Genomic DNA, 57,671 nt, shown 5'->3' on the forward strand with positions numbered 1-57,671 from the left:
TTGCAACCATCTTTCGATGTCGACACCTGATTTCGTGAACCGGGTCGTTGTTGCGAGGAGGCGTATATTACGTTTTCCTCCGTGAGAGTCAAGCAATTTTTGCTTTTTCTTTTCAGAATCTCTCGCTGCCGTTTCAGTGTTCATCGCGCTTTGCGTTGTCTTGTTCCCGGTCAGTGGTGGCGCATTATAGGGAGTCAGAAAAATCTGGCAAGTGTTTTTTTGAAAAAAACTTTCAAGTGACTACATTTTATACTTTACGACCAATTCTCAAACAAAAAAAGCAGTTTTATACGTAATTTGATATAAAAAAGGTGGCTAATGATAGCCACCTTTTGATTCTACAATAATATCAATTACTGTTTAGCAACAATTTCGTCATTTTCTACATCTAAAATGACTGGTTTACCTGGCAATAACCTACCTGACAAGATTTCTTGTGCCAGAGGGTTTTCAATTTCCTGCTGAATTGCACGTTTCAATGGCCTTGCTCCGAAGATTGGGTCAAAACCAGCCTCCCCAATTTTCTCAAGTGCAGCTGGTGTTGCGCTGACTTCATAACCGTGCTCTTCAAGACGTTTGTATAAACGAGCCAGTTGAATATTGGCAATATTCGTAATTTGCTCTTTACCTAATGGATGGAATACAACGACTTCATCGATACGGTTAATGAATTCAGGCCTGAAACTATGAGATACCACTTCCATCACCATATCTTTCATTTCTGAATAACCAATCATGCCAAACCTTTCTTGGATTAAGTCAGAACCCAAGTTAGATGTCATAATGATCACCGTATTACGGAAGTCTACCGTTCTACCTTGCCCATCCGTTAAGCGTCCATCATCAAGCACTTGCAATAAAATGTTGAAAACATCAGGGTGTGCTTTCTCAACTTCATCCAATAAAATGACGGAATATGGACGACGTCGAATAGCTTCGGTTAAATACCCACCTTCTTCATAACCGACATAACCTGGAGGTGCGCCCACTAAACGCGACACCGCATGTTTTTCCATAAATTCAGACATGTCGATACGAACCATTGCATCATCGCTATCAAACATGAAGTTTGCTAACGCTTTACACAACTCAGTTTTACCTACCCCTGTTGGCCCTAAAAACATAAACGAGCCAATTGGGCGATTTGGGTCTGATAACCCTGCACGGCTACGACGAATTGCATTCGATACTGCAACGACCGCTTCATCTTGCCCAATAACACGCTGATGGAGTTGCTGTTCCATGCGTAACAGTTTTTCTCTTTCGCTTTCTAGCATTCGAGATACTGGGATACCAGTCCAACGCGCTAAGATTTCAGCAATTTCAACATCTGTTACTTTGTTACGTAACAGTTTCATGCTTTTACCTTCAGCTTTCGTTGCTGCTTCCAGCTGTTTTTCCAATTCTGGAATTTTACCGTATTGCAATTCGGACATTTTTGCCAAATCACCCATACGGCGTGCTTTTTCCATCTCGATACGTGTATTTTCAAGTTCAGCTTTAATATGCTGAGTACCCGTTAATGATGCTTTTTCAGCTTTCCATTCTTCTTCTAACGCAGAATATTCACGCTCTTTCTCTGCAAGCTCTTCTTCTAACATTTCAAGACGTTTTTTACTTGCGTCATCCGATTCTTTTTTCAGCGCTTGCTGTTCAAGTTTGAGCTGAATAATACGACGTTCCAGCCTATCCAAGGATTCAGGTTTCGAATCCATTTGCATACGTAAACTTGCACCCGCTTCATCAATCAAGTCAATTGCTTTATCAGGTAACATACGGTCAGTAATATACCGATGTGATAACGTTGCTGCCGCCACAATCGCTGGGTCTGTTATCTGTACGTGGTGATGCAATTCATAACGCTCTTTTAAACCACGTAAAATGGCAATTGTGTCTTCAACAGATGGCTCTGCCACATACACTTTCTGGAAACGACGCTCTAAAGCAGGGTCTTTCTCAATGTATTGACGATATTCATCTAATGTGGTTGCACCAACACAGTGTAATTCACCGCGAGCTAGAGCTGGTTTTAACATATTACCCGCATCCATCGCACCATCGGCTTTACCTGCACCAACCATGGTGTGTAACTCATCAATAAACAGAATGACGTTACCTTCCTGTTTGGCAAGGTCATTTAGAACCGCTTTCAAACGCTCTTCAAACTCACCACGATATTTCGCACCCGCAATCAGCGCCCCCATATCCAGAGATAATACGCGTTTGTTTTTTAGCCCTTCTGGTATTTCACCATTTACAATACGTTGTGCTAACCCTTCAACAATTGCTGTTTTACCAACACCTGGCTCACCAATCAGCACTGGGTTATTTTTAGTACGGCGTTGTAGTACTTGAATGGTCCGACGAATTTCTTCATCTCGACCAATCACTGGGTCTAATTTGCCTTGCTCTGCACGTTCGGTTAAATCAACAGTGTATTTTTTCAAGGCTTGGCGCTGGTCTTCAGCGCTTTGGTCATTCACTTTTTCTCCACCACGCATCTGTTCTATTGCCTTTTTTAAATTATCTTTATTAACACCAGCAGCTTTGAGCATGTCTGCTAATGTCGTATTGGCTTCTAAAGCTGCGACAAGAAATAATTCTGAGGAGATAAACTCATCTCCGTGCTTTTGTGCCAACTGATCACATAAATTCAAATGACGCATTAAGTCACTTGATGGTTGAACATCGCCCGCTACACCTTGCACTTGAGGTAAACGCCCTAATGCATCTTCGACTTTTTGCTGAAATTGTACGGCATTCACGCCTAACGTCGTCAGCAATGGACGAACTGTGCCACCCTCTTGATTAAAAAGGGCACTTAATAGATGAATAGGTTCGATAAACTGGTTTTCGCGCCCAAGGGCTAGTGATTGGGCGTCAGCGAGAGCTTGCTGGAATTTATTCGTTAAACGGTCCAGACGCATAACACCTCCAATAAATGAGATTAAATTTGCTACTGGATACTAGATGAGGTCAGTTATTAAATATTCAAGTTTCGCAAGGAATTATTTCTGTTATATCCATTAATTTAGAACAAAACACCAACGCTAGGTATTTATCCATATTAATGATGCCATCCTGCCGGTTTTTCCTTCCCTTCGATAGGAAAAAAATCTGTTTTTATCTGTTACTGTACAAAAATCACCACCATAGACCTTCGTTACGCCAGCAGCCTGTAGTTTTTTACGTGCTAATAAATAAATATCAGCTAGATATTTATCATTATAAGGAATAAAGGCAGAGGCTAAATCAGATGATTGATTAACAAAAGCCTCTTTGACTTCTTTACCAACTTCAAATTTCTCAGCACCAATAGCGGGGCCAAGCCAAGCGATAATTTCATTTGCAGGACTAATAAACTGATTGATTGTATTTTCAAGAACCCCATGACATAGCCCGCGCCACCCTGCGTGGGCTGCTGCCACTTCCGTTCCTGCTTGATTAGTAAATAACACAGGCAAGCAATCCGCAGTCATAATGGCACAAACTTGACCAACCTGATTACTGTACACGGCGTCCGCTTGCCTATTATGAATTTTATCACCAACAAGCTGAAGCACATCCGTTCCATGAACTTGCTCAAGCCAAACTGGTTGTTGTGGTAGCTGAGCAAGCGTCTCAAGGCGTTGACGATTTTCACTGACGGCATTGGGTATATCCCCAACATGATCACCTAAATTCAAGCTATCAAAAGGTGGTAGGCTCACACCACCTGCACGCGTTGTACTACAGCTCGCTATGTTGTTAGGTTGTGGCCAATCAGGGAAAATCAATGTATTCATTACCAGTCCATATCGTCTTTATGCAGTTCAGTATCTGCTTTTAGAGCTTCAATAAGCTTAACCATATCATCAGGTAACGGTGCATGCCACTCCATTTGAATACCTGAAATTGGGTGATATAAGCGTAACATGGTGGCGTGCAGTGCTTGCCTATCAAAATTACGCATCACGTCCAGAAATTCTTCTGTCGCCCCTTTTAATGGACGCGGACGGCCACCGTATAAAGGGTCACCAATTAGTGGATGATTGATGTGGGCCATATGGACACGGATTTGGTGGGTTCTCCCCGTTTCCAGACGTAAACGTAACCGAGTATGGGCTCTAAAGTGCTCCATTATTCGATAATGCGTTACCGCAGGTTTCCCCATTGGATGAACAGCCATATGCGTTCTTTTAGTTGGATGACGAGAGATAGGTTCTTCTACCATACCCCCCGCAGTCATACGGCCTACCGCAACCGCTTCATATTCACGCGTAATTTCTCTACGTTGCAATGCTTCAACGAGGTGGGTTTGAGCAGGAACTGTTTTTGCTACAACCATTAAGCCAGTGGTGTCTTTATCTAAACGATGAACAATACCGGCTCTTGGCACATCTGCAATTTCAGGATAGCGATATAACAACGCATTCAAAATTGTGCCATCAGGGTTCCCTGCACCAGGGTGAACAACTAAATCACGCGGTTTATTAATAATTAAGATATCTTCATCTTCATAAATCACATTAAGTGGGATATCTTGTGGTTCCCAGCGATTATCTTCTTCAATGAGGGCATCGATTAAAATTTGTTCACTGCCGAAAACTTTTTCTTTTGGCTTATTGATAACTTTGCCATTAACCTGCACTCTATCAGCTAAAATCCATTCTTTTATGCGAGAACGTGAATAATCAGGGAACAATTCGGCCAAAGCCTGATCTAAACGTTGACCAAGCTGTGATTCAGCGATAGTTGCACTAAGTTGTACTTGTTGAGCCATAAATTAATCTACTTTTTGGTGTTTGTATTTTGACGGCAGCGCCGTTTCATTTAAAATATATGCTATTGTAACTCGAATTTTGCCGGGAGCCTTATGGATAGACTCCCTCGAAACACTCAGAGGATAACCTACACGTGATGATACGTATGAAAAATCTGGTGGCTGCAGCCACGTTGAGCCTGATTTTAGTCGGCTGTTCCAGCACTCCTGAAGTCAGCCCTGATAGCTCCCCTGCTGAAATATATGCAACGGGTCAGCAAAAATTACAGGACGGCAATTTTAAAGCAGCGATTAAACAATTTGAAGCTCTTGATAACCGTTATCCATTTGGTCCATATGCTCAACAGGTTCAATTAGACCTGATTTATGCATATTATAAATCAGCAGAACTGCCAATGGCGATAGCTGCGATTGACCGTTTCATGCGTTTGAACCCAACTCATCCAAATATTGATTATGTCCTCTATATGCGAGGCTTAACCGCAATGGCTCTGGATGATAGCTTATTGCAAGGCCTTTTTGGTATCGACCGCTCAGACAGAGACCCACAGCATGCACGAGTTGCATTCAAAGATTTCAGTCAGCTAGTTCGCTACTATCCTAACAGCTTATACTCAAATGATGCGAGTAAGCGATTAGTCTTCTTGAAAGACCGTTTAGCGAAATTCGACCTTTCTGTTGTCGAATACTACAACAAACGCGGTGCTTATGTCGCGGTTGTTAATCGTGTTCAACAAATGCTAAAAGACTACCCAGACACAGAAGCAACACGTAATGCCTTAGCATACATGGAAATTGCTTATAATGAGATGGGGCTAAACCAAGAAGCGAATAAAGTTGCGAGTATTATTGCTGCAAACCCACAATAATAACATCGTGAGATCTAAAACAGCAGCCAAGGCTGCTGTTTTTCTTTGCTAGCGGCGATTTAGTTGCTTGCTCATTTAAGGGACTAATTTTAACCCAAAAAAAGCTCCGGCTATTTACCGTTCCCCTAGCCAACTCAATCAGTGTCCCTTAATCCATTCATTTTGGCAATGCTTTTTCACCCCTTTTTTATGTGAAATCACACTTCAGATAGCTGTTACTCTTCCCCTGAATGAGATGTGATCTACATCAATTTTTTCTTAGCAAGAATAGGTATTCTGAACTCAACAAAGACGGAAACAATGAGAGGTAACTATATGATAGTGAACATTACTAGCAAGCAAATGGACATTACCCCAGCGATTCGTGAGCACATTGAGAGCCGTCTAACAAAACTCGACAAGTGGCAAGTATCCCTGATAAATACCCATATTGTATTATCAAAAGAGCCACAAGGTTTTATGGTTGATGCCAACATAAAAACAGCGACAGGAAAATTGGTCGCAAGTGCCAAACATGAAGATATGTACGTTGCAATTAATGAACTAATTAACAAACTCGAAAGACAACTCAATAAAGTGCAACATAAAGGAGAATCAAGAAGAGCATATAATAGTGTAAAAGAAGCGAATAATACTGTTACGTTATAATTTTATATTATCTATCAACTAATCTTGAACCTTACAAACGCGCTCACTATGGGCGCGTTTTTTTATGTTTCTGATCCTTACCTATTGACTTCTTAGTGAGTATCGGGTTTATTTAAATTGAATCTGATTAAAGGTATTCATATGAATCTTAATTTTGTTTTCTTTTTCTTCTTTAGCAACTCCTAATTAGGGGCTTTTGTCGTTCGAGAAAGAAAAGAAGACAAAATTAAAAAGCCCCCTCTAGGGGGCTTTTTTTATATCATAATATTAACAGGGTGGGCAGAATGGAAAACAGCACTAATTTATTGAAAGTAAGAGAAAAAATAAGCCAACTGGATAGTGAGTTACTCAATCTTTTAGCAAAGCGCCGTGGTTATGCTGTTGAAGTTGCGGAAACAAAAATTGATGATAGCCGCCCAATTCGTGATAAAGACCGTGAACGCCAGCTTTTGGATGTTTTAATTAACAAAGGCAAACCTCTAGGGCTTGATGGCTTTTATATTACTCGCTTATTTCAAATGATTATTGAGGACTCCGTTCTTACACAACAGGCAATTTTACAAAAGCATTTAAATTTAACCCCTAGTGACACTGCCCGGTTTGCGTTCTTAGGGCCTAAAGGCTCTTATTCACACATTGCTGCACGCCAGTACTCAGCCCGTCATTTTGACCAATTGGTTGAATGCAGTTGCCACAAATTCCAAGATATTTTTTCATTAGTTGAAAATGGACAAGCGGAATATGGTATTTTGCCAATAGAAAACACCAGTTCGGGCGCAATTAACGATGTTTACGATTTACTGCAAAATACGTCATTATCAATCGTCGGAGAGATTCGGCTCCCAATTAACCATTGTCTCTTAACTACAGGAAATACCGATCTCAGTCAGATCAAAACCGTTTATAGCCATCCACAGCCTTTCCAGCAATGTAGCCAGTACTTAGCGCAATTCCCACACTGGGAAATAAAATATTGTGATAGCACTTCAACTGCAATGCAAATGGTCGCAGACCAAAACTCACCAAGTGTCGCAGCTCTTGGAAGTGAAGCTGGTGGCGCACTATATGATTTAAGTGTAATAGAGCATAACCTTGCTAATCAGCAAATTAATATGACTCGCTTTATTGTTGTTGCACCACAAGCAATTGAAGTCACAGAACAAGTTCCTGCAAAAACAACACTACTTCTTACTACTGGCCAACAAGCCGGTGCTTTAGTTGATGCATTAGTTATTTTGAAAAATAATAAGATAATTATGAGCAAATTAGAATCACGCCCAATTAATGGAAAACCGTGGGAAGAGATGTTTTATGTCGATGTGCATGCAAACTTACGTTCAGATAATATGCAACAAGCTTTAAGAGAGCTTTCAACAATTACTAGGTCGATTAAAATATTAGGCTGCTACCCATCCGAAAATGTGGTTCCTGTTGAACCTGAAAAAATTACACCTTAATAAGATATAGTTAGGCTGCATTTTTCAGTGCAGCCTATTAAACTGAAACTATACTCTCACTTCAAGTTGGTGAGTCGACGATTTCACTCTGAAATAATTGACTAGCTCCTTCAAATGGTACGCCTGTTCATTTAATGAGTCCGCTGCGACAACAGATTCTTCAACTAGACTCGCATTTTGCTGTGTAGTTAAATCAAGCTGCCCGACCGCACTATTGATTTGAGAAATGCCATCGCTTTGCTCACGGCTAGCCTGCCCAATTTCACGTAATAACGCATTCATCTCTTTTACACTATCAACCATGCCATGTATTTGTTGAGTTGCTTTTTCAACAAGTTCCATGCCTTCTTGTGTTTGTGCCGATGAATTTTCAATCAACGCACGAATATCACTCGCGGAAGCGGCACTTTTCTGTGCTAATAATCTTACTTCTCCAGCAACAACAGCGAAGCCTCGCCCATGCTCACCAGCTCTTGCGGCTTCAACAGATGCATTCAATGCTAAAATATTGGTTTGGAATGCAATAGAGTCGATTAGATTAATAATTTCTGTCATCTGTGATGACGAACCATTAATTGCACGCATTTTGTTCGTGACTTGGCTCATCATGTCACCATTATTTTGCACAATAATCGCAGCTTGGTCTGCAAGCATACTGGCTTCATGAGTGTGTTCAGTCGTGTTTTGAACCGTTGACGTGATTTGTTCCATTGAACTGGCTGTTTCTTCAACTGATGCAGCTTGCTCTTCGGTGCGCGCGGCCAGGTTTTGGTTCCCCGCAACAATCTGCCCTGCTGCTGCCGAAATACTTTCAGAACCTTGCTGAACCTCTTGAACGATTTCTAGTAGGTGCTCTTTCATCGCATTAAGTGAATTTAATAACACTCCTGTTTCATCTTTTGAGGTAACCTGAATATCCTTAGTCAGATCCCCATTTGCAATCGACTGAGCGAAATTGACTGCATTTTCCAATGGCCTTGTAATAATTGTCGTAATATACCAACCCATTATGCAGCCCGCGCCAATACTCAAGATTGATAGCACTGCTAGTAATATTTTATTACTTTCATAGTCTGCATTAACTTTCCGGCCAATCTCTTGCATCTGCAAATCTTGAATTGCCATTAAAGTTTGAATTTGGTCTCGATAATCACGCTGAATACTCGACGTTTTCGTCATCATCTCGTCAATGGCAGCTTGGCGATTGTTCTGTTGTAAGAACGCATTCATACGAGCCTGTGATGCATGGAACTGTTGGCGGATCACACGTAAGTCCGCCAAAATTTCTTTAGAACGATCATCGGTCACACTAGTTTCTAATTTTTCAAATAACTCTGTTATTTTCAGTGTAATTTTAGCCAGCTCTTCACGACGCTTATCACTCCCACGATCATCAAGTAAAATAAGCTCTTGGATCCCAATAAAAGAATAAAAGTTATCCATCATCTGCCCTGCTGTCGAAGCAATAGGGTAGCTTTCATAAAGCACTTGCTTCATTCCTTCATTAGCTCGGTTCATATTTGCTAAAGAAAATATTGAACTTAAGATAATAAGCGCAACAAAACTACCAAATGCGACCGTTAACTTCATACTGATTTTAAGATTTTTAAAAAACATATATTTACCACGCTAACCATCATTTAATGAGTAGAGTTATCGGTAAAATAGATGAAATCTTTATCACATAAATCGATCGATTTATAAATATTAATTTTATAAATCGATTAATTTAGAATTAAATAGTGAATAAATTTAATTTTTGGCTAAGTGGCATATTATTCGATAGAAATTATACATATAAGTACAATTGCTTATTTTAAATAAATATATAGACAAGATTAGCTAAAACAGAAGACTATGGAAGATAATAATAAATCAACAAAAATTAAAGCCCCCTACCGCCATAAAACACGATAGAGGGTGGAGATGATTATTTTCGATTATCATTTGCTCGTTGCAATAATGATTGGCTTTCTTTCATAAAATGATGGGCATCTTCGCCGAACCACTGACTAACTTGATTAAATTGGCGAATAAATTCTGCTTTATCTTTGTTCTCTAGTAGTGCTATTGAATCACCTAATAACTGATGATATCTACGTATCAATTCAACATTTTCATTTGAAGACATAATAATGTCTGCATATAGTTGAGGGTCTTGGGCAAATAGACGCCCAACCATCGCAAGCTCTAAGCGATAAATAGGCGATGATAAATCAAGCAATTGCTGTAAATCGATATTTTCCTCAGCAAGATTTCGCCCGTAAGTAAATGTTGTAAAGTGGCGTAATGCCTGAATAAAGCTCATGTTTCTATCATGCTCTTCGGCTGATATTTCTTTCAAACGAGCTCCCCAAACTAATAGTTGTTCAAGGAACCATTGATAAGCCTCTGAACTACGGCCATTACAGTAAGCAAAAACTTGCTTTGCAACACTACCAATATCAGGGCCAAACATCGGGTGAAGCCCAAGTACTGGCCCATCATGGGCTGCTAACATCGCTTCTAATGGCTGTTGCTTAATCGATGCAATATCCATCAAGACCGTGCTTTTATCCAGCCTAGGCAGTTGGTTGATGACTTGTACCGTCAAATGTATTGGCACACTAATCATCACGATGCTAGCACCTGCTACTATAGATTCTGCTTGCGGCCAATCACCTTCATTTAAGGTCTTTACTTGGTAGCCTGATAAGTTAAGGAGACGATGAAATAGCCGTCCCATTTTCCCATCACCACCAACAATCACAATGGGGCCTGCTGATGGGTTCAGTGTTTTAAACCCTTTATCATTTTCACGTGCATAAGATTCGCGCATGATCCGCCTAAGAATATCTTCAATCAGATCAGGCGGGATCCCCATACGCTCAGCTTCTGCGCGACGTGCTGCCAACATGCTTGTTTCTCGTTCAGGCACATAAATCGGTAAACCATGTAAGCTTTTCACTTCACCGACTTCAGCAACCAGTTGCAGCCTTTTTGCTAATAAATCTAATAAAGATTTATCAACTTCATCAATTTGTTCCCGTAAATGGGTTAACTCAACAGACATACCAATACCTTGATCAGCTCACTTTACTCAATTTCTGCGCACGTTGTTCAAGCACAGGTAACAATGCCTGATGTAAATTACGCAATACCGTTTCCGTCGTTTGCCAGTTAATGCAGGCATCTGTTACTGAAACACCGTATTTCATTGCGTCACGGGCTTGTTCAGATGTTTGATTCCCTTCATTAATATGGCTTTCTAACATAATACCTGTAATTGATTCATTACCATTAATAATTTGTTCAATAATAGAATCAACAACTAATGGTTGACGGCGGTAATCTTTATTTGAGTTTCCATGGCTACAATCCACCATAAGCGATGGCGCTAAACCTGCTTTTTTCATTTCCACTTCACAAGCCGCGATATCTTCAGCATTGTAATTAGGCGTTTTTCCACCACGTAAAATAACATGCCCATTACTATTGCCTTTAGTATGCAATAAACAAACTTGACCCGATTGGTTAATTCCCATAAAACGGTGTGGCATTGCTGCTGCTTTTAACGCATTAATTGCTGTAGATAAGCTACCATCGGTCCCATTTTTAAAACCAACAGGCATAGATAAGCCTGATGCCATTTCACGGTGTGTTTGTGATTCAGTCGTTCTTGCACCAATTGCAGACCAACTGAATAAATCCCCTAAGTATTGAGGATTGTTAGGATCCAGTGCTTCTGTTGCTAATGGTAGGCCCATATTCACTAAATTAGTCAACAAGTCACGAGCAATATGTAGGCCTTTTTCCATTTCAAAGGAGCCATCCATAAATGGGTCACTAATCAAGCCTTTCCAACCCACTGTTGTACGAGGTTTTTCAAAATACACACGCATCACAATATATAAGCTATCACTTAATTCTTCGGCTAATACTTTCAAACGCTCACCATATTCAATCGCAGCATCCACATCATGGATTGAGCAAGGACCACATACCACGAGTAAGCGAGGGTCGCGTTGATGAATGATATCAGCAATCACTTGGCGCGATGTCGCAATGGCATGCAGGCTGCTGTTACTCAGCGGATATTTTGCTTTCAGACTCTCAGGAGTGATTAATACCTGCTCGTCTTGAATATTCACGTTGTTGAGTACATCTTTTTGCATGATCATTTTTTACCTACTTATTAGCTTATATTTGCTTAGTTTATTATTTACGTATTGTGTTTGAGTGCATGAGTAATAACATACCATGCATCGTAAACAATTCAATCCATTTATGTAAAATACTTCCATGTATGTAAATAAATATTTACACCCCAGTAATAAATTGATAAATATGAAAATTTACATAAAATTAACATTTATAATATTTAAATTAGTGTTCAATACTAATTTTTAGTAAATATTTATTTACAGATTAAGAGGTTAATCTCTCAGCTATATTCTAAATAGTTCGAGTTGTAGCAAGGCGGCAAAGGAATGAGACGCTAGGAGCATACACAAGTATGTGACTAGTGCGAATGAGTGCAGCCAACACAGCTACAATTTGAAATATGAAGAATATAGTGACGAATATAAAAAGGCCCGCAAAAGCGGGCCTCTCTATAACATAACTTTCGGATGTAGCGAAAGCGTATTACTTGGCGTTCAGACGCTCTTTGATACGAGCTGCCTTACCAGAACGCTCACGCAGGTAGTACAGTTTAGATCTGCGAACAGCACCACGACGTTTAACAGCAATGCTATCTACGACTGGAGAGTGAGTTTGGAATACACGCTCAACACCTTCGCCGTTAGAAATTTTACGAACAGTGAATGCAGAGTGCAGACCGCGGTTACGAATAGCGATAACCACGCCCTCGAATGCCTGCAGACGTTTTTTAGAGCCTTCTACGACCCATACCTTAACTTCCACGGTGTCACCCTGACGGAATGAAGGTACGTCCTGCTTCATTTGCTCTTCTTCGATTTGTTTAATAATGTTGCTCATAATAACTCTCTTACCCTAGGTAAACTGATATGTTTAGACAATTAATTGTCTGGATTCATTTGTTGCTCAGACTGATATTCCCGTTGGAATTCAGCCAGCAACATCCTCTGCTCGTCAGTCAGAGCTAGGCTTTCCAGAAGCTCAGGTCTTCTAAGCCAGGTACGGCCGAGTGATTGTTTCATGCGCCAGCTATCTATTTTAGCGTGGTTTCCTGAAAGTAAAACATCAGGAACTTGCATGCCATCTAACACTTCAGGGCGGGTATAGTGTGGACAATCTAACAAACCATCTGCAAAAGAGTCTTCTTGGGCAGAGGCTTGATGACCAAGTACCCCGGGTATAAACCGTGAAACTGAGTCAATCAACACCATCGCGGGGAGTTCCCCACCACTGAGAACGTAATCACCGATTGACCATTCTTCGTCAACTTCGGTTTGAATGATACGTTCATCAATGCCTTCATAGCGGCCACAAACGAGGATCAATTTCTCATTGGTTGCCAGCTCGCAAACACCGTCTTGACTGAGTTTGCGCCCTTGCGGTGAAAGATAAATAACCTTTGCACCCTCACCAGCCTCAGTTCTTGCTGCGTTGATTGCATCCTTAAGCGGTTGCACCATCATCAGCATGCCTGGACCACCACCATAGGGGCGATCATCAACAGTCTTGTGCCTATCGTGAGTAAAATCTCGCGGATTCCAGCACTCAAATGTTAGCAGGCCATTCTTCACTGCCCGGCCAGTTACCCCGTACTCGGTTATTGCGCGGAACATTTCGGGAAACAGGCTAATTACACCAATCCACATGATTTCGTCCCACTCATCAAAACCGTTCAACCGGAGATTTAAAAACCAGGATCCCAATCCACTTCAATAAGTTTGGCATCGAGATCGACTTTCTTGATAACCTGCCCATCAAGAAACGGAACCAACCGCTCCTTGATGCCAAATGCATCTTTTAAGTTCGCCTTAATGACCAGTACATCATTTGAACCAGTCTCCATCATGTCAGTGATGGTACCAAGGTCATAGCCTTGTAACGTCACTACGTGGCAGCCCATCAGGTCTTTCCAGTAGTATTCGTTTTCTAACTCAGGAAGTTGGGTTGAATCAACCGCAATTTCAAAGTTAGTCAAGAGTGCTGCTGCATCGCGGTCATCGACCCCGTTCAGCTTGACGATGATATCCTTGTTATGATGTTTCCAATCTTCAATTTCAATGTGTTGCCATTGACCTGAACGTTGGATAAACCAAGGCTGATACTCAAAAATACTTTCAGCATGTTCGGTGGACGAAAAAACTTTGAGCCAACCACGAATACCGTATGCCGCACCTAATTTCCCCAATACTATTGGGTTTTCAGGTGGCTGTAGTTTAGTTTGCTTGCTCATTGTTACCACCGCGACAGATTAAGCTGCTTTCTTAGCTTGTTTGACCAGTTGTGCAACACGGTCAGAAATAGTTGCGCCTAAGCCAACCCAATGCTCAACACGGTCTAGGTCTAAACGCAGTTCTTCTGCTTGACCTGCAGCGATCGGGTTGAAGAAACCGATACGCTCAATGAAACGACCGTCACGCGCATTGCGGCTATCGGTTACAACGATTTGGTAGAACGGACGTTTTTTAGCGCCGCCACGAGATAAACGAATTGTTACCATAACATCCTCATTAGTTAACAAAACAACCAGACTCCATCGAGGGATAGAGTCCGGCTGTCATATAAAAAGCCCGAAAAGTTTACTCACTTTGACGCAAAAATCAATCAAAAGTGCGTTTTGTTTGAGGCTTTATTGCTTAACGCCCCGGAAAACCCGGTGGCATCATACCTTTCATGCCGCGCATCATCTTGGCTAAGCCGCCTTTTTTCATTTTCTTCATCATGCGTTGCATATCATCAAATTGTTTCAAGAGGCGATTAACTTCTTGCACAGTAGTTCCCGAACCTGCCGCAATACGACGTTTTCGCGAGCCTTTAATAATTTCTGGTTTTTCACGTTCTTTACGTGTCATGGAATTAATCATCGCTTCCATACGAACGGTGATTTTATCATCCATTTGGGACTTAACGGCATCGGGTAACTGAGACATTCCAGGCATTTTACTCATCATACTCGCCATGCCGCCCATATTACGCATTTGCTTTAATTGACTTAAAAAGTCATTTAAATCAAAGCCATCTCCCGTTTTAAGTTTTTTAGCAAGCTTTTCAGCTTCATCACGGTCAACTTTATGCTCAATCTCTTCAATCAGAGAAATCACATCACCCATGCCAAGGATACGCGACGCGACGCGCTCTGGGTGGAATGGTTCTAAGGCATCAGTTTTTTCACCAACACCTAAGAATTTAATAGGTTTCCCCGTAATCGCACGAATTGAAAGTGCCGCACCGCCTCGAGCATCACCATCGACCTTGGTCAATACAACCCCTGTCAGTGGTAAGGCTTCATTAAATGCTTTCGCTGTGTTTGCCGCATCCTGCCCTGTCATCGCATCAACGACGAATAAGGTCTCAACTGGCTTAATAATGCGGTGAACTTCTTGGATTTCTTCCATCATCGCTTCATCGACGTGTAAGCGACCTGCGGTATCCACCAACAACACATCGTAGAATTGCAATTGTGCATGTTTTAATGCTTTTTGAACAATTGCTGCGGGTTTTTCTTGTACTTCTGAAGGGAAAAAGTCTATTCCAACACTTTCAGCTAATGTCTCTAATTGTTTAATCGCTGCGGGGCGATAAACGTCAGCTGAGACAACTAATACTTTTTTCTTCTGTTTTTCTTTTAGATGCTTACCTAATTTTGCAACGCTGGTTGTTTTACCTGCACCTTGCAAGCCCGCCATTAAAACAACTGCGGGGGGTTGTGCGGACAAATTAAGTTGGTGGTTTTCGTCCCCCATCGCCCTAGTCAGTTCATTTTGAACTATTTTGATGAACTCTTGGCCTGGTGTTAGACTTTTATTGACATCTTGCCCAACCGCATTTTCTTTAACTTTTTGAATGAATTCACGGACAACTGGTAAAGCAACGTCAGCTTCCAGTAAGGCCATGCGAACTTCGCGTAGTGTTTCTTTAATATTTTCATCAGTTAGACGGCCACGCCCACTGATATTGCGCAACGTGCGCGATAGTCTGTCAGTTAAATTATCAAACATATGTCTTAGCTCAATTCTGTTGATGGGCCGATGTCAGCCTGATCTGGTTGCTAATACAGATAATTTCAAGTGTGCATTATCTAACAACTTGAATTATAAGCATCAATGCCTTCACTATGATGAAGGAAAACCAACACTAAAAATAATCGCGGCAAAATAATGCCACCATTGTAACATGCTCGCAGTTTTTTCGCTGCCCCCTGTTTGAAACAGATGATACAGGTTATTATGGTTTGAGTTTAATAATACAAACCAAGCCAGTAGGCGCATGAAATGCTATCAGCAACGAATATATTGCGATTGGCCCGTCCAATAGTTGGAGCCTACACTCGTACAAGTTATACTATGAAATAACTTTCCACTAAAAATGATTAACGACACTATACTATGCCCGTATTTGCAGTCATAGCAGTTTGTACATACATGGTCAGTCTATTACTGATCGTCCCCGGCCAAGTGCGCAAGCAGCCACTTTACCGCTATCTCGCACTTTTTCTTGCTGTGATTGCGTTAGTGACTCACGCAATTACATTGAAATTTTTGATTTTTAGTGAAGCCGAAGGACAAAACCTCACACTGCTGAATTTAGGCTCAACAGTGAGCTTACTCATGTGTGTGATTATGACTGTTGTCGCTTACTGGGGAAAAGCTTGGTACTTAACACCCATCGTCTATAGTTTTGCCATCATTAACTTGATGTTGTCGACGCTAATGCCTGGGGAGTTTATTACGCATCTCGAAGCGCGAGTACCACTTTTTGTTCACATTGGCTTAGCTTTATTGAGCTATGCAACGCTTCTTATTGCCGCTTTATATGCATTACAAGTGGCTTTAATTGACCATCAGCTAAAAAACAAAACCTTAAAATTTAGCCCCGATATGCCTCCTATGATGGTGATTGAACGTAAAATGTTCCACGTCACTCAAGTTGGCGTCATTTTGCTAACTCTTACCTTATGTACCGGTTTTATTTATATGGATAATATTTTTGATAAAGAAAATATTCATAAATCGGTGTTATCCGTGATCGCCTGGTTTGTTTATATCACTCTACTTTGGGGGCATTTCCATGGAGGATGGCGAGGTAAGCGCGTCCTATTTTTCCATGTTGGTGGCTCAATCATCTTAACAATGGCTTTTTTTGGTAACCGTTTAATACAGGAGTTTATGGTATTTTGACACAAATAAAGCCACGACTTTCACAATATAAGGAAACTTGTTTTGGATGATGTGTCCACGAGTACGCTAATCATCATATTGATTGTTTTAATTTTTATGTCAGCCTATTTCTCTGCATCAGAAACAGGGATGATGACGCTAAACCGTTATCGGTTAAAACATTTAGCAAAACAAGGTAATCGCTCAGCGATCCGCGTTGAAAAACTTCTTAGACACCCTGACAAACTGTTAAGTCTAGTCCTTATTGGTAACAACTTAATCAACATAGTCGCATCCGCATTAGCGACGATTATCGGTATGCGGCTGTATGGTAACGCTGGAGTCGCGATATCGACGGGGATCCTGACTTTTGTGATCCTCATTTTTGCAGAAGTCATGCCCAAAACACTGGCAGCGCTGTACCCTGAAAAAATCGCATTCCCAAGTAGTTACTTCTTAAAACCATTGCAAGTAGTCATGATGCCTATTGTTTGGGCATTTAATACTATTTCAGCACTACTGTTACGCTGCATTGGGGTAAAGTCACTAACCGCACGAACTGATGCAGTTAATAAGGAAGAGCTACGCACCATTGTTAACGAATCAAAGCATAAAATTAGCCGCCGAAATCAAGACATGTTGATTTCAATTCTAGATTTAGACAAAGTCACTGTCGGCGATATTATGCTGCCAAGGAATGAAATTGTTGGTATTGATGTCAATGATGACTGGAAATCAATTATTCGGCAGCTCACCCACTCACCTCATGGCCGTATTGTGTTATACCGTGACTCACTTGATGACTCCATTGGTATTTTACGCGTCCGCGAAGCCTACCGTCTCATGATGGAAAAGCGTGAGTTTAATAAGCAAAACCTCATCAAAGCTGCGGATAACATTTATTTTATTCCTAACAGTACACCATTAAATGTTCAGTTAGTTAACTTCCAGCACAATAAAGAAAAACTTGGGATCATTGTTGATGAATACGGTGAAATTCAAGGTCTTATCACTGTCGAGGATATATTAGAAGAGATAGTAGGTGACTTCACAACCTCTATGTCACCATCTTTGGCTGAAGAAGTCTTGCCACAAAGTGACGGGAGCGTTCTTGTAGACGGTTCTGCGAATATTCGTGAACTGAATAAGGCTTTTGATTGGAATCTCCCTATAGATGGTCCTAGGACGGTTAATGGCATGGTTTTAGAGGTCATCGGTGATATTCCACAACTTGAAGAGCAAATTGTGGTAGGCCATTACCTTATCGAAGTATTAGCGATGAGTGAAAATATCGTTAAACAAGTAAGGATCACGCCTCTTACATTTAGTTCTCAAGTCCCTGACCTTTGATTTAGTCATAAACTTGCAATCTAATTCTCATATAAAAATAAAAAGAGCCTTAATTGGCTCTTTTCATAGAGAATATTTGATAAAAAGCTAAACATGTAGCTGTTCAAGTTTCTCTGCTGGTAATGCTAATTCATCATTTTTATTGATGCCAATTTCTGATGCAAGAACATTACGTGCAATTTGCTGGGCTTCTTCCAGTGAGTGCATTTTGTATGTACCACACTGATAGACATTCAATTCAGGGATCTTGTTTTGGTCTTTCACTTGCAAAACATCTTCCATTGCAGCCTTCCAGGCCTTAGCAACACGCAGTTCATCTGGCTGGCCGATAAGGCTCATATAAAAACCAGTACGGCACCCCATTGGTGAAATATCAATAATTTCAACACCATTTCCGTTAAGATGATCACGCATAAAGCCTGCAAAGAGGTGCTCTAAAGTATGCGTCCCTTTTTCTGTCATGGCTTCTTCATTGGGTACAGTAAAACGCAAATCAAAAACTGTGATGGTATCACCGCTTGGTGTTTTCATGGTTTTTGCCACACGTACAGCAGGTGCTGACATGCGAGTATGATCGACAGTAAAGCTATCTAATAATGGCATTTCGTGACCTCCTCGAAAATAAAAAATATTTTCTAAAATAAATGAAACTATTTTGAAAATACAGAGTCTGAATTATTGAAAGACGCGCAATTTGTTATCATCCCTAATTCTCTAAGAGATTTTTTTTTGGCCACCTAGCGTGGCCATTTCTTTTAGCGTCCTGCATGAATGCGCAGATAGTCCTCAAAGCTTTCGCTCTCACTTTGTTCCATCTTTGCTTGCTTCTCTATTGAAGCTAATCGTGCTTGCTCAAATTGCTCTTCAGTTATCACTTCATACGGCTCATTCACTAGCTGTTCAAAATATTTTTCAGCTAATTCTAACCCGTAACCACCAATACCTTTTTCTAACATTTCATCCATAACAAGCGCTGAATACGTGAGAGTTGGGTCTTTAAACATAGCGAAAAATTGGTGACAAACTTCTTGATATTTGGCATCACAACAAGTGTCTAACACTTCAGCAACGCGGATCAAGTCATTAAATAATTGCTGTCCAACGTCAACTAGTGGTTTAACTTCGCTGCCACAGCCGAAACCAATGACTTGGCCTGGTTTACGACCTTCAAGAATGACACGATTCCAGTTTTGACGACAGCAGTCTAATTCCTGTGCATTCATTTCAGGTGCATCAGCAAGTACACACCATATTAAGAATAGATCAACAAAACGTGCTTGAGTTTCATTAACACCTATCGCACTGAATGGATTGATATCCAGTGAGCGGACTTCAATGTACTCAATACCACCACGTAATAACGCATCAGAAGGTGATTCACTGCCTTTAGGTACGCGTTTAGGTCGTATTGGAGCGTAGAGCTCATTTTCAATTTGTAGCACATTCGTATTCAGTTGAATATATTTGCCATCTTTTTTAACACCCAGTTTTTCAAATTCAGCAGAAGGCTTATAAATGGCTTTTTTCAGGCTTTCGACATATTCATCCAATTTATTGAATGTGATGTTTAAATCACTCTGTGATTTATTTGTATACCCTAAGTCACTCATGCGTAATGATGTCGCATAAGGCAAGTAATACGTACCACAGTCCGTTTTATCAAATGATAGCGTTGTCTCCCTATCTTTCAAAAAAGAGCCGCAGATAGCCGGAGATGCGCCAAATAGATAAGGAATAACCCAACCGAAGCGATAGTAATTTCTAATCAGGCGTAAATAGCCTTCAGAAATTTTTTCTTTACCACTTTCTGCGTCTTCAATTCCTGCCCATGCTTGCCAAAATTCGATCGGCAAAGAGAAGTTATAATGCACCCCTGCTATCGTCTGCATCAAAGCACCATAACGATTTTTAAGGCCTTCACGGTACAGTGTTTTAAACTGCCCCACATTAGAAGAACCATATTGTGCAAGAGTGATTCTATCTTCACTTTCAATAAAGCATGGCATACTCAACGGCCACATTCTTTCATTCTGAAGGTGACGAGCTGTATAACGATGCAAATCCCGCAAAAAAGCCAAATTATGGCTAATGCTTTTATCTACAGGAGTAATAAATTCGAGTAAGGACTCCGCAAAATCTGTCGTGATCCATTTATGTGTTAAAGCTTTTCCCAGCCCTTCTGGATGCAAGGTCTCTGCAATTGCGCCTGTAGGGGTTACACGCAATGTTTCACGCTCTATACCACGTTGAATACCATTTAGTGTTTCTGGGTGCGCCTCTAACCATGAGAGCGCTTTCGATACGTCCGGGATCAAGTCGACCTCCCGCCTGTGATGTTAATTTATTTTATTAAGGCAATTACTTTAGCCTAAATCACATAAATTGTCGCTGTCTAGATGTGTGGTTTATGAGGGAATAAATCAAAGTGGTATAGAAAATACGATTTAGTTAATTTTATAAATGACAATTTTGGGCAAAAAAAAACTCCTCAAATGAGGAGTTTCTTAATGATGGTGCATCCGGGAGGATTCGAACCTCCGACCGCTCGGTTCGTAGCCGAGTACTCTATCCAGCTGAGCTACGGATGCAAAATTTGGTCGATAGTAAATCGATAGTTTCAATAACTATTATTGAGTTAAATTAAAAGGTATTATTGATATTGCTAAGTTATTAGCTAAGAGATGGTGCATCCGGGAGGATTCGAACCTCCGACCGCTCGGTTCGTAGCCGAGTACTCTATCCAGCTGAGCTACGGATGCATACTTAATGCAAGATGTGCTGCTCTCTCAAACTTCTGTATCAACTTCTACTTCTATAAATCAACTTCTTAGTTACTGCCTTGTTTGGCTGCTAAAACCAAAACAATACCCCATCAGATGTTCTCATAGGGTTAAAGATGGTGCATCCGGGAGGATTCGAACCTCCGACCGCTCGGTTCGTAGCCGAGTACTCTATCCAGCTGAGCTACGGATGCATAATCTAAAATGGCGGTGAGGGAGGGATTCGAACCCTCGATGCAGCTTTTGACCGCATACTCCCTTAGCAGGGGAGCGCCTTCAGCCTCTCGGCCACCTCACCATATTTTAGTTACACACGATTTGTTTTTTCAAACATCTCGTTGCTGTGTGGCGCACATATTACTTTCCTAGACTTAGAAGTCAAACAATTTTTCCAAACTTTTTGCATTCCGTTGTCCGTTTGCACATTTCACAAGCAAGATGATTAGTTTAACACCGAAAAAGATACTTTTCAGCCCTTATGACACTAACTTTATAAACAAAAATACAGGGACAAAATTATTCTATAAACGAATAAAAATGAGTTCACGGGATTGATTAGCCTATATTTCAAACAAAAGGAAACAAAATTTCAGTACAAGGAAACCTAAGACTAAACAATAAAATGAGTTTGACGCTAGAGAATTATAAAAGCGAAAGGGTATTTTTAGAAAATATACGAGTAAGACAAGCGCCCATTCTTGCTGTGTGGTCAATCATTGGACGCTTATTCATTATTATTGATTATCTGGTTGAGTCTTTTCAGCCTGGATCCGTTGATAAATTTCTTCACGGTGAACAGAAACTTCTTTTGGGGCATTAACACCAATACGAACTTGGTTGCCTTTGACACCCAATACAGTAACTGTTACCTCATCGCCTATCATGAGTGTTTCACCAACTCGACGAGTCAGAATAAGCATTCTTTGCTCCTTGAAATATTAAAAGAGTCGGGTCTCTAGGTATCCCCCGCTATTGTCCATCACACACCGTGAAAACGTAAAGCAATGACATTCACCTAAAGCATTGATGCCATCAATACAAGCATTCTAATTATTTACAAGCAAAATATAGCACTACAAACGATACATTAACAATGCCGCAACAGATTAAAGTTGCCTCATTTTTCAATGAGGCAACTTTGTAAGTGCTTACAGGCGTGCTTCAACCCATTCTTCGACACTCGCCATAGCAGCAGGTAATGCGCTAGCGTCAGTACCTCCTGCTTGAGCCATGTCTGGGCGGCCACCACCTTTACCACCTACCTGACTTGCAATGTGGGAAATCAAATCCCCTGCTTTAACTTTAGCCGTCAAATCATTAGTTACCCCAACGATCATACTGACTTTATCACCACTTGTTGTTGAAAGCACGATAATCGCTGATTTCAACTGATTTTTAAGGTCATCAACCATAGTTCTCAATAACTTAGGATCAGTATCTCCTAATTGAGTGACTAACAATTTGATGCCTTTCACCTCTTTCGCTTTGCTACTTAGTGAAGCACTTTCTTGAGATGCTTGTTGATCTTTTAGTTGCACAATTTCTTTTTCGAGCTGGCGAGATTTGTCCAATGCCGCTTTTACTTTCTCGACAAGGCTATTCATATCACCTTTTACTAAGTGTGCAATTGCCGAAAGTTGCTCTGATTGATGATGAATGCTTTCAATCGCCATTGTGCCTGTCGTCGCTTCAATACGACGAACGCCTGCTGCCGTACCAGATTCACTCAAGATACGGAATAAACCAATATCTCCAGTGCGGCGCGCATGTGTACCACCACATAACTCGATAGAGAAATCACCCATACTCAGAACGCGCACGCGCTCTTCATATTTTTCACCGAACAATGCCATAGCACCTTTTGCTTTAGCGCCTTCTAAATCCATCAGCTCAGTTTCAATTTCTAAGTTTTTACGGATTTGCGCATTCACAATATCTTCTACTTGACGTAGTTGATCTTGTGTCATCGCCTCAAAATGAGAGAAGTCAAAACGCAAGTATTTATCATTAACCAGTGAACCCTTTTGAGAAACATGGTCGCCTAATACTTGGCGTAATGCCGCATGCAGTAAGTGCGTTGCTGAGTGATTTAAACGGATAGCATCACGTCTAGCGTTATCCACGAATGCAGTAATTCTATGGTTAACAACCAGCGAACCCGCTTCTACTTGACCAATATGCCCAATCGCTTGACCATATTTTTGCGTGTCCGTGACTTTAAAACTCGCGCTCTCATTATTTAAATAACCCGTATCACCGACTTGCCCACCAGACTCTGCATAAAATGCTGTTTTATCTAGTATAACTAAGCCTTCTTCACCCGCATTCAAGCTGTCTACAGGCTGGCCATCTTTATATAGTGCAGTAATAGTGGCTTGTTGCTCATCATATTGATAACCGGAGAATTCACTACGCTTATCAACTTTAATTAAAGAGTTATAATCCGCGCCAAAACCACTGGATTCACGTGCACGACGACGCTGGTCTTCCATCGCTCGCTCAAAGCCGTCTTCGTCGACTTTAATATTGCGTTCGCGGCAAACATCTGCCGTTAAATCGATTGGGAAACCATAGGTGTCATATAAGCGGAATGCAGCTTCACCATCCAGAGTATCCCCTTTCAGTGAAGCAAGTTCTTCATCTAATAATTGAAGACCGCGTTCTAAAGTACGAGCAAATTGCTCTTCTTCGGTCTTAAGAACTTTTTCAACCATAGCTTGCTGGCGTCCAAGTTCATCTGCCGCAGACCCCATGACTTTAATCAGTGGCGCAACTAATTTGTAGAAGAAGGTGTCTTTTGCACCAAGCATATAACCGTGACGAACAGCACGACGGATAATACGACGCAACACATAACCACGACCTTCGTTCGATGGAATAACGCCATCGCTAACAAGGAATGCACAAGAACGGATATGGTCAGCAATAACACGTAATGATTTGTTTTCTAAATCTGTCGCGCCAGTTGCTTTAGCTGCAGCTGCGATAAGTTCACGGAAAATATCAATTTCATAGTTTGAATTAACGTGCTGCAATACCGCAGAAATACGCTCTAAGCCCATTCCTGTGTCAACTGAAGGTTTTGGTAGAGGTTCCATTGTCCCGTCAGACTGACGGTTAAATTGCATGAACACCAAGTTCCAAATTTCAATATAGCGGTCACCGTCTTCTTCAGGGCTTCCTGGAGGCCCACCCCATATATGATCACCGTGATCATAGAAAATCTCGGTACATGGGCCACAAGGACCTGTATCACCCATCTGCCAGAAGTTATCTGACGCATATGGTGCACCCTTGTTATCACCGATACGAATAATACGCTCAACTGGAATACCAATTTCTTTATTCCAGATATCATAAGCTTCGTCATCAGTTGCGTAAACGGTCACCCATAACCTTTCTTTTGGTAAGTTAAACCATTCTTCGCTGGTCAATAACTCCCAAGCAAAACGAATAGCGTCATGCTTAAAGTAATCACCAAAGCTAAAATTGCCTAACATTTCAAAAAATGTATGGTGGCGAGCAGTATAGCCCACATTTTCTAAGTCGTTATGTTTACCACCTGCACGCACACAGCGCTGCGCAGTTGTCGCTCGGGAGTATGCTCTTTTATCCAGGCCAAGAAATACATCTTTGAACTGGTTCATCCCTGCGTTTGTGAACAATAGTGTAGGGTCATTATTTGGCACTAGTGAACTACTAGAGACCACTTGATGACCTTTTGTATGAAAAAAGTCGAGAAACGCTTGACGGATCTCAGCGGTGCTTTTACTCATATTTATCCCGATATCAAGCTGGAAACAGAATTACGAATTGTTGAGATGGAATGTAACATCACCTCTAATCAACTCTCCGATTGAAAAGTGACTGATAAGATAAAGTCTCTTTGTGCAGAAGTAAAATATAGATACATCCATTCGCAGCTTTCATTGTAAAGCGTCTAGATATTTTCTGAAAGTATGTTTATACGTTTCACTGGTGTATTTTTCCACAGAAAAACTGTTCAATAAACTATTAATGCAATAGGTGTAAAATAAAACAGGCGCCACCACATCAGTGGAGCGCCTATAAATTATCAATTAATCAATCAATTAGGTTGATATTAAAATTCTTCTGGTGTTTCTTCTTCATCAGCATCATTGATAAAGTCTGTTGCCGCACTGCTAAACTCACCGGTGTGGTTCAATAGCATTTCACGCAGTTTGGTATCAATTTCTTGAGCGACTTCAGGATGCTCTTTTAAATAATTTGTTGAATTAGCTTTACCTTGGCCAATCTTGTCACCGTTATAGCTATACCAAGCCCCAGCTTTTTCAATTAACTTGTGTTTTACACCCAAGTCAATTAGCTCACCAAAGGTATTAATACCTTCACCATACAAAATTTGGAATTCCGCTTGTTTAAACGGTGCTGCAACTTTGTTTTTTACTACTTTAACGCGAGTTTCACTACCGACGATTTCCTCGCCATTTTTCACAGCACCAATACGACGGATATCTAAACGAACAGATGCGTAGAATTTTAATGCATTACCGCCCGTTGTTGTTTCTGGGTTACCAAACATAACACCAATCTTCATACGAATTTGGTTGATAAAGATCAGTAGAGTGTTAGATGTCTTTAAGTTACCCGCTAATTTACGCATTGCTTGGCTCATCATACGAGCTGCTAAGCCCATATGTGAATCACCAATTTCACCTTCAATTTCAGCTTTCGGTGTTAACGCAGCAACGGAGTCAACGATGATCACATCAACTGCGCCTGAACGAGTTAATGCATCACAAATTTCTAGCGCTTGCTCACCTGTATCAGGTTGAGAACACAGTAAGTTATCGATATCTACGCCTAGTTTTTTAGCATAGATAGGGTCTAAAGCGTGTTCAGCATCGATGAAAGCACACGTTTTACCGCTACGTTGTGCTGCTGCAATAACTTGCAGGGTTAATGTTGTTTTACCTGAGGATTCAGGGCCGTAGATTTCAACAATACGACCTAGTGGCAAGCCACCAGCACCCAATGCAACATCAAGGGATAAGGAGCCTGTTGAGATAGTTTCAACATCCATAGAGCGATCTTCACCAAGACGCATAATGGAACCTTTACCAAATTGTTTTTCAATTTGGCCTAATGCTGCTGCAAGTGCTTTTTGTTTGTTTTCATCAATAGCCATGTTTACTCCCTAAGTGCAATGATTTGACCACTGCAAATAAAACGATTGAATTCGGTTTGTTGAAATTAATTATACTGTATAATCATACAGTATCAAGGAAATTTTTAATTTAACTGTTTTAAAAGTGTTTCAAGTATATAAGCTGTTGATTGAAAACGAACTTCATTTCTGTTTCCTTGAAACACTCTATGTTGTGTAGTGACAAATACTGTCTGGTCTGCCTGTTTTTGTGCAAAACCAAACCATACCGTACCAACAGGTTTTTCTACACTACCGCCCCCAGGGCCTGCAATCCCACTAACTGAAACAGCGAAATCTGCACAGGCTTCTTGCAAAGCACCTGTCGCCATTTCAGTCACAACTTGTTGGCTTACAGCACCATATCGCTGTAAAGATTCATCCTTAACACCGATCATCTGATGCTTTGCTTCATTACTGTATGTCACAAAGCCACGCTGAAAGTAATCTGAACTACCCGATATATCGGTTAAAACCTTAGCGACCCAGCCCCCAGTACAAGACTCTGCGGTTGTGACTGTTTTACCCTGTTCTTTCAGTTTTAGCCCAACCTGAATACTCAGTGTTTCAAGCAGCTTCTCATCTATCATGATGTTATCTACCTTTATACCATTTTTTTACGAGCACGATCCCAAACCCATAAACCCGCAATCGCAATTGCGAAGACAGCACCAAAACCAATACCCGCATTCACAACTGACAAACCTGCTTTAATTGCTAATGAGTACAAGCCTAACATAATCAGCATTGCACTATTTTCACCTAAATTTTGTACCGCAATCGCATTCCCTGCCCCAACGGTCTCCTTCCCTTTTTCTTGCAATAATGCATTCAACGGAACGACAAATAAACCGCCAAAAATACCAAGAATAATTAAAATAAAATAGGATGGAATAATATTAGTTTGCAACGAAAGTAACACCACCATTATCCCGATAATAACGCCAGCAGGGATACAACGATAAACCGTTTTTAAGGTAATAAATTTGGCAGCAAGCCCAGCACCTGCGACTATTCCCACCGCAACCATTGCATTTAGAATAGTTGGCGTTGTGTTGTCTTGTAACCCCAACGCCACAGGTACCCATGCAACGAGCAGAAAACGTAGCGTTACCCCAGCCCCCCAAAACAAGCTGGTTCCTACTAGTGAAAAACGGCTTTCTTGGTTTGCCCATAGCACGCGACAAGCACTAAAAAAAGACGTCATCAATAATTTAAGATCCCAACCTTTTCCAGGCCTCGCAGCTTGTAAGTGTGGAATGAAAAAATTCGCGATAACGGCTAATGCGTATAGTACAGCACATGTTCCCAGCGCTAAGATTAAGTTAATATCGGAAAGCATTCCGCCAACAACTGACCCCACTAAAATGGCTGCAATTGTTGAAGCTTCCATGACACCATTGGCCTTAACGAGGTTATCTCCCCCGGTCAGTTCCCCCAAAATACCGTATTTAGCTGGTGAATATGAAGCTGCGCCGATTCCCACTAACCCATAACAAAGGAATGGGTTTAGGCCAAAACAAATCCCTAATGCCCCAATAAACTTGAAGATGTTAGAAAACAGCATCACGCGTCCCTTTGAGAACCTATCTGCGATTTGCCCAACAAACGGTGCTAAAACGATGTACGTAAAAACAAACACCATTTGCAGGATAGGATGACTCCATTCAGGGTAAAATTCGGCTTTTAGCTGGGCTAATATGGCGAATAATAATGCGTTATCTGCAAATGCAGAGAGAAACTGTGAAGCAAGAACGGCTTTCATCCCTCTGCTCATTAACGGTGAATTGGAAGTACTTTCTTGCATCTTATTCATCCTTTAATGCCATTTGCTTTAATGTGACAAAATCCGTTTTACCGCTACCGAGTACTGGCAACTCTTTAACAAAACGAATATCGCGAGGAACCGCTAACTCGGTTAACCCTTTGCTTTTGGCTGCGCTAGACAATGCGCTACGGTCTAATTCTTTATCTGTTGTGAACAAAACAAGCGCTTCACCCTTACTGCTGTCTGGCTTTGTCACCACACCGTGATTTGCACTAGGAGAAAGAGAGGCCACCATTTGCTCGATACTTTCGAGGGAAACCATTTCGCCTGCAAGTTTAGCAAAACGTTTAACACGGCCTTTTATCGTACAGAAATTTTTATGATCTAATTCAACGATATCACCTGTGTCGTACCAACCTTCCTCTATTTCACCTTGTGCATTTTCAGCTTGCGGTGTTTCAAGTACGCCTGGAGCTTCAACACGCAAATACCCTTTCATGATATTTGGGCCTTTAAGCTGTAGTTTACCACCTTGTTCAATACCAGAGATTGGGATAATTCGCGCTTCCATATCGGGTAAAATCTGCCCTACAGAGCCTTCTTTCGCGGCCATAGGGACATTGATTGATACAATTGGAGCACACTCAGTTACCCCATAACCTTCAAGAATTCGGATGCCAAATTTATCAAACCAGATCTTTTTCGTTTTATCCGATAATTTTTCTGCGCCGGCAACCACATAACGCAAACGTGCAAAATCATACTGATGAGCAAACCGTGCGTAGTTACCTAAAAAGGTTGATGTCCCAAATAATACGGTACAGTTTTTGTCATAGACTAATTCAGGAATGATCCGGTAATGCAATGGGCTTGGATAAAGGAAAACTCGGCTCCCTGAAAATAGTGGGATAAATAAGCCAACCGTCAAACCAAATGCGTGAAATAGCGGCAGTGATGACATAAAGCGGTCACGAGGTGTGAAATCAGCGATCGTTTTAATTTGTTCTACGTTTGCCATTAAACTGGCATGGCTATGGACAACACCTTTGGGTGTACCTTCTGAGCCGGATGTAAATAAAACAATCGCTTCATCGGACGGTTTTCGGGGAATAATCGCTTTTTTAGGGTTAAGTAAGTGCTTAATAATCCATATTTTATCTTGCCATGTTACCGTGTCTTTTAAATCTTCAAGGTAAATCCAACTGGCTTCTGGCACTTGTTCTGGAATATGCGTTAAGTTGCCTTTTTCCAAAAACTGGCGGGAAGTAAAGACCACTTTCGCTGCAGAAGCTTTTAACGCGTTGCTAATACCATGACTGCCCGCAGTGTAATTAAGCATAGCAGGTACTCGGCCTCTCATTAAAGCGCCAAAGATCGCAGCCGCGGTGACTGTCGCATTTGGCAATAATAAGCCAACCCTTTCATTTTCATGTGTATAACGTTCGATAATACGACCAACCCCTAACGTTTTTTTCAATAGAGATTGATATGAATCCTCTTTAAATGCGATGTCTTCAATACAAGGCGTACGGCGCCCAAAAAACTGGACACTTTGAATAAACTCTTCAACTAATGTGACTTGTGGTAAACAAGACATACGAGCAGATTTCATGATTTGGTACAGGTGTTCACCCGCCAAGGCACGACGCTCTACAGCCTTAGGTGCTTCTGGCATTGGAATATCTTGTGCCGGCAAGATATGCAATGTGATCTTCGGAAACCATTTTAATGGAAAAATCCCTTTCAGACGCCCAAAGTGGCTATATTGAGCCCCTTCAATACGAATAGGCACAACTTTTGCTTCGGACTTTGCGGCCACAAACGCTGCGCCTTCGTATATTTTCATTAAAGAGCCATGAACCGAAATTCGGCCTTCTGGGAAAATAACTATCGGGCGCCCTTTTTCTACCTCTTTAACAAGATGGCGAATACCTAGAGGGTTGGCAGGATCAAGGGGGACAATATCTGCATAGGGCTTAAGCCGCTTCACCATTTTCGGTGTGGCAAATGTCGAATAAACAGCAAATACAGGTTTAACAGGCAAGAAAAGTGCAATTAATACACCATCAAGGAAAGAAACATGATTAGGTGTAATTAAGCATTTATCATGACTAAATTCTTTCGCATCACCAATAACTTGTACACGAAATAAAAATTTAAGTACTGTTTTGACTATCTTTGCCAACATAATGAGTCCCTATACTATGATTATATTTTTATATATTAGAGTGATACGTTTCTACCCTTAGTTGCGTCTATCTTACTGAGCCGCTCCCTTTACTCTAATTGGTATATTCCGAAAATACCGATGGCTTACCCTAAATACGTTTAAGTTAAATCATTAAGTTGTGTGATGATATCGTCGACTGGCTGCGCAGCATCAATAATATGGTGTGCTGTCGCGCGATAGATAGGCTCCCTTTGCTGCATCACTTCTTCAATTTCTTCAACTAAAGATTTCCCCGTCAAGCTTGGCCGCTGATCTGCTTGTGGCTCTGCAGCAAGGCGTTTTGCTAAAACTTCAGGATTGGTATTTAAATAAATAACGGTGCCGTTATTACGCATAATTTGCTGATTTTCTTCTGCGAGAACAAGCCCCCCACCAGTTGAAACAATCATATCGCTTTGCGTAATCGACTTAAGGACGTCAGTCTCTAACTGGCGAAAGTAATCCCAACCGTGCTGTTCAACAATTTCAGCAATACTTTTTCCGGCTTTTTCTAAAATCAATTTATCTGTATCAACAAATTGATAACCTTTAGATTCTGCAAACTTTTTACCAATTGTGGTTTTACCCGCACCTCTTGGACCGATAATGTAAAACATTAAATTTCATCCCATCATCATAAATACTAAGCAATACTAACTACAAATTTGCTTATGATAAATTGCCTAATTTGGCAAACAAAAAAAGAAAGCCACACAAGTGTGGCTATCTCATCATTTTTACTCTTTATGGACGACTTAAAAAGTCGCCATATCCGATCCATTTATACGTTGTCAGCGCATCTAACCCCATAGGGCCACGTGAATGTAATTTCTGCGTACTCACGGCAACCTCTGCGCCTAAACCGAACTGCCCACCATCGGTAAAACGAGTACTTGCATTAACATATACCGCTGCTGAATCTACACACTGAACAAAATAGTCAGCTTGATGGATAGACTCTGTCAAAATAGCATCAGAATGTGCGGTGCCATACTGGCGAATATGGTCGATAGCTGCATCAATATCATCAACAATTTCGACGTTAAGATCCAGTGATAGCCATTCATCAACAAGGTTTTCAGGTTTTACATCAACAACTTTTGCTGGGCCTTGTTTTAGCAATGGAAGCGCTTTCTCACTTGCATGTAGTGTAACTTGTTGCTGCGCCATTTTGTCACTTAAAAACGGTAAAAACTCATTCGCAATCTCTTTATGGACTAATAATGTTTCAAGTGAATTACAGGCACTTGGGCGCTGAACTTTTGCATTAATAATCACGTTAATGGCTTTATTAAAATCCACCGATTTATCAACAAATGTATGGCAAACGCCAATTCCACCCGTAATGACCGGGATCGTTGATTGCTCACGGCATAATTTATGCAAACCCGCACCACCACGAGGGATTAGCATATCGACGTAGCGATCTAATTTGAGTAATTGCGCGACTAATTCACGGTCTGGGTTATTGATAGCTTGTACTGCATCTGCTGGTAGCCCGCTATTTTCCAATGCTTTTTGAATAACTTCCACCACCGCGAGGTTAGTATGATGAGTCTCTTTCCCGCCACGTAAAATAACCGCATTACCTGTTTTTAAACATAACGAAGCCACATCTACGGTCACATTAGGGCGAGCTTCATAAATAACACCAACAACCCCTAGTGGGACACGACGACGTTGCAAATTTAAACCGCTATCCAATTGGCTTCCATCGATGATTTGCCCAACAGGATCCGCTAATTGGCATACTTTTCTGACATCATCAGCAATACTTTTTAAACGCTCTGGCGTCAATAATAAGCGGTCTTGCAGCGCTTCAGTCATACCGCTTTCTTTTGCCTGCGCCATGTCTTTTTGATTCGCTGCAAGTATAACTGCATTGTCTTTTTCTAGTAGATCAGCAATTTGTAATAGTGCTGCATTTTTTTGTTTGGTGCTTAACTGAGCTAATTGCCACGAAGCAACCCTTGCCGCCTTACCCATTGTTTCTAACATAATTAACTCACTATCATATCATCACGATGAACGGCCACAGAACCGTGTTCATAACCAAGTATTTTGCTGATTTCTTGTGAATGGTGCCCCGCAATCATTCTAAGTGCATCACTATTATAGTGGCTGACCCCATGAGCAAGGTCTTTTCCTGCCATATTACGAATACGGATCACAGCACCTCGAGAGAAATCACCTTCAATTTTCTGAATACCTTTTGGCAATAACGAGCTGCCTTTTTCCATGATCGCCAGTTGTGCACCATCATCAATATACACATCCCCAGCGGCTGGAGCGCCGAAAATCCAACGTTTACGATTTTCCATTGGGTTTTTTTGCCCATAAAAACGGGTGCCAACAGGAAGGTTTTCAATAACCGCATTAATAACATCCGGTTTATTTCCAGCAGCAATGATAACATCAATCCCTGCACGGCCTGCGACATCTGCCGCTTGCAGTTTAGTTGCCATTCCACCGGTTCCTAACCCACTGACGCTTCCCCCCGCCATTTCACGAAGTTCATCATTAATACCATATACTTCGGGGATCAATTTTGCGTTTGGATTACTGCGTGGATCGGCATCATATAAGCCTTCGATATCAGTCAGTAATAACAGTTTGTCAGCATCACCGAGGATCGCAGCCAAAGCAGATAGATTGTCATTATCACCGACTTTTATTTCCGCGGTAGCAACGGCATCATTTTCATTGATAACTGGAATAATTCCGTTATCTAACAGTGCTTGCAAGGTATCTCGTGCATTTAAGAAACGTTCTCTGTCTTCTAAATCGGCTCGTGTCAGTAACATTTGTCCGATATGAATGCCATAAATGGAGAATAACCGTTCCCATAACTGAATCAGACGACTTTGACCGACCGCCGCAAGCAACTGTTTAGATGCTATGGTAGCCGGCAGTTCGGGGTAATTTAAATGTTCGCGACCTGCGGCAATTGCCCCAGAAGTCACAATAATAATACGATGCCCTTTTTCATATTGCTGCGCGCACTGCCTAACCAACTCAACAATGTGAGCTTGATTTAAACGGCGCGAGCCCCCTGTTAATACACTGGTCCCTAATTTAACCACCAGCGTCTGGCTATTTTTCATCATTTTTCTGCCATTAGGATTAATAAACCAAAAAGTAGGTATCATTTTTATCAGGAGAAGCGCGTTATGCCAACAGGCATAACGCAAAATTCAACAAAAGTTGGTTTAAAACAAATTTATGCGCTTAATTCCAGTTTTAATTCTGCCATTAGCGGGGAGGGAAAGAGGCTCAACTCAAGTTCAGATAATTGTTTAACAAGGGCTTGATGAAAAGACACTAAATTTTGCTCAGTCGCCTCAATGGTTGCTGCATCTTTTAAGGTTTTAACTTGCCAGCTACCATGGCTATTGTATAGGCCAAAATGATAAGTAAATTCAAAGCCTTTATCAGTTGCAACCAATTTTAACCACCACCCCCAAAATTCACGTTTTTCTGGAGCAATATTTGCATTTACACAAACAACAAGGCTATCAAATATATAACAACCATTTAAACATTGTTTTTCACGTAAATAAGGTCCTATCGTAGCAAACTTCTTTAAATACTTTCCATTTGAGTAATCAGTCGGTAAAGCCATGTTAAGGATCTCCTTCTTGGGAAGATCCCTTTTTAACAAATGGGAAAAAATAAGCAAGTTATTAAATAAAATTAAAGTATTTTTGCTTTTAACCAATTGGTAGTTTCACTTAATGCCTTTTCAAAATTAGCAAAAACAGGCTTGCTTGGTAAAATTATCGTGTCAGCATCCATCGATGAACGTCGAATTAAATCAGATTCCGCTTTAGGGCTATAAATATCATCTTTAAGGCTAACCGATAACATTGGAACTTGATTACGTTTCCCTAAAAGCCCCTGATTTTTAAGTGAATAACAGCTTAATTCATGGCGTAAAGCAGAACCATCAACTTGATAAATACCCAAGCGACTGGCGAACACATCCAAAACCATCCGAGGAATATCTTGCTGATATTTTTCTTCATGCAATAAACTGTGCACAATTGGCCCTATGACAGCGACTGCTTTAATCTTATCAGGGCACATATAAGCCAATCTTAATGCTATATTTGCGCCAAAACGCATGCCCACAATGCCAAAACGCGTATGGTCAATCCAAGCAATATCCCCTAGTTGGCGAACGATTTGCTCATGTAACGTGCTTGTTTCCTGGGTCAGTTTTTGCTTAACAGAATAACCAATGGATGGCATGTCCAGTGTTAGCATCGCAATACCAAGAGGTTCAAGGTAGTCACGAAAATAGCGACAAAAATCAATTTGTAAGCTATCTAACATACCGCAGACCATCACCGTCGGGTAAGGCCCTTGACCCTGTGAAGGGATATGTAGAAAGCCGCAGACTTCTTTTCCACCATCAACTTTAAATGGAATTTTCTTTAAGCGGTATTGAGAAAATTTCGCTGCGCTATCATAAGCTTTACAAGCCAGCAAAATAGCTTGGTCAGCAAGCTCATCGCCCTTAATAAATGGGTAAGCAGCAATGCTGTACAAGTTAGCTGAACGTAACCAAGCATCCCCTGCCTCTGCACCTTTCTCAAACTCTAATGCTTTTTGCTGCCAATGCATGGCTTGCTGGGACCATTCGAAACACCAGTTTCCGCGCCGGTTGCCAATGACCGTATCCAATAAGTTATCATTACTGCGCTCGGCATCAGAGATAGCAATGCGGCTCAGTACTTCTTCAATTTCTAAGGCGTCGATCCCTCGCCAAATCCACATTAAGCGGTTGATCATACGATACCACCCCGCATGATGAGACCCGCTTAACACGCTATGTTCTTTGATTTGAGAAATGGTTTGAGATGAATAAGAGACTAGTGTTGACGTTTCAACTTGCCTGACTTTAGGTTTGAAAAGTTTTTCTGAAAGGTTTTGCTGAGTCATCCCTATTTCCTTGTCTATCAGAGTTGAACTTGGCCAAAAAATAAAGGGAATGCAAAAATGCATTCCCCAAATTATATCGCGTTTAGCTTAAAAATTTTAGGTATTAATGTGTTCTTGCAATCAATAAAGTCGATAATACTTTATAATAACAATGTTTTTTCACCTAAAACTCGCCTGAAACACCGATTTATTTATCTTGTTCACACAATGGTTTAACAAAAACGACACCCATATCCCATGGCTGTTCAATCCATGTGTCTTGTGGGATATCCACAACGTAATCATCAACTAATGGACGACCTGCTGGTTTTGCGAAAATAGTCACAAAGTGCGCTTTAGGGTACATATCACGAATAGCTTGTGCTGTACCGCCAGTATCAACGAGGTCATCAATCACAATATAGCCTTCACCATCACCTTCGGCGCGTTTAATCACGGTTAATTCGCGCTGGTTGTCATGGTCATAGCTAGAAATACAAACGGTGTCAACGTTACGAATACCAAGTTCGCGTGCGAGAAGTGCACCAGGAACAAGGCCACCACGGCTAACCGCGATAATACCAGTCCATTGCTCTACTGGTAATAAACGTTGTGCGAGTTTACGGGCATGTATTTGCAACATATCCCACGTTACGACATATTTTTCGCTCATATAATTCGGGTCCCGACTGCTGAGTAAATCTGAAATGTGTCTTGCGGAAAAAAGGTTGCGCGAGATTATAGTGATTTGGGCGGTTAAAAACCAGCAAAAAGCGTCATTCGTCATTAATTATTATCATTTACACTGTCCATTGCTCAAAAGAAAGTGTTATCCTGAGTTTATCAGCAATGCATCATTTAATTTTGCATATCAAGCTAGTAACTAACATAACTCAACTAAAAATCTCTGAGGTAATTTGAGTTGCTCGGTCAATAAAACTAGTGATGCCATACCCCAAGGAAATTAAATATTTTCCCTAAATAATTTGGGTTGTGGCTAGGCGGCAAATGAGAAAATCCCTAGGAGCATGCATAAGTATGTGGCTAGGGTTTACGAGTGAAGCCAACAACACTACAACTCAAAATATGACGGGAAAAGGAGAAAAACGTGTCTGAACTTGCTACATTATCCCCCCAACCGCTATGGGACATCTTCGCTAAAATCTGCTCTATCCCACACCCTTCATACCATGAAGAGGCCTTAGCAGCGCATATTGTTGATTGGTCTAAACAAAAGGGCTTTCACGTTGAACGCGATGAAGTGGGCAATATTCTGATCCGTAAACCTGCAACACCTGGTTATGAAAACCGCAAAGGAGTTGTTTTACAAGCTCACTTAGACATGGTGCCACAAAAAAATAACGACACGGTGCATGACTTTAAAACAGACCCAATTCGTCCATATGTTAATGGAGAGTGGGTCACTGCTGAAGGAACCACATTAGGCGCTGATAACGGCATTGGTTTAGCTTCTGCATTGGCGGTTCTTGCTGATGATAGTGTTGAACATGGCCCAATGGAAGTTCTCCTGACCATGACCGAAGAAGCCGGTATGGAAGGTGCCTTTGGCTTGAAAGCAGGCTGGTTGCAAGCAGATATTCTGATTAACACCGACTCTGAAGAAGAAGGTGAAATTTACATGGGTTGTGCTGGTGGTGTTGATTTTACAACCACATTTGACCTAACTCGTGAAGCCTTACCACAAGGCTATAAAACCTTCACAATGACCCTAAAAGGCTTAAAAGGTGGGCACTCAGGTGGTGATGTACATTTAGGCTTAGGTAATGCCAATAAGCTGCTAGCGCGTTTTCTGGCAGGGCACGCAGAAGATTTAAGCCTAAAATTATTAGATTTCAGAGGCGGTACTGTCCGTAATGCTATTCCTCGTGAAGCCTATGCCGTTATCGCTGTTCCAGCAGACAAAGTTGCTGAATTAACGGCATTAAGAGCACGTTATGAAGATATTCTGAAAAACGAATTAGCTGTCGTCGAGCCTAACCTTGTTCTACTGCTAGACGAAGCACAGAGTGAGTTAAAAGCGCTTTCTGATGACTGCCAAAAACGTTTTGTTTTCTTCTTAAATGCTGCGCCAAATGGTGTAATTCGCATGAGTGATGTTGCCATTGGCGTGGTTGAAACATCACTTAACGAAGGCGTTGTACGACTAACTGAAGATAAAGCAGAAATTATCTTTCTTGTTCGTTCTCTTATCGATAGCGGCAAAAACTACGTTGTTAACATGCTGACCTCTATCAGTAAATTAGCACAAGCCCAATACCGAGCGGAAGGCAGCTACCCAGGTTGGCAGCCAGATGCAGACTCACCAGTGATGCATTTAGTTAGCGATACCTACAACAAACTGTTTGGTAAAATCCCTAATGTGATGGTGATCCACGCAGGCCTTGAGTGTGGCTTATTCAAAAAACCTTACCCAGACATGGATATGGTTTCTATTGGGCCAACCATTCGTGGGGCACACTCCCCTGATGAGCGTGTGCATATTGCAAGTGTTGGTGAGTATTGGAAATTATTAACTGCGGTTTTAAAAGCAATTCCAGTTAAAGAATAAACAACTAATTAATTGCAAATCAAACACCTATCATACGATGGGTGTTTTTTTATAATTCAAGTAATAGTTGTCTTTCAAGCTGTGGGCTTTGTAGCATCACATGTAAGCCAACTAACCGAACACCACGCCCTAGGCGCCGATTATCCCAAACTTGTTTCGCTATTTGCACCAAATCCTGTTTATTGAGAACTGGATATACGTGTTCTTGTGTGGTTTGCTGGAAGTCTGCAAATTTAAATTTCACACCTTGGCGAGCAATGCGTAGGTCAGGTTTTACCTTCGCCAAACGCCGTTGGAGTTCATCATATAATTTATCAAGCAACAGCAAACAATCCCCCCACTGGTCAATATCCACAGCAAACGTACGCTCAACCCCCACCGACTTTCTCAGCCTATCAGGGTTAATAGCTCGCTCATCGATACCATGGCAACGCTCCCAAAGTACCTGTCCAAATTTACCCATGCTTTTAATCAATTCAACAACATCATATTTTTGGACATCCGCACAAGTCATCAACCCCATATCCGCTAATTTTTGGGCTGTTACCTTACCCACCCCAGGAATTTTTTTTAGAGGCAAGTTAAGAACAAATTGATCGATATTTTGCGGTGTGATTACGAATTGACCATTGGGTTTATTCATATCTGAAGCGATTTTCGCCAAAAACTTTATTGGCGCTATCCCCGCTGAAGCGGTTAATTGCAGTTCATCAAAGATTTGCTGGCGAATAGCCTCTGCGATTAACGTTGCAGAGCCGTGCAATTGTGTGCAATCCGTAACATCCAAATAAGCTTCATCAAGAGAAAGGGGCTCTATGAGGTCCGTATAGCGTGCAAATATCTTTTGAATATGCAAAGAGGTTTCTTTATAAAGTGCCATATGCCCAGGAACAACTTTCAAATGCGGGCAAAGCTTAAGTGCAATTGCTGTGGACATAGCACTGTGAACACCGTAGCGACGGGCTTCATAATTTGCAGTGCTAATAACGCCTCGACGATTTGCGCTTCCACCCACCGCAATAGGCACATTGCGAAGGCTTGGATCGTCCCGCATTTCTATCGCTGCATAAAAGCAGTCCATATCAATATGAATAATTTTACGCACGAGTTAACCCTGCCAATCAAACACCTGATTAAATATACAGTGTATTTGCTAGCCATGCAATCATTGTTACATCACCATAAAACTGATGAACAGGGTGCTAACTTAATGATAACTAGGTAATTCATCATATTGCAATAATCATCTGCCAAGCTATCCAATTAAAGACTCTACTTAAAGTTAGTCTTAAAAATAAGTGTTAATACTTACTTTTAAACAAAAAAGTAATAGAAAGAGTTGTTTTACCAACGACAATACCTTGAAAACTATCTATGGATTATATCTATGGCAATTATATCAACATCAAAATATGTTAATTTTATGGCAACTCTCATAATACTGTTTGCTAGCCAGACAGCTTTTGCACTATCCCCTAAAATTGTTGCGCATCGAGCAGGAACTGCGGATGCCCCTGAAAATACGCTTTACGCTATTGATTTAGCGATTAAAAATAAGTCAGATGCGATTTGGATAACCGTACAATTAAGTAAAGACAATCAATTAGTTTTATATCGACCAAGCAAACTGAATGAACTAACCGATAAAAAAGGTAAAGTATCCGCATACAACGCTGAGCAACTAAACCAAATCAATGCGGCTTATCAATTTAGCCAAAAACATAATCAACAGTTTCCTTTGCAGAAAACCACGATTAGTACGTTAAAAACTATTTTGCAAGAATATCCGAATACAACTTTCTATGTTGACCTGAAATCACCTGATGCAGACCCTAACATTCAAGCAGAAGCTATTCTTAATCTATTGAAAGAGACAAATAGTGTTAATCGAGTACGTTTTTATTCAACTAATGACGCATTTTTAAATGCACTGAAAACTCTTGAGCCTAAATTACAGTTATTCGAAAGCCGAGATGAAACTCGCACTATACTGGCAAATAGTGTGATAAGTCATCAATGTCCTATGGAAAATCATGAATCTGAAACCCGTTGGTTCGGTTTTGAATTACATCGAAAAATTGAAGTTGTTGAAAAATACACTTTAGGTGAAGCCCGTTCACCTGCGGTTATTTCATGGGATAAAGAAGCTATTGATTGTTTTAGAAAAAATGGTAATGCTTATATCATTGTTTTTGGTGTTAATAATGAAAGTGACTACCAACTCGCAAAAGAAATTGGTGTTGATGCTGTAATGGTTGACTCACCTAAAGCATTTAAAAAATAATATACTTCAATATAAAAACTAAGTTATTTCAATAATAGCTTAGTTTTTAACTTACATTATTTAAAATAATCATTTTATTTTATTACATAATAACAAGTTATATTAAGCCACGTCCGTAAGATTAAATAGTATAATGCTCTTCATAGCGACCTTAGCCAACAATACTGTTAGCTAAGGTATATAAATTAAGAGTTGAATTATATAATTCGGTTTTTATTGAGCAGTTTTTTACGTGCTTCTTCGCGTGCCATGCGTTTCTTACGCGCATCACAAGGTTCGGGACAATCACACACTTTTTCAACACCAATACTGCTTAACCCACCGCAGCTACCTTGAATACTCTTACGTTTAATAATATACCCAAGTGACATGCCTAAAAAGGCCAACAAAAACAGTGCAAAGGCTGCAATGAAAATATTAAGCATTTTTTTGTCCTCCCACAACTACTGTTTTTTGGTTAAAAACGGTTCGAATGCCTTAGTATAACGCTCTTCAAAACCTTTATCTGTCTTAACAATCATGAAAACAGGAATATTCATTTTTTCAGCTAAAGCAAAGCCAGCTTCAGGCCCCAAAACATTTAGCCCTGTAGATAAGCCATCAGCACTCATGCAATTTTCTGCAATCACCGTAATAGAAACTAAATTATGAGTGATTGGTTTTCCTGTTTTCGGGTCAATCGTATGGGAAAAACGAACGCCATCTTGCTCGAAATAATTACGGTAATCTCCTGATGTAGCGATAGAACGGTCACCCGGTTCAATGACCTCTTGTGCTGTTTGGCTTGCCCCATCCGCTGCAGGTTTTTCTATTGCAATACGCCATGGCACTTCTTTACCATTTGTTCCTTTCGTACGTACTTCACCACCGATATCAACCATATAATTATTGATACCCAATGATTCTAAATATTCAGCAACAACGTCGACACCATAACCTTTAGCAATTGAGGAGAGGTCAACGTACAGCTCAGGGATTGTTTTAATTAGGTTATTATCTTGAACAGCAAGTTTTTCGATACCAACCCAAGCGCTACGCTTAGCTAATTCCTCATCCGAAGGTGCTTTAGTCACTCTTCCTTCAGGACCGAAACCCCATAAATTAACTAAAGGGCCAACCGTTACATCTAATGAACCACTTGTCAGCTTATTAATTTCAATCGCTTTTTTAACCACTGTTGCCGTTGCAGCAGATACAGGGAATGGTGTATTCACTTCTTTAAATTGGTTAAAACGACTTAATTCTGAATCTGGGCGATATGTTGACATTTGGTCGTTAACTTCTTCCAGACGTTTATCTATTTCAGCTTGAATAGCTTCAGGCTTTGGCTCCGAAGAGTCTGTAACATATTTAACCGAATAGTACGTGCCCATCGTTTGCCCCTGAAGATTCTGCTGTTCAGGTCCACCACAGGCAGTAAGAAACAGAGCCGCAACAAATAGCAGTATTGGGGTATAGATTCTTTTACTTAGCATAATTTTCTCCGCGTCAATCATGAGCGCATTTTGTTAAGGTCGCCCAGACTATTAACACACTTTACATCGTCACCCATGCAGAGAATGTTCCAGTCAAAATAATTATAAATCTATCGATTAAGCGCTAGCTAATTAGCACTTAATCGATTTACTAAAATCACAAAGAGGGAAAATATTTTCCCTCTTTAAAGTATTACTGTCTACTGACTTTAATAAATCTAATAAAATCAGCTAAGTTGCTTAACCACCGAAGTCATCCAATAAGATATTTTCATCTTCAACACCGAGGTCTTTCAACATTTTAATCACAGCAGCATTCATCATTGGAGGCCCACACATATAGAACTCACAATCTTCTGGCGCCGGATGGTCTTTTAAGTAGTTTTCATATAAAACATTATGAATGAAACCTGTATAACCATTCCAATTATCTTCAGGCATAGGATCAGAAAGCGCTACATTCCATGTAAAGTTTTCATGTTCGGCTGCAAGTTGGTCAAAATCTTCTGTGTAGAACATCTCGCGGACTGAACGCGCACCATACCAGAAACTGATCTTACGTTTAGAATCTAAGCGACGCAGTTGGTCAAATATGTGAGAACGCATTGGTGCCATTCCCGCACCACCACCGATAAACACCATTTCTGCTTCCGTTTCTTTAGCAAAGAATTCACCAAACGGCCCAGAAATCGTCACTTTATCCCCTGGCTTTAATGACCAAATATAAGAGGACATAATTCCTGGTGGAACATCAGGGTTACGAGGTGGAGGTGTAGCAATACGCACGTTTAGCATGATGATGCCATGCTCTTCCGGGTAGTTTGCCATTGAGTAAGCACGAACCGTTGGCTCTTTAACCTCAGACACATAACGGAACAGGTTAAATTTATCCCAATCTTCACGATACTCTTCCGGCACATCAAAATCTTCATATTTGACGACATGTTCCGGGCATTCAATTTGAATAAAGCCACCCGCACGGAAAGGAACAACCTCGCCCTCTGGGATTTTCAATTTTAGCTCTTTAATGAAAGTAGCTTTGTTATCATTAGAAATAACTTCACACTCCCATTTCTTCACACCAAAAATTTCTTCTGGAAGCTCAATTTTTAAATCTTGTTTAACGTTGACCTGACACGCTAATCGGCAACCTTCTTTTGCTTCACGTTTGTTGATGTGTGAAAGCTCAGTTGGCAGAATATCACCACCGCCTTCTTTGATTGTCACACGGCACTGACCACAAGAGCCACCACCACCGCACGCTGATGAAACAAAAATACCTTGGTTTGATAACATGCCTAACAGCTTGTCACCTGCTGGAGCTTCAAAGCTTTTGTCTGGATCGCCATTAACTTCAACTTTGATGTTCCCTGTGTTGACTAGCTTGGATTTTGCAAACAGGATTAAACCTGTCAGCACCAAGACAATCAGGGTAAACATCACGACACCTAAAATAATAATTTCCATGAATTCTTCTCGCCTTTATAGCTGCACACCGGAGAAGGACATAAAGCCCAATGCCATTAAACCGGTTGTCACAAAGGTGATACCTAACCCTTTTAGACCCGATGGAATATCTGAGTACTTCATCTTCTCACGGATAGCCGCCAGCAATACGATTGCGAGCATCCAACCGATCCCCGAACCGAACCCATACACGACCGATTCGCTAAAGTTATAATCACGCTGAGCCATGAAAGAAACACCACCGAAAATGGCACAGTTAACGGTAATCAATGGCAAAAAGATACCTAACGCGTTATACAGTGATGGGAAGTAGCGATCTAAAATCATTTCAAGGATCTGAACTAACGCGGCAATAACCCCGATAAAAGTGATGAAGTTCAAGAAGGATAAGTCGATACCTTCCGCAATCGCACCATCACGTAATATCAAGTTGTATACCAAGTTATTGGCTGGAACAGAGATCCCAAGAACTACCGTTACAGCAATACCCAGTCCAAAAGCGGTTTTTACATTCTTCGACACCGCAAGGAAAGTACACATTCCCAAGAAAAACGCTAATGCCATATTTTCAATAAAAATGGCTTTAACAAACAGGCTAATATAATGTTCCATGTTATTAGTCCTTCTCTATCTGAGCTGGTTTTAGAGTACGTAATCCCCAAATCAGCATACCAATGATAAAGAATGCACTTGGCGCGAGGAGGAACAAGCCATTTGGCATGTACCAACCACCGGTTTGTAGTGATTCAAAAACTGTGATGCCAAACAATTTGCCGGAACCAAATAACTCACGGAAAAAGCCGACTAAAATAAGGATCACACCATAACCTAGACCATTACCAATACCGTCCATGAAGCTTTCAATTGGTGGCGCTTTCATTGCATAAGCTTCAGCACGCCCCATTACGATACAGTTAGTAATAATCAAGCCAACAAATACAGAAAGTTGTTTTGATATTTCATAGGCATATGCACGTAAAATTTGGTCAACCACAATAACTAAAGATGCAATGATCGCCATTTGAACGATAATACGTACACTGCTCGGAATATAGTTCCTGATAAGTGAAATAAAGAAGTTAGAAAATGCCGTCACTAAGGTTACAGCAATCGTCATAACGAGTGCGGTTTCTAACTTCGTTGTCACTGCAAGTGCAGAACAAACCCCTAATACCTGTAAGGCAATCGGGTTGTTATCAAATAGCGGCCCAAGTAGGACGCGTTTTACTTCTTTTGAATCAGCCATTATTCAGCGCTCCTTCACGTACTTTTTTCAGGAACGGACCAAAACCGTTATCCCCTAACCAGAAATCAAACATATGTTGGATCCCGTTTGATGTTAGAGTCGCACCTGAAAGGCCGTCGATACCGAATGGGTTATCTGTAGCACCACCGCGCACGATTTTAATTGCCGGAACCCCCTGTTCATTGAACAGTTTTTTACCAGGCCATTGCGCTTTCCACTGAGGATTATCAACCTCACCACCCAGACCTGGGGTTTCACCATGTGCGTAGTAAGTAATACCACGAGAGGTGACACCATCTACATCAACCGCAATAAAGGCATACATCACAGACCACAAGCCAGAGCCGTAAACAGGTAAAATAATTTGTGATACTTTCCCTGTTTCATCTTTAACCAAATAGATTTCAGCGCTATTGGCACGACGGCGGATTTTTGCAATATCCTCTGCTGGAGATAATGCAATACTCGTTTCTTCACTACGTAGCTCGTTATTTAAGTCATAACGGCTAGTGCTATCAGACAATTCATTAGTTTTAAAATTCAAAAGCTTAGGCTCGATACGTTCCTTATATACACTTTGAATTTCCTCAGCAGTCATTTTAGGTTGTAGCAAACCTGCCACACTTAAAATATTACGTTGAGTATCTAACTGAATCTGCTCTTGCTGCTGTGGTTTTAAACCAACGGCAGCCCCTGCGACGACAATTGAGCACACTAGGCAAAGAATAAAAACGACTAGAAATGTTCTGCCGACGCTATCGTTATTAATTGGTTTTTCATTAGCCACGAGCTTTTCTCCGCTTAATATTTGCTTGAACGACCAGATAGTCAAACAGAGGAGCAAACAGGTTGGCGAATAGGATAGCCAGCATCATCCCTTCGGGATAAGCTGGGTTAACAACCCTGATAAGAACACACATTACGCCGATCAGAATACCGTACGCCCATTTACCTTTGTCTGTGAATGACGCTGATACTGGGTCTGTCGCCATAAAAATCATACCAAATGCGAAGCCGCCGAGTACCATGTGCCACCACCATGGCATGGCAAATAATGGGTTGGTATCAGAGCCAATAGCATTGAATAGGTAAGACATTGCAATCATGCCGACCATCACACCAGCAACAATACGCCATGATGCGATGCGGAAGAACATGATAAGAGCACCACCAATAAACAGCATCAGTGTTGACACTTCACCAATTGAACCTGGCATGTTACCTAAAAAAGCTTGCATCCAAGTAATCGGCTCATGAGTCACCGTGTTCATTAGCGCATGCTCACCACCTGTTGCCCATTGTGATAATGGTGTTGCACCAGAGAAGCCATCTGCAGCTGTCCAAACTAAGTCACCTGATATTTGAGCAGGGTAAGCAAAGAATAAGAAAGCACGACCCGCTAATGCCGGGTTTAAGAAGTTACGCCCAGTACCGCCAAAAATTTCTTTCGCGACAACAACCCCGAAAGTAATACCTAATGCAGCCTGCCATAAAGGAATGGTTGGCGGCACAATCAAGGCAAATAGAATCGAGGTAATAAAGAAGCCTTCGTTTATTTCATGGCCGCGGATCATGGCGAATAACACTTCCCAGAAACCACCGACTAAGAAAACGACTGCATAAATAGGCAGGAAATACACTGCACCCAGCAGCATTTTACTTCCCCACCCTGCATCCATCGAAAGTGATGCGCCTAAAAACTGTGCTAAGCTATAATGCCAATCACTTGCGAGAACTTGCTGTAACTCAGCTCCGCTATATAATTGGTGCAAAGCTGGGATAGCTTGGTTACCAACGTTATACATTCCCCAGAACATCGCCGGGAAAACCGCTAGCCATACCAATATCATCATACGTTTCAGGTCGATGGTATCCCTGACATGAGAACGCCCTTTTGTTACCGTACCCGGCGTGTAAAAAACAGTCGAAACTGCTTCAAATAACGCATAGTATTTTTCTAGCTTTCCACCGGGCTCAAAATGGTGCTCATACTTTTCAAATAAATTTTTCAGACCCATGGAATCACCCTTCTAGCTCAATCTTGGTCAGAACATCACGTAGCACCGGACCATATTCATATTTCGCTGGGCAAACGTAGGTACATAAACCTAAATCTTCTTCGTCCAACTCTAAACAGCCCAATTCTTGTGATGTGTCAGTGTCTCCAGCAAGGAGATCGCGCAATAAATGAGTGACCATGATGTCGAGAGGCATGACTCGCTCGTAGTTACCAATTGGTACCATCGAACGTTCGCCACCGTTCATTGTCGTTGTAAAATTAAAGCGTTTATTTTTCAGGAAGTGCCCGATTGTGGTACGAGTAATCGTAAATTTATTAACACCTGGCATAATCCAGCCAAATAATTCTTTATCGCGACCCTCGGCTAACACTGAGACTTGATTATGAAAACGACCAAGATAGTGATGGGTATCATCGCATGTCACGCCCCAAAGGACTGAACCCGAAATAATACGGTTTTCACCTGCTTTAAGCTGACCTTGTGTTAGTTCATATAAATCAGCACCTAGGCGAGTACGCAGAAGACGAGGCTTTTCAACTTGTGGCCCTGCTAATGAAATCACGCGGTCTGTGTAAAGGTGACCCGTAACAAATAGCTTACCAATAGCGATTACATCTTGGTAATTAAGGCTCCAAACTTTTTTCTTAATACTGACCGGTTCCAAGAAATGGATATGAGTTCCCGCTAAACCAGCAGGATGCGGCCCTGTAAATTGGGTATAAGAAATTTGGTTATGAGCCGCATTCTTCGGTAAGTCTCCCTCTCCATGACACACATGGATTTTACCTTCCGTTAAGCGACTTAAAACCAAAAGCCCATCGTTAAATGCTTGTTCTTGCTCTTGAATAACTAAAACAGGATCCGCTGCAAGTGGGTTAGTGTCCATTGCAGTGACAAAAATAGCGATAGGTGACGAACCAGGCTGTGGTGAACGGCTAAATGGACGCGTTCTTAAAGATGTCCACATACCCGATTTTATCAAATTATCTTCAACTTGCTGTTGAGTTAACGTTGATAGCTCATCACGAGTATAAGCTGCAAAAGTTTCTTGTTCGTCACCATCAATTTCGATGACAACGGATTGAAGCACACGACGCTCACCACGATTAATAGCAATAATTTGACCGCAGGCTGGGCTTGTAAACAAAACCCCTGGGTTCTTTTTATCTTCAAAAAGAACCTGTCCTTTAACTACACGCTCACCTTCTTTAACCAGCATCGAAGGACGCATTCCGACATATTCTTCACCTAGCACAGCTACGTGTTGAATTTTCGGGCCGTCTTCTATCACTTGGGCTGGCTCACCTGCGATAGGAAGGTTGAGGCCTTTTTTAATTTTAATCATAAGATCTGCACAAGTTTATCAGTTAAACCCTAAGCTAACGATTCAGCAATGAATGATAGCGACTCATTAAATAAAAAATAGCTCAAGTAATAGTCATCACTTAAGCAGGTATTCTCACATAATTGTTACTAAATTTTATCTTCTGCCAACCATAATTTTATCAGTTCCCACTCTCTATGTCCGGCTATAGAAGTGACATAGTTCAAGCAAATTGCATTAATATTTAAATTTTTCTGTTAACAATTCGTTATTATCGATGCTTAAGCTCATATTTATCGACCAATGTTTAATTTTTAAGCAATAAAGGTTCATTTAAAAACTATTAACAAACTATATTAATTTTCGATTTACTCGTCTAAAATGCATAAAATATGTACTCTTTTTGTTCAATAACATTTTCGTGATATGGCTTAGATATGAAATTAAGTAAATTTTTTAGTGCAATTTTTTTATTTATACTCATATATTCCCCTGCTATTCAGGCGAGTAACTATTCATTTCTACTTAATAATAACGTATCTGATAACCCAAATTCATCTATTTTTATTCAAATATTTAAGCAAGAAGGTTTATTAGAACTCTATCAAAAAACGCCATCAGGAAAATATAAACTGTCGAAAACTTACCCAATTTGTAAATTCTCTGGCGGGCTAGGTCCCAAAAAGATTGAAGGTGACCTAAAAAGCCCAGAAGGATTTTATCAAATTACAACAGAACAGCTCAATCCTAACAGTCGGTATTACCGATCTATCAATATCGGTTTCCCTAATGAGTTTGATAAGGCACAAGGCTATAACGGTAGCTACCTTATGATCCATGGCAGTTGTGTTTCAGTTGGGTGTTATGCCATGACGGATGAATATATGGGTGAAATTTACCAAAGGGTAGAGACAGCCTTACTTAGCGGACAGCCCGTCATTAATGTCAGCATTTACCCATTTAGAATGACAAATGAAAATATGCTGCGCTACCGCAATTCCAGCCACTATGCCTTTTGGAAACAACTCCAACCTGCTTACGAGTATTTCAACCGTACAGGAAGACCCGCTGAGGTGTCCGTCGCGTTAGGTAAATATGCAGTTATTGACCAATCTGAAACCCCAACAAAATTGTTAGGGTCTAAATCACAATATGCGCTCACCAAGATAGAATAAGACGAAATTACCGGGGTCAATTCGCTGCCAATTTTCGTTACCCGTTAATGGTTGCGTTGCGATGACAGAAACAACATCAGTGGGTGTCGTGCACTGCTCAAAATCGATTTCAATATCTTGGTCGAGTAATTTAGCTTTACCAAATGGTGCCTTGCGCGTTAGCCAATGCAAATTCGTTGAACTAAAGGCCATCATATATTGCCCATCAGACAGCAACATATTAAACACGCCTTTATGACGCAATTGGTCAGCTAAGGTCGCAATAAAACGGAACACACTTTTCCAATTCGATGGCCTGCGTGGGTACTTTTCACTGAGTTGATGAAGTATCCAGCAAAATGCCCATTCGCTATCGGTTTCACCTATCGGCCAATAGCGCCCAGTTTTCAGTGTACGATATCCCTTTAACTGCCCATTATGCGCATAAGTCCAATTACGCCCCCATAGCTCGCGAGTAAAGGGGTGAGTGTTTACTAACGACACATCCCCTCGGTTTGCTTGGCGAATATGAGCAACAATACTTTCTGACTTAATCGGGTATTCCTGCACAAAGCGGGCGACAGGTGACAAAAAACTAGGTTGAGGATCTTTAAATGTGCGACACCCGAGCCCCTCATAAAAGGTAATTCCCCAGCCATCTTTATGTGGGCCAGTTTGCCCACCTCGGGAAATCAACCCACTTAAGCTAAACGAAATATCGGTTGGAACATTGGCACTCATGCCAAGTAACTCGCACATTTAAAAACTCCTGAAACAGTAATAACTGTTATTTCACCATCTCTTTTTCGATTAACTGAATTAAGATATGAATAACTTTAATATGAATTTCTTGGATACGGTCGGCATACCCAAAGTGTGGGACTCGAATTTCGATATCCGCGGTGCCAGCCATTTTCCCGCCATCTTTGCCTGTTAGCGTGATGACTTTCATGCCTTTTTCACGTGCTGCCGCAATCGCTTTAATAATGTTCCCTGAATTACCAGAGGTAGAAATTCCGAGTAAAACATCCCCTTTCATACCAACAGCTTCGATGAAACGTGAAAAAACGTATTCATATCCAAAGTCATTACTCACGCAAGATATATGACTCACATCTGAAATTGCAATTGCAGGATAACCTGGGCGGTTTTCACGGTAACGTCCTGTTAATTCTTCAGCAAAATGCATTGCATCACAGTGAGACCCCCCATTACCACAAGATAATACTTTGCCACCCGCTTTAAAAGAGTCAGCGAGCAGTACAGCGGCCTGTTGGATAGCAGCAATATTGGCATCATCGCTAAGAAAATTCGATAACGTCTCGGCCGCTTCTGTCAGCTCACCACGGATTAAGTCTTGATACATGAGATTTCCTCTTAATTAAGAATACGTTATAGAGAGTACGATTAATTCATATCCAAATTATCCTAAAAGAAAAATGGCGCTCCATGGCAAAACTCAGATAGATATCAGTAATTAATCTTTAATAGTCAGATTGTTGCACAGGGATAATTTTGTTTCTACTTTTGATTGTGCTGTCTTGGCCCTATCGACAAAATTCATCAAAACTCATAACCAATAAGACAAATTACTGCAATAACTTCCTTTACATGACGTTTTTGTGAGCTAAGTTGTAATTAAGATGTAAATACATTGCTAATTCTTTATTAATGGGTATAGATTAAAGCAACAAACAGGTCAGACCTCTTACAAGTAGACGGGAGCTTAACTATGATCCTTCTCAGCATTGTGTTATTTCTCGCCTTAATCGGCGTACTTTGTTATCACAAAACCTCTTTAATTTTTAGCTCGATATTGTTATTAGCCTATACCGCGGTGATGGGCGCAATGAACCTTTGGAGCTACTGGATGTTACTACCAGTCGCCTTGGTACTATTTCCTTTTGTATTCAGCCCAGTGCGCCAATCTCTTTTTTCCGCTCGTGCGATGAAAATGTTCCAAAAAGTCATGCCACCGATGTCTCGTACAGAAAAAGAGGCGATTGATGCAGGAACAACGTGGTGGGAGGGTGATCTTTTCCGTGGAGCTCCTGATTGGAACAAGCTACACAACTACCCAAAACCTCAATTAACGGCAGAAGAACAAGCGTTTATTGATGGGCCTGTTGAAACGGTTTGTGGCATGGTCAACGACTTCGAAGTTAGCCATGAACTTGCGGACTTAACACCTGAAGTATGGCAGTACCTACGTGATCACCGCTTCTTCGCTATGATCATCAAAAAAGAATATGGTGGCCTTGAGTTCTCCGCATATGCACAGTCACAGGTTCTACAGAAGCTCGCAGGCGTGTCTGGTATTCTTGCTATCACGGTAGGTGTGCCAAATTCATTAGGCCCGGGCGAATTACTGCAACATTATGGTACTGACGAACAAAAACAACGTTATTTACCTGGCTTAGCTACGGGTGAAGAAATTCCATGCTTTGCGCTAACCAGCCCTGAAGCAGGTTCCGATGCCGGTGCTATCCCAGACTCAGGTGTTGTTTGTATGGGTGAATGGCAAGGCGAGCAAGTATTAGGGATGCGTTTAACATGGAACAAACGCTATATTACCTTAGCGCCGATTGCCACTGTATTAGGCCTCGCATTCAAACTTTCCGACCCTGATAAGTTATTAGGCGGTGAGAAAAATCTTGGTATCACCTGTGCATTAATTCCAACCAACACCCCAGGAGTTGAAATTGGTCATCGCCACTTCCCACTAAATATTCCATTTATGAATGGCCCTACCCGCGGACAAGATATTTTTGTACCTATCGATTACATTATCGGTGGTCCAAAAATGGCAGGCCAAGGCTGGAGAATGTTGGTTGAGTGCCTTTCTGTGGGCCGTGGCATAACATTGCCATCGAACTCAACGGGTAGTTTGAAGAGTATTGCCATCGCAACAGGGGCTTACTCTTATATTCGTCGCCAATTCAAGTTACCCATTGGGAAAATGGAAGGGATTGAAGAGCCATTAGCACGCATTGCTGGTAATACTTATCTTATGGATGCGGCGGCAACTCTCATTACCTCTGGGATTATGTTAGGTGAAAAACCTGCTGTTCTATCTGCTATTGTTAAATACCATTGTACGCACCGAGGCCAGCGCGCCATTATTGATGCCATGGATATTACTGGCGGTAAAGGCATTTGCCTTGGGGATTCAAACTTTGTTGCTAGAGCCTATCAAGGCGCACCGATCGCCATTACGGTTGAAGGGGCAAATATCCTCACCCGCAGTATGATTATCTTTGGCCAAGGGGCTATCCGTTGCCATCCTTTTGTATTAGAAGAAATGGCCGCTGCGCAGGATAACAACTTACATAAATTCGACAAAGCCGTATTTGGCCATATTGGTCATGTAATTAGTAATCAATTCCGTAGCTTCTGGCTTGGTTTGACCAATGGCCGTGGAAGTCATGCTCCGACCAAAGATGAAACTCGTCGTTACTATCAAATGCTAAACCGCCAAAGTGCCAACTTAGCATTGCTATCCGATGTTGCCATGGGCGTGTTAGGTGGCAGTTTAAAACGTCGCGAACGTATCTCAGCACGTTTAGGGGATATCTTAAGTAACTTATATCTCGCATCTGCAACTTTAAAACGCTATGAAGATGAAGGCCGCCAAAAAGCTGACTTACCACTAGTGAAATGGGCAGTTGAAGATTGTTTATATCAATCAGAAAAAGCGATGGATGACCTTCTGAAAAACTTCCCTAACAAGTTGGTTGCTGGGGTCATGCGCATCACGCTGTTCCCTACTGGCCGTGCGATGTCAACACCATCAGACCGATTAGACCATAAGTTGGCTCAAATCCTGATGGAACCATCAGAAACGCGCGACAGATTGGGCCGTGGTCAGTATTTAACGCCTACGGAAAACAACCCTCATGGCTTAGTTAACCAAGCATTACTGGATATCATTGCCGCTGAACCTATTTTCGAACGTATTTGCCGTTTAAAAGAGCGCAAACTCAGCTTTACTCGCTTAGATAAGCTTGCTGACCAATTACTTCCTGAAAATGTGATTACGCAAGAGGAAGCCGATATCTTGCGTAGAGCAGAAGCAAGTCGGTTACGGACGATCAACGTCGATGAGTTTGAATTTGATGATTTGGGTGTACTTCCTACAAAAAAGTCGCCAAATGAGCCGTCAAATGAAGAAGCTAGTAAGAAAAAGAAAGCGGCTTGATTGATTTTTACTTGTAAATCAAAGGGAACTCAAGAGTTCCCTTTGACATTCATATTTAAAGTAAATAATCATTGAAATATTCAACCACTTTGTCTTCATCAATACCTAAGTGTCCTTTCCAGCCAGCCCATGGCATCTCCATATCAGAGCGACCTTTAGTATTGTTTAACTGGGACTCAGCACTCACAAGGTCACCAAAATTAACCATCGATGCTAATGATAAAGGGATAAACTGATTTGGTATCACACCGATTAATGCTAAAGATTGTAAAACCCCTCTATGTGTGTATTTATTACCCGGGATTATTTTGGCTTCTGCCAAACGCTTTTCAAAATGACCGGGGGTTTCATCATCCTTAGCAGAACGGAATAAATCCAATAACTGGTTAAATTTAATTTTATCGTCCCCAAATGGCTGTACTGGCTCAACATTAAGTAAATGTTTTAAATTTAAATAAGCATAAGAGGTATTACCTGTATAGGAATTTCCGTAATATAAGCAGTACTGAAAATAACTATCATTAATATAGATTTTTCGGTTGTAGTCACTGCATACCCAGCAACAGGCTAGTTGTGTTTTTTCTATATAGTCATGAATCTGTATGTTTTGGAGTTTATGGAAAGCACCTAGTACTGAACGTCCTCGTAAATAACTTCCCCCAACACCTGCAATGAAAGCATCAAAACAGCGCTCTTGGCTGAGTTTTTCCTCTTTTTTTAAACTGTTGAACTTGCGCATAATATCAGCATGGTCATTGAAAGACTCAATGTGATTCACTTGCCAATTAATTCGTGTTAGTTCCAATTGTTCTTTGTCTGAAAGTGTACTTTGACTATAAACAGAAACCTCACGCTCAACGTCATACTGGCTATTTTCATACTTATACAGTTTACGAAGAACCCTCATCGCTTTTTGCACCGATTTTTACCTTCTGATTTTTATTGTATTGCGTAGAATTTACATAAGGTAGGTAAAATACATGGAAATATAGATGTGGTGAATCAGAATAACCGCATCTTACAATAATAGCCTATGAGTAAGATGCCGTTATCTATTTATCTATAATGAAAGGAAGGCTTACAACTCCAAAGCCAATAGCTCTTCTATCGTTTGGCGACGGCGAATCAATTGTGGTTTGCCATTCACAAACATCACTTCGGGTAATAATGGGCGGCTATTGTAGTTTGATGACATGGATGCACCATAAGCCCCCGTATCATGAAAAACGAGGAAATCGCCAACTTTTACCTCGGGTAAAGCGCGAGTCACCACTAAACCGCCCTCTAACTGGGTAAATACATCTCCTGATTCACACAGAGGGCCAGCGACAATAGTGTCTTTTAGTTGAGCCCCATCAACGTTACGTCCATCCGTGGGTAACAGTGAAATATGGTGATAGCTGCCATACATCGCTGGGCGCATGAGATCATTAAAACCGCTGTCCACTAACACGTAGTGGCGGCTCCCCATATCTTTAACAGCTCGCACTTCGGCTAACAATACGCCTGATTCAGCAACCAAATAGCGGCCAGGCTCTATTTCAAGTTCAATTGCGTGCCCTAAGTGTTGTTCGATACGTTGGCGAGCGTTATCCCATAGGCTGTAATAATGTTGCACATCGATTACTTCATCACCTTCACGATAAGGTGTGGATAACCCACCACCCGCTGATATTGCATGAAGATCAACCCCTGCGGTGGTGACAAACGCCACCATCGAATCACACACATCAGCAAGGTGCTGGTAATCAACCCCAGAACCAATATGCATATGAATGCCAACCAACGACAAATTGTAATGGCGAATTTTCTCTAACGCTAAAGGTAAGTCTTCGTGCCAAATACCGTGCTTACTATTTTCGCCACCAGTATTGGTTTTTTGGCTATGGCCGTGGCCAAAACCCGGATTGATGCGTAACCAAACCGGATGACCTGCTTTTTGTTCGCCAATTTGTTCAAGCATGTCAATCGAGCCTGCATTTACAGGGATATCTAGCTCAGTGACTTTCGCTAATGTCGCTCTATCGAGCACATCTGCAGTAAATACGATTTCTGAGTTTTCACGCCCAGGCTGGAACCCTGCCACCAGCGCACGTTCAATCTCCCCTAATGAAACGGAATCGACTTTAACGCCTTGCTGTTTCATTAAGCGCAGGATATGAATATTCGAGCACGCTTTTTGTGCAAAGCGGACGGTATCAAAAACTTGTAATTGCTTGATACGCTCAATGATCACCGCGCTATCATAAACCCAAACAGGGCTACCATACTGCTCAGGTAATACACGTAAATACTCAGGAGTTAAATATTGGCTTGTTGTCGTTGCGAATGAAGTCATTGTCTTTCTCGTTTGCAAGTTTTTATTATATTAAAAGCTATTATTCAAAGAATAATACGGGAAAAAAAATATCTATTTTGCTAAAGTCTATTCATATTTGATATAGAATTTATTTAAGGACTTTCTATGCAAGCCATTTCATGGCGGCACATCGAAATATTCCGTGCGGTAATGACTACCCCCAACCTGACGGAAGCCGCCGCGCTGCTGAACACTTCACAACCCACTATTAGCCGTGAACTTGCACGCTTAGAATACCTTTTGCAGTTTAAGTTATTCGATAGAGTCAAAGGGCGGTTACAACCTACTGCACAAGGATTACGGTTTCTTGAAGAGGTTGAACGCTCTTATTATGGCTTGGAACGTATTAAAAATTCAGCAGAAACCATCCGCCGCTTCGAACATGCACAAATATCGATAACCTGTCTACCGGCTTTCGCCCAATCTTTATTACCCCAAGTTTGCCAGTCATTTATGGAAAACTACCCAGAGGTCAGCATCACAGTGATCCCGCAAGAATCCCCGGTTCTTGAAGAATGGTTGTCGGCTCAACGTTACGATTTTGGCCTTACTGAACATCTGCAAATGCCACCGGGAACTGAACAACAAACACTGGGAAGTTTAAATGAAGTGTGTGTTTTACCCACAAGCCACCCTTTAACCCTAAAAGACGTGTTAACCCCCAACGATTTCCAAGACCAACGTTTTATTAGCCTGTCATTAACTGACAGCTACCGTCAGTTGATTGACTCAACCTTTGCGGAACACCACGTCGAACGAAAAATGGTCATGGAAACACATTCGGCTTCATCTATTTGCGCTATGGCACTAAAAGGAATTGGAATTTCTATTGTTAACCCTTTAACCGCATTAGATTTTCACCAACAATCCGCTGGCAAGTTAGCGCTGCGCCCACTCAGTTTTTCGATTCCTTTTACTGTTAGCTTGATAAGGCCTATTCACCGCCCCTCATCACAATTGACCAATATTTTTACTCAACATTTAGAGGATAACTTTAATCAAATAAAAACCCAGCTAACTTCCGCGCTGTTGCATCAATAACTGCCAGTGAGGTGAAGTTTCAAACCAGTTAGCGAGATAATCAATCACCACTCTCAGGGCGGTTGGCATTTTTTGCCGGCTAGTATACACAGCGTAAATACCTAGTGGCATTGGCGTATATTCAGGTAATAACTGAACTAACTCCCCCGAAGCCAAATGATTAGCGACTGAATAATAAGGTTGCATAGAGATACCCGCGCCTTGCAATGTTGCTTCAGCGAGAAATACGGATTCGTTAGCACTTAAGCGCCCATCAACTAACACACTATGCTGCATGCCTGCTTTTTCAAATACCCATAAGCTACGACCAAAAAAATTATAGGTTAAGCAATCGAGTAAAACTAAATCCTCTGGTTTTTCAGGATGTTTTTTTCCTTTTAAAAAATCAGGTGAAGCGCAAATAACAGAATGGCAAGTTGACAAGGGTTTAGCGATTAAACTCGGTTCCAGCTGATTGGTGATGCGGATCGCTAAATCAATTCGCTCCTCTATTAAATTAACCGATTTATTCGATACTTGCATATCAATAGCCATATTCGGGTAGAGTGTCATAAACTCAGCAATAGCCACAGAGAGCGCACTTTGGGCAATAGATTGTGAGCAACTAATGCGCACTAAACCGGATAATGCTTTTGCATCATGCTCTTGTTGCACAGGCACCATTTGGGAAATAGCATTAAGTTGCAAAGATTGTTGATATACACCTTCCCCTGCGGAAGTTAAACTTAATTTCCGCGTGGTGCGATTTAGTAAACGGACCCCCGCCCACTGTTCCATTTCCGACAAATAGCGTGTCACCATCGCTCTCGACATATCCAGTTTTTCAGCTGCGCCACTTAGGCTGCCCTGTTCAACAATAGTAATAAATACTTCTGCCGCTTTTAATCTATCCATGCCACTCTCATTTGACCGAATTATGCAACAAACAACACCTAATTATGGGGTTTTTCATCTTATCATTGCAATTTAGTATACACGACATGCAAAACAAACTTTTCTGTATAACTTCATTTTAGGATACAACATGAAATTGACCTTATTAGCAGCAACCGCATTATTCGCCACAACTATGAATCTAGCACAAGCTGAAAAACTGGCATTGGATGTTTATAACCCCGGAAATAACAGCGTGTTCCCTGTTTCCTCTGAAATTATTAGCGGCTCAAGTGAAGTGGTACTGATTGATGCGCAATTTCAAAAAAATGATGCACAACAATTGGTTGATAAAATCAAAAAACTCAATAAGAAATTAACCACGATTTATATTAGCCATTCAGATCCAGATT

50 protein-coding genes, 4 tRNA genes and 1 other annotated feature (1 of these 55 running past the window's edge) are annotated in these 57,671 nt (G+C 41.2%); of the genes, 11 read left to right on the forward strand and 43 right to left on the reverse strand.

The annotated features are described in order from the left end of the window. Positions 1-353: 353 nt before the first annotated feature. The 3 genes from clpB to rluD form a co-directional block, all read right to left on the reverse strand. Positions 354-2,927 carry an ATP-dependent chaperone ClpB gene (gene clpB, locus PR800_RS15195; RefSeq protein ID WP_102139719.1) on the reverse strand — a complete coding sequence of 858 codons (2,574 nt, stop codon included), beginning with the start codon at positions 2,925-2,927 and terminating at the stop codon, positions 354-356. A gap of 123 nt (positions 2,928-3,050) precedes the next feature. Continuing rightward, positions 3,051-3,785 (reverse strand): purine nucleoside phosphorylase YfiH, encoded by a 735-nt coding sequence (gene yfiH / locus PR800_RS15200; protein WP_272531110.1) that lies wholly within the window; start codon positions 3,783-3,785, stop codon positions 3,051-3,053. Next, entirely contained in the window at positions 3,785-4,762 is a 978-nt protein-coding gene (gene rluD, locus PR800_RS15205) for a 23S rRNA pseudouridine(1911/1915/1917) synthase RluD (RefSeq protein ID WP_239979387.1), read from the reverse strand. The genes yfiH and rluD overlap by 1 nt, the downstream gene beginning before the upstream one ends. Positions 4,763-4,899: 137 nt before the next feature. Between rluD and bamD the strand changes: the two genes are divergently transcribed. The 3 genes from bamD (at position 4,900) to pheA (ending at position 7,736) form a co-directional block, all read left to right on the forward strand. Then, positions 4,900-5,631 carry an outer membrane protein assembly factor BamD gene (gene bamD / locus PR800_RS15210; protein WP_102139722.1) on the forward strand — a complete coding sequence of 244 codons (732 nt, stop codon included), beginning with the start codon at positions 4,900-4,902 and terminating at the stop codon, positions 5,629-5,631. Positions 5,632-5,946: 315 nt separating this feature from the next. Beyond that, a complete protein-coding gene (raiA, locus tag PR800_RS15215; protein WP_102139723.1) occupies positions 5,947-6,279 on the forward strand; it encodes a ribosome-associated translation inhibitor RaiA in 333 nt (110 codons plus the stop codon). A 140-nt stretch (positions 6,280-6,419) separates the two neighbouring features. Further along, positions 6,420-6,537, forward strand: a sequence feature (Phe leader region). 26 nt (positions 6,538-6,563) lie between these two features. Continuing rightward, positions 6,564-7,736 (forward strand): bifunctional chorismate mutase/prephenate dehydratase, encoded by a 1,173-nt coding sequence (gene pheA, locus PR800_RS15220; protein ID WP_102139724.1) that lies wholly within the window; start codon positions 6,564-6,566, stop codon positions 7,734-7,736. 48 nt (positions 7,737-7,784) lie between these two features. Here the strand turns inward: pheA and PR800_RS15225 are convergent, their stop codons facing one another. The 8 genes from PR800_RS15225 to ffh form a co-directional block, all read right to left on the reverse strand. Next, a complete protein-coding gene (locus PR800_RS15225) occupies positions 7,785-9,353 on the reverse strand; it encodes a methyl-accepting chemotaxis protein (protein WP_272531111.1) in 1,569 nt (522 codons plus the stop codon). A 313-nt stretch (positions 9,354-9,666) separates the two neighbouring features. Continuing rightward, positions 9,667-10,788, reverse strand: a complete 1,122-nt coding sequence (gene tyrA, locus PR800_RS15230) for a bifunctional chorismate mutase/prephenate dehydrogenase (RefSeq protein ID WP_102139726.1) — start codon at positions 10,786-10,788, stop codon at positions 9,667-9,669. Between the two features lie 13 nt (positions 10,789-10,801). Continuing rightward, positions 10,802-11,896 (reverse strand): 3-deoxy-7-phosphoheptulonate synthase, encoded by a 1,095-nt coding sequence (locus tag PR800_RS15235; protein WP_102139727.1) that lies wholly within the window; start codon positions 11,894-11,896, stop codon positions 10,802-10,804. Between the two features lie 466 nt (positions 11,897-12,362). Continuing rightward, positions 12,363-12,716 (reverse strand): 50S ribosomal protein L19, encoded by a 354-nt coding sequence (gene rplS, locus PR800_RS15240; RefSeq protein ID WP_096864779.1) that lies wholly within the window; start codon positions 12,714-12,716, stop codon positions 12,363-12,365. Positions 12,717-12,757: 41 nt separating this feature from the next. Continuing rightward, entirely contained in the window at positions 12,758-13,522 is a 765-nt protein-coding gene (gene trmD / locus PR800_RS15245) for a tRNA (guanosine(37)-N1)-methyltransferase TrmD (protein WP_125893610.1), read from the reverse strand. Positions 13,523-13,560: 38 nt separating this feature from the next. Then, positions 13,561-14,106, reverse strand: coding sequence for a ribosome maturation factor RimM (gene rimM / locus PR800_RS15250; RefSeq protein ID WP_047757188.1), 546 nt, complete (start codon positions 14,104-14,106; stop codon positions 13,561-13,563). 18 nt (positions 14,107-14,124) lie between these two features. Further along, positions 14,125-14,373: a 30S ribosomal protein S16 gene (gene rpsP / locus PR800_RS15255; protein WP_004264823.1), complete on the reverse strand. Its 249-nt coding sequence runs from the start codon at positions 14,371-14,373 to the stop codon at positions 14,125-14,127. A 136-nt stretch (positions 14,374-14,509) separates the two neighbouring features. Then, a complete protein-coding gene (ffh, locus tag PR800_RS15260; RefSeq protein WP_102139730.1) occupies positions 14,510-15,871 on the reverse strand; it encodes a signal recognition particle protein in 1,362 nt (453 codons plus the stop codon). A gap of 387 nt (positions 15,872-16,258) precedes the next feature. Here ffh and PR800_RS15265 point away from each other — a divergent pair, with 387 nt between their 5' ends. Further along, entirely contained in the window at positions 16,259-17,050 is a 792-nt protein-coding gene (locus PR800_RS15265; RefSeq protein WP_102139731.1) for a cytochrome C assembly family protein, read from the forward strand. Between the two features lie 42 nt (positions 17,051-17,092). Continuing rightward, complete coding sequence (locus tag PR800_RS15270; protein ID WP_102139732.1) at positions 17,093-18,379, forward strand: CNNM domain-containing protein; 1,287 nt, start codon at positions 17,093-17,095, stop codon at positions 18,377-18,379. A gap of 87 nt (positions 18,380-18,466) precedes the next feature. Here the strand turns inward: PR800_RS15270 and luxS are convergent, their stop codons facing one another. The 18 genes from luxS to gpt all read right to left on the reverse strand — a co-directional run bounded on the left by luxS (position 18,467) and on the right by gpt (position 35,920). Next, entirely contained in the window at positions 18,467-18,982 is a 516-nt protein-coding gene (luxS, locus tag PR800_RS15275) for an S-ribosylhomocysteine lyase (protein ID WP_166267719.1), read from the reverse strand. Positions 18,983-19,134: 152 nt separating this feature from the next. Beyond that, entirely contained in the window at positions 19,135-20,694 is a 1,560-nt protein-coding gene (gene gshA, locus PR800_RS15280; RefSeq protein WP_102139734.1) for a glutamate--cysteine ligase, read from the reverse strand. Between the two features lie 196 nt (positions 20,695-20,890). Beyond that, positions 20,891-20,967, reverse strand: a tRNA-Arg gene (locus PR800_RS15285). A 94-nt stretch (positions 20,968-21,061) separates the two neighbouring features. Next, a tRNA-Arg gene (locus PR800_RS15290) sits at positions 21,062-21,138 on the reverse strand. Between the two features lie 138 nt (positions 21,139-21,276). Continuing rightward, positions 21,277-21,353: transfer RNA gene (locus PR800_RS15295), tRNA-Arg, on the reverse strand. 11 nt (positions 21,354-21,364) lie between these two features. Continuing rightward, positions 21,365-21,457, reverse strand: a tRNA-Ser gene (locus PR800_RS15300). A gap of 436 nt (positions 21,458-21,893) precedes the next feature. Beyond that, positions 21,894-22,079, reverse strand: a complete 186-nt coding sequence (csrA, locus tag PR800_RS15305) for a carbon storage regulator CsrA (protein WP_004264815.1) — start codon at positions 22,077-22,079, stop codon at positions 21,894-21,896. A gap of 228 nt (positions 22,080-22,307) precedes the next feature. Continuing rightward, the gene (gene alaS / locus PR800_RS15310; RefSeq protein ID WP_195698308.1) at positions 22,308-24,935 is read right to left on the reverse strand and encodes an alanine--tRNA ligase; all 2,628 of its coding nucleotides are present in this window, start codon (positions 24,933-24,935) and stop codon (positions 22,308-22,310) included. 326 nt (positions 24,936-25,261) lie between these two features. Beyond that, positions 25,262-26,329, reverse strand: a complete 1,068-nt coding sequence (gene recA, locus PR800_RS15315; RefSeq protein ID WP_102139736.1) for a recombinase RecA — start codon at positions 26,327-26,329, stop codon at positions 25,262-25,264. A 104-nt stretch (positions 26,330-26,433) separates the two neighbouring features. After that, on the reverse strand, positions 26,434-26,937 hold the full coding sequence (gene pncC, locus PR800_RS15320; RefSeq protein ID WP_231068257.1) for a nicotinamide-nucleotide amidase: 504 nt from the start codon (positions 26,935-26,937) through the stop codon (positions 26,434-26,436). Positions 26,938-26,951: 14 nt separating this feature from the next. Next, positions 26,952-28,154 carry a lysophospholipid transporter LplT gene (lplT, locus tag PR800_RS15325; protein WP_195698306.1) on the reverse strand — a complete coding sequence of 401 codons (1,203 nt, stop codon included), beginning with the start codon at positions 28,152-28,154 and terminating at the stop codon, positions 26,952-26,954. A gap of 1 nt (position 28,155) precedes the next feature. Beyond that, positions 28,156-30,303 carry a bifunctional acyl-ACP--phospholipid O-acyltransferase/long-chain-fatty-acid--ACP ligase gene (aas, locus tag PR800_RS15330; RefSeq protein WP_166267725.1) on the reverse strand — a complete coding sequence of 716 codons (2,148 nt, stop codon included), beginning with the start codon at positions 30,301-30,303 and terminating at the stop codon, positions 28,156-28,158. Positions 30,304-30,443: 140 nt separating this feature from the next. Beyond that, positions 30,444-30,941 carry a shikimate kinase AroL gene (aroL, locus tag PR800_RS15335; RefSeq protein WP_102139740.1) on the reverse strand — a complete coding sequence of 166 codons (498 nt, stop codon included), beginning with the start codon at positions 30,939-30,941 and terminating at the stop codon, positions 30,444-30,446. 127 nt (positions 30,942-31,068) lie between these two features. Further along, complete coding sequence (gene proA, locus PR800_RS15340; RefSeq protein WP_206276196.1) at positions 31,069-32,322, reverse strand: glutamate-5-semialdehyde dehydrogenase; 1,254 nt, start codon at positions 32,320-32,322, stop codon at positions 31,069-31,071. A 2-nt stretch (positions 32,323-32,324) separates the two neighbouring features. Then, positions 32,325-33,428: a glutamate 5-kinase gene (proB, locus tag PR800_RS15345; protein ID WP_102139782.1), complete on the reverse strand. Its 1,104-nt coding sequence runs from the start codon at positions 33,426-33,428 to the stop codon at positions 32,325-32,327. A 116-nt stretch (positions 33,429-33,544) separates the two neighbouring features. Further along, complete coding sequence (crl, locus tag PR800_RS15350; RefSeq protein WP_102139742.1) at positions 33,545-33,946, reverse strand: sigma factor-binding protein Crl; 402 nt, start codon at positions 33,944-33,946, stop codon at positions 33,545-33,547. Positions 33,947-34,017: 71 nt separating this feature from the next. Further along, positions 34,018-35,268 carry an esterase FrsA gene (gene frsA, locus PR800_RS15355; RefSeq protein ID WP_102139743.1) on the reverse strand — a complete coding sequence of 417 codons (1,251 nt, stop codon included), beginning with the start codon at positions 35,266-35,268 and terminating at the stop codon, positions 34,018-34,020. 187 nt (positions 35,269-35,455) lie between these two features. Continuing rightward, the gene (gene gpt, locus PR800_RS15360) at positions 35,456-35,920 is read right to left on the reverse strand and encodes a xanthine phosphoribosyltransferase (protein ID WP_102139783.1); all 465 of its coding nucleotides are present in this window, start codon (positions 35,918-35,920) and stop codon (positions 35,456-35,458) included. 435 nt (positions 35,921-36,355) lie between these two features. On the opposite strand from gpt, the gene pepD reads away from it, so the two are divergent. Further along, entirely contained in the window at positions 36,356-37,816 is a 1,461-nt protein-coding gene (gene pepD / locus PR800_RS15365) for a beta-Ala-His dipeptidase (RefSeq protein WP_272531112.1), read from the forward strand. 49 nt (positions 37,817-37,865) lie between these two features. Here pepD and dinB read toward each other — a convergent pair whose 3' ends face one another. Further along, positions 37,866-38,921 carry a DNA polymerase IV gene (gene dinB, locus PR800_RS15370; protein ID WP_166267731.1) on the reverse strand — a complete coding sequence of 352 codons (1,056 nt, stop codon included), beginning with the start codon at positions 38,919-38,921 and terminating at the stop codon, positions 37,866-37,868. A 282-nt stretch (positions 38,922-39,203) separates the two neighbouring features. On the opposite strand from dinB, the gene PR800_RS15375 reads away from it, so the two are divergent. Continuing rightward, the gene (locus PR800_RS15375) at positions 39,204-40,100 is read left to right on the forward strand and encodes a glycerophosphodiester phosphodiesterase family protein (protein ID WP_102139746.1); all 897 of its coding nucleotides are present in this window, start codon (positions 39,204-39,206) and stop codon (positions 40,098-40,100) included. Between the two features lie 197 nt (positions 40,101-40,297). On the opposite strand, the gene nqrM is transcribed toward PR800_RS15375, so the two are convergent. The 8 genes from nqrM to PR800_RS15415 all read right to left on the reverse strand — a co-directional run bounded on the left by nqrM (position 40,298) and on the right by PR800_RS15415 (position 47,654). Beyond that, positions 40,298-40,525 (reverse strand): (Na+)-NQR maturation NqrM, encoded by a 228-nt coding sequence (nqrM, locus tag PR800_RS15380; protein ID WP_102139747.1) that lies wholly within the window; start codon positions 40,523-40,525, stop codon positions 40,298-40,300. A gap of 18 nt (positions 40,526-40,543) precedes the next feature. After that, entirely contained in the window at positions 40,544-41,575 is a 1,032-nt protein-coding gene (locus PR800_RS15385; protein WP_102139784.1) for an FAD:protein FMN transferase, read from the reverse strand. Between the two features lie 240 nt (positions 41,576-41,815). After that, on the reverse strand, positions 41,816-43,042 hold the full coding sequence (nqrF, locus tag PR800_RS15390; RefSeq protein WP_166267735.1) for an NADH:ubiquinone reductase (Na(+)-transporting) subunit F: 1,227 nt from the start codon (positions 43,040-43,042) through the stop codon (positions 41,816-41,818). A 15-nt stretch (positions 43,043-43,057) separates the two neighbouring features. Beyond that, a complete protein-coding gene (nqrE, locus tag PR800_RS15395; RefSeq protein WP_102139749.1) occupies positions 43,058-43,654 on the reverse strand; it encodes an NADH:ubiquinone reductase (Na(+)-transporting) subunit E in 597 nt (198 codons plus the stop codon). Positions 43,655-43,658: 4 nt separating this feature from the next. Further along, positions 43,659-44,288, reverse strand: coding sequence for an NADH:ubiquinone reductase (Na(+)-transporting) subunit D (locus PR800_RS15400; protein WP_102139750.1), 630 nt, complete (start codon positions 44,286-44,288; stop codon positions 43,659-43,661). Then, on the reverse strand, positions 44,281-45,075 hold the full coding sequence (locus PR800_RS15405; RefSeq protein WP_102139751.1) for a Na(+)-translocating NADH-quinone reductase subunit C: 795 nt from the start codon (positions 45,073-45,075) through the stop codon (positions 44,281-44,283). The genes PR800_RS15400 and PR800_RS15405 overlap by 8 nt, the downstream gene beginning before the upstream one ends. Next, entirely contained in the window at positions 45,068-46,306 is a 1,239-nt protein-coding gene (locus PR800_RS15410) for an NADH:ubiquinone reductase (Na(+)-transporting) subunit B (protein WP_004914105.1), read from the reverse strand. The genes PR800_RS15405 and PR800_RS15410 overlap by 8 nt, the downstream gene beginning before the upstream one ends. A gap of 4 nt (positions 46,307-46,310) precedes the next feature. Then, positions 46,311-47,654, reverse strand: coding sequence for a Na(+)-translocating NADH-quinone reductase subunit A (locus tag PR800_RS15415; protein WP_166267737.1), 1,344 nt, complete (start codon positions 47,652-47,654; stop codon positions 46,311-46,313). A gap of 416 nt (positions 47,655-48,070) precedes the next feature. On the opposite strand from PR800_RS15415, the gene PR800_RS15420 reads away from it, so the two are divergent. Beyond that, positions 48,071-48,808 (forward strand): L,D-transpeptidase family protein, encoded by a 738-nt coding sequence (locus PR800_RS15420; RefSeq protein WP_272531113.1) that lies wholly within the window; start codon positions 48,071-48,073, stop codon positions 48,806-48,808. Here the strand turns inward: PR800_RS15420 and PR800_RS15425 are convergent. Beyond that, positions 48,779-49,546 (reverse strand): class II glutamine amidotransferase, encoded by a 768-nt coding sequence (locus PR800_RS15425; protein WP_102139755.1) that lies wholly within the window; start codon positions 49,544-49,546, stop codon positions 48,779-48,781. The two genes, PR800_RS15420 and PR800_RS15425, sit on opposite strands and share 30 nt — an antisense overlap. 28 nt (positions 49,547-49,574) lie before the next feature. Next, complete coding sequence (gene lpcA / locus PR800_RS15430; protein ID WP_102139756.1) at positions 49,575-50,153, reverse strand: D-sedoheptulose 7-phosphate isomerase; 579 nt, start codon at positions 50,151-50,153, stop codon at positions 49,575-49,577. Positions 50,154-50,519: 366 nt separating this feature from the next. On the opposite strand from lpcA, the gene fadE reads away from it, so the two are divergent. Next, positions 50,520-52,985, forward strand: a complete 2,466-nt coding sequence (gene fadE / locus PR800_RS15435) for an acyl-CoA dehydrogenase FadE (RefSeq protein ID WP_166267739.1) — start codon at positions 50,520-50,522, stop codon at positions 52,983-52,985. A gap of 55 nt (positions 52,986-53,040) precedes the next feature. Here fadE and PR800_RS15440 read toward each other — a convergent pair whose 3' ends face one another. Together PR800_RS15440 and lysA are read right to left on the reverse strand one after the other, a co-directional pair. Beyond that, positions 53,041-53,904, reverse strand: coding sequence for a hypothetical protein (locus PR800_RS15440; protein ID WP_229597547.1), 864 nt, complete (start codon positions 53,902-53,904; stop codon positions 53,041-53,043). A 159-nt stretch (positions 53,905-54,063) separates the two neighbouring features. Then, the gene (gene lysA / locus PR800_RS15445; protein ID WP_210844408.1) at positions 54,064-55,323 is read right to left on the reverse strand and encodes a diaminopimelate decarboxylase; all 1,260 of its coding nucleotides are present in this window, start codon (positions 55,321-55,323) and stop codon (positions 54,064-54,066) included. 126 nt (positions 55,324-55,449) lie between these two features. On the opposite strand from lysA, the gene PR800_RS15450 reads away from it, so the two are divergent. Then, the gene (locus tag PR800_RS15450; RefSeq protein WP_272531114.1) at positions 55,450-56,385 is read left to right on the forward strand and encodes a LysR family transcriptional regulator; all 936 of its coding nucleotides are present in this window, start codon (positions 55,450-55,452) and stop codon (positions 56,383-56,385) included. Here the strand turns inward: PR800_RS15450 and PR800_RS15455 are convergent. Next, entirely contained in the window at positions 56,359-57,279 is a 921-nt protein-coding gene (locus PR800_RS15455) for a LysR family transcriptional regulator (protein ID WP_272531115.1), read from the reverse strand. The two genes, PR800_RS15450 and PR800_RS15455, sit on opposite strands and share 27 nt — an antisense overlap. 130 nt (positions 57,280-57,409) lie before the next feature. On the opposite strand from PR800_RS15455, the gene PR800_RS15460 reads away from it, so the two are divergent. Beyond that, on the forward strand, positions 57,410-57,671 hold the start of the coding sequence (locus tag PR800_RS15460) for an MBL fold metallo-hydrolase (protein WP_272531116.1). It continues 611 nt past the right edge of the window; only the first 262 of its 873 coding nucleotides appear in the window; it begins with the start codon at positions 57,410-57,412; its stop codon lies beyond the right edge, outside the window.

The organism is Providencia sp. PROV205 (genome assembly GCF_028479505.1).
GTDB classification, from domain to species: domain Bacteria; phylum Pseudomonadota; class Gammaproteobacteria; order Enterobacterales; family Enterobacteriaceae; genus Providencia; species Providencia huaxiensis.

Coding starts and splice junctions, on each gene's coding strand:
- clpB (WP_102139719.1), bottom strand. CDS start 2,927: ATGCGTCTGGACCGTTTAACGAATAAATTCCAGCAAGCTCTCGCTGAC.
- yfiH (WP_272531110.1), bottom strand. CDS start 3,785: ATGAATACATTGATTTTCCCTGATTGGCCACAACCTAACAACATAGCG.
- rluD (WP_239979387.1), bottom strand. CDS start 4,762: ATGGCTCAACAAGTACAACTTAGTGCAACTATCGCTGAATCACAGCTT.
- bamD (WP_102139722.1), top strand. CDS start 4,900: ATGATACGTATGAAAAATCTGGTGGCTGCAGCCACGTTGAGCCTGATT.
- raiA (WP_102139723.1), top strand. CDS start 5,947: ATGATAGTGAACATTACTAGCAAGCAAATGGACATTACCCCAGCGATT.
- pheA (WP_102139724.1), top strand. CDS start 6,564: ATGGAAAACAGCACTAATTTATTGAAAGTAAGAGAAAAAATAAGCCAA.
- PR800_RS15225 (WP_272531111.1), bottom strand. CDS start 9,353: ATGTTTTTTAAAAATCTTAAAATCAGTATGAAGTTAACGGTCGCATTT.
- tyrA (WP_102139726.1), bottom strand. CDS start 10,788: ATGTCTGTTGAGTTAACCCATTTACGGGAACAAATTGATGAAGTTGAT.
- PR800_RS15235 (WP_102139727.1), bottom strand. CDS start 11,896: ATGATCATGCAAAAAGATGTACTCAACAACGTGAATATTCAAGACGAG.
- rplS (WP_096864779.1), bottom strand. CDS start 12,716: ATGAGCAACATTATTAAACAAATCGAAGAAGAGCAAATGAAGCAGGAC.
- trmD (WP_125893610.1), bottom strand. CDS start 13,522: ATGTGGATTGGTGTAATTAGCCTGTTTCCCGAAATGTTCCGCGCAATA.
- rimM (WP_047757188.1), bottom strand. CDS start 14,106: ATGAGCAAGCAAACTAAACTACAGCCACCTGAAAACCCAATAGTATTG.
- rpsP (WP_004264823.1), bottom strand. CDS start 14,373: ATGGTAACAATTCGTTTATCTCGTGGCGGCGCTAAAAAACGTCCGTTC.
- ffh (WP_102139730.1), bottom strand. CDS start 15,871: ATGTTTGATAATTTAACTGACAGACTATCGCGCACGTTGCGCAATATC.
- PR800_RS15265 (WP_102139731.1), top strand. CDS start 16,259: ATGCCCGTATTTGCAGTCATAGCAGTTTGTACATACATGGTCAGTCTA.
- luxS (WP_166267719.1), bottom strand. CDS start 18,982: ATGCCATTATTAGATAGCTTTACTGTCGATCATACTCGCATGTCAGCA.
- csrA (WP_004264815.1), bottom strand. CDS start 22,079: ATGCTTATTCTGACTCGTCGAGTTGGTGAAACACTCATGATAGGCGAT.
- alaS (WP_195698308.1), bottom strand. CDS start 24,935: ATGAGTAAAAGCACCGCTGAGATCCGTCAAGCGTTTCTCGACTTTTTT.
- recA (WP_102139736.1), bottom strand. CDS start 26,329: ATGGCTATTGATGAAAACAAACAAAAAGCACTTGCAGCAGCATTAGGC.
- pncC (WP_231068257.1), bottom strand. CDS start 26,937: ATGATAGATGAGAAGCTGCTTGAAACACTGAGTATTCAGGTTGGGCTA.
- lplT (WP_195698306.1), bottom strand. CDS start 28,154: ATGCAAGAAAGTACTTCCAATTCACCGTTAATGAGCAGAGGGATGAAA.
- aas (WP_166267725.1), bottom strand. CDS start 30,303: ATGTTGGCAAAGATAGTCAAAACAGTACTTAAATTTTTATTTCGTGTA.
- aroL (WP_102139740.1), bottom strand. CDS start 30,941: ATGTTTTACATTATCGGTCCAAGAGGTGCGGGTAAAACCACAATTGGT.
- proA (WP_206276196.1), bottom strand. CDS start 32,322: ATGTTAGAAACAATGGGTAAGGCGGCAAGGGTTGCTTCGTGGCAATTA.
- proB (WP_102139782.1), bottom strand. CDS start 33,428: ATGAAAAATAGCCAGACGCTGGTGGTTAAATTAGGGACCAGTGTATTA.
- crl (WP_102139742.1), bottom strand. CDS start 33,946: ATGGCTTTACCGACTGATTACTCAAATGGAAAGTATTTAAAGAAGTTT.
- frsA (WP_102139743.1), bottom strand. CDS start 35,268: ATGACTCAGCAAAACCTTTCAGAAAAACTTTTCAAACCTAAAGTCAGG.
- gpt (WP_102139783.1), bottom strand. CDS start 35,920: ATGAGCGAAAAATATGTCGTAACGTGGGATATGTTGCAAATACATGCC.
- PR800_RS15375 (WP_102139746.1), top strand. CDS start 39,204: ATGGCAATTATATCAACATCAAAATATGTTAATTTTATGGCAACTCTC.
- nqrM (WP_102139747.1), bottom strand. CDS start 40,525: ATGCTTAATATTTTCATTGCAGCCTTTGCACTGTTTTTGTTGGCCTTT.
- PR800_RS15385 (WP_102139784.1), bottom strand. CDS start 41,575: ATGCTAAGTAAAAGAATCTATACCCCAATACTGCTATTTGTTGCGGCT.
- nqrF (WP_166267735.1), bottom strand. CDS start 43,042: ATGGAAATTATTATTTTAGGTGTCGTGATGTTTACCCTGATTGTCTTG.
- nqrE (WP_102139749.1), bottom strand. CDS start 43,654: ATGGAACATTATATTAGCCTGTTTGTTAAAGCCATTTTTATTGAAAAT.
- PR800_RS15400 (WP_102139750.1), bottom strand. CDS start 44,288: ATGGCTGATTCAAAAGAAGTAAAACGCGTCCTACTTGGGCCGCTATTT.
- PR800_RS15410 (WP_004914105.1), bottom strand. CDS start 46,306: ATGGGTCTGAAAAATTTATTTGAAAAGTATGAGCACCATTTTGAGCCC.
- PR800_RS15415 (WP_166267737.1), bottom strand. CDS start 47,654: ATGATTAAAATTAAAAAAGGCCTCAACCTTCCTATCGCAGGTGAGCCA.
- PR800_RS15420 (WP_272531113.1), top strand. CDS start 48,071: ATGAAATTAAGTAAATTTTTTAGTGCAATTTTTTTATTTATACTCATA.
- PR800_RS15425 (WP_102139755.1), bottom strand. CDS start 49,546: ATGTGCGAGTTACTTGGCATGAGTGCCAATGTTCCAACCGATATTTCG.
- lpcA (WP_102139756.1), bottom strand. CDS start 50,153: ATGTATCAAGACTTAATCCGTGGTGAGCTGACAGAAGCGGCCGAGACG.
- fadE (WP_166267739.1), top strand. CDS start 50,520: ATGATCCTTCTCAGCATTGTGTTATTTCTCGCCTTAATCGGCGTACTT.
- lysA (WP_210844408.1), bottom strand. CDS start 55,323: ATGACTTCATTCGCAACGACAACAAGCCAATATTTAACTCCTGAGTAT.
- PR800_RS15450 (WP_272531114.1), top strand. CDS start 55,450: ATGCAAGCCATTTCATGGCGGCACATCGAAATATTCCGTGCGGTAATG.
- PR800_RS15455 (WP_272531115.1), bottom strand. CDS start 57,279: ATGGATAGATTAAAAGCGGCAGAAGTATTTATTACTATTGTTGAACAG.